Raw genomic sequence first — 57197 nt, 5'->3', positions numbered from 1 at the left:
GAGCCATTCGCCGGAGCGCACCTTCGGCAGCACGGCCTTGCGCAACTCCGCCGAGCCACCCAGTGCAATCGCTCCGGAGCCAAGCCCCTGCATGGCGAAAGCAAAATCGGCGAGGCCATCGGCATAGGCCAGCGACTCGCGCGACAGGCAGATCGAGCGGGAATCGATCGACGTCGCATCGCCATCGGGCGCCGCGACCGCGCAATCGAGCAACCCCGCCGCGCCCATCGCGCGCACAAGCTTGCGACAGGCACCATCCACATCATTGTGATCGATCTTGTCGAGGGCTCCCGACTGCACGAAGCGATCGAGCGCCTCGCCGATCGCAAGATGGCGGGGCTCGAAGAACGGCCAGTCCAGCCATTCGCGCCGGATCATCTTTACCACGGAGTTCATCCGATCCCTCCTTCGCTCACTGCGCGGCCACGGCAGCGGCACGCGCCAGATTGGCTTCGTATTGTCCCTTGGCGGACAGATACTGCTTCGGCCAGTTGACCGCTGTGATGCCGATGCGCGCGGCTTCGTGCAGCGTCCAGGCCGGGTCGGCGAGATGCGGCCGCGCAATCGCGCAGAGATCCGCGCGGCCAGCCGCGAGAATCGAGTTGGCGTGATCGGCCTCGGAGATCGCACCGACTGCTATCGTCTCGATGCCGACTTCGTTGCGGATCAGATCGGCGAATGGCGTCTGGAACAGGCGGCCGTAGATCGGCCGTTCCTCCTTCCAGACCTGTCCCGAGGAGCAATCGATCACGTCTGCTCCCGCCTCCTTGAACATCGCAGCGAAGATCGCGGCGTCGGCCGGCGTGTTGCCGCCTTCGGTCCAGTCATGGCAGGACAGCCGCACCGACATCGGCCGATCGGATGGCCACGCCGCGCGCATCGCCCTGAAGACCTCCAGCGGAAAGCGCGCACGATTTTCGTGGTTGCTGCCATATTCGTCAGTCCGCCGGTTGGTCAGCGGCGAGAGGAAGCTCGATAGCAAATAGCCATGGGCGCAATGAAGCTCGAGCCAATCGACACCGGCGTCGGCAGCACGGCGCGTTGCGGCGACGAAATCGTCGCGGACGCGGTCCATGTCGCTGCGGTTCATCTCCCGCGGCAACTGGCTGTGCGGCAGATAGGGCAGCGCGGAAGCCGAGATCAGCGGCCAATTGCCTGAAGCCAGCGGTTGGTCAATCCCCTCCCAGGCGAGCCGGGTCGATCCCTTCCGCCCGGCATGGCCGAGCTGGATGCCGACCTTGGCATGTCCGAGGCTATGGACCAGATCGACCAGCCGGCGCCATTGTGCCGCTTGCTCATCATTCCAGAGCCCGAGACAGCCCGGCGTAATCCTGGCATCCGGTGAGACGCAGGTCATCTCGGCAAAGATCAACGCGGCGCCGCCCATGGCGCGCGCTCCGAGGTGGGCGATGTGGAAGTCGTTGATCAGCCCGTCCTTCGCCGAATACATCGCCATCGGCGAGACCATGATGCGGTTCGCCAGCGTGAGGCCGCGCACGCGGTGCGGCGTCAGCATCGGCGGCGGTACCCGTTCGCCGTCCTCGACGGCGATGCCCGAGCGCGCGGCAAACCATCGCTCGAATCCTTCCAACCAGGCACGGTCGCGCAGGCGCAGGTTTTCATGGCTGATGCGCTGGGAACGCGTCAGCATCGAATAGAAGAATTGCGGCGGTTCGAGCGTATCAGCATAGCGCCGGCCGACCACCTCGAACCATTCCATCGCATTGCGCGCGGCGTTCTGGATGCGCGCCACGTCGACGCGGCGTACTTCCTCGTAGGCCTCCAGCACGGTCTGGATGCGGTCGCGCCCGTGACCATGGCGATCGAACTGGTTGGCGAGCTCGATGGCGTCGTCGAGCGCGAGCTTGGTGCCCGACCCGATGGCGAAATGCGCGGTGTGCGCGGCGTCCCCCATCAGCACGACATGGGAGCGGCCGTTGAACACGCTCCATTTGCCGCAGATCAGGCGGCTGAAATTGAGCCAAGCCGAGCCGCGCAGATGGCGGGCGTTGGTCAAGAGCTTCGCACCGTCGAGCGTCTCGGCGAAGATCTTCTCGCAGAAGTCGATCGACCCTTGCTGATCGAGCTCGCCCAGCCCGTGAGCATTGTAGGTCTCTTCCGTGGTCTCGACGATGAAGGTCGAGGTCTCCGCGTCGAACTTGTAAATGTGTGCCTGGAACCAGCCGTGCTCGGTCCTCTGGAAATCGAACGTGAAGGCGTCGAACGCCTTCTTGGTGCCGAGCCAGATGTAGCGGTTCGGCCGGATCACCATGTCCGGCTGGAACTGTTCGGCATAGCGGGCGCGAATCCTGGAATTCACACCGTCGGTGGCCACGATCAGGTCGGCGTCGGGGAATTCAAGATCGGACTCCACCTCACGCTCGAAGGCGAGCTCGACACCCAGAGCCTCGCAGCGCCTCTGGAGAATGTTGAGCAGATGCTTGCGACCAATGCCGATGAAGCCGTGGCCGGTCGTGCGCTGCCGCGTCCCCTTGAAGACCAGCTCGATGTCGTCCCAATGATTGAAGGCGTCCTCGATCTCGGCCGCGCTTTCGGGGTCGGCAAGACGCATCGCAGACATCATGACATCGGAGAATACCACCCCCCAGCCAAACGTATCGTAGGGCTTGTTGCGCTCGACGACCGTGACGACATGTTCCGGATGTCGACGCTTCATCAGGAGGCCCAGATAGAGGCCGGCCGGCCCGCCGCCGATACAGACTATGCGCATGATCCCTCGCTTTCGCGCGTTGCGCCGAGCTCTCACCCAATTATTTTAAGTATAAAATATTTCCTCGACGCGTGCCTTGTCAAGGCGGTTCTGCAAAGGCCCTGGAGGGCACGCCCCTCAGCGCAGCGCCGATCCTGAAATTTAGTGTAAATCGGATGCACGGCGGCGCCGATTCCGGATCCCTCGGACCCAGCCTTGAATTTACTTTTGGCACGAACTATCTTGCCAATGTCCACGAGAGCTGCGCCAGCTTTCGTAAGCCACGAAGCCCGGGAGATTCGATTGGCACTCGCGAAGGAGTCCACGCCTGTTTCGGCCAGGAATGAGACGGATCAGGAGGCCGAGTACAGGGCTCAAACACGCCTTTGGCTCCGACTGCTCGCCTGCACGTCCCTCATCGAAGGCGAGTTGCGGCGCCGGTTTCGCGAAGAGTTCGACTTCACGATGCCCCGATTCGACGTTCTCGCCCAGCTCGACCGCGAACCAAGCGGACTTGTGCTGGGAGAGCTGCCCAAGCGCCTGATGGTCTCGGCCGGAAACCTCACGCCGATCGTCGACCGCCTGGTCGCAGATGGATACATCACCCGCACGGCGTCGAACCTCGACCGGCGCGTGCAGATCGTCTGTATGACCGTCGAAGGCCGCAAGATCTTCAGGCGAATGGCCAAGAGCCACGGCGCATGGCTTGCCGAGCTGCTGGCGGATTTCCCGGCAGATCGGTTCGATGGATTGATCGGCGAGCTCGACGAACTCAAGGCCGCCGTCAGGGACGCCTTGCAAAAACCTTGAGCGAATACGACCTCAGCCTCGTATCTTCACTCCGGCCGCTTCGCGATCCCATGTATCCGTCGTGACGCCGGCATCGCGCAGCACGCCCTTCTTGATCTTGCCGTTCTCCGTCAGCGGCATCTGACTGAGGATTCGCACATAGCGCGGAATGGCGAAATAGGCGATCCGCCCTTCGCAATGCCTGACGACGTCGACGGGCTGTAGCAAGTGGCCCGGCTCCAGCAGAATTGCAGCGGCAACTTCGTCCTCACCCAACTCCGACGGCACCGGGTAGATCGCGCAGGCCGCGACGGCGGGGTGCGACTGGATCGCCTGCTCGACCTCCCACGAGGACACGTTCTCGCCACGCCTGCGGATGGAATCCTTCATGCGATCGATGAAGCGATAATGCCCGTCGGAATCGCGAACGACCCGATCGCCCGAGTGGAACCACAGATTTCGCCAAGCCTCCACGGTCTTCTCCGGCATGCCGAAATAGCCGGACGCGAACGCAAAGGGTTCTCTCGCGCGAAGCACGAGCTCGCCGGCCTCCCCATCAGGCAGCGCGGAATCATTCTCGTCGACGATCCGCGCCTCGATGCCATCGGCCAGGTACCCCATCGTCCCCGCCCGATCCGACGGAATCGTGCCGGCGAACACAAAATTCGTCTCGGTCGACCCGTAGCCGTCGACCAGCGGTACGCCGAAGCGCTCGCGGAACGGGCCGTGGATTTGCGGCGGCACGCCGCCGCCAAGCGCGACACGAAGGCGATGCATTGACTCGTCTGCGCTCTTCGGCTGCGCCAGCAGCATCGAGGCCATCGCACCGAGCAGATAGCCGACCGTCGCATTGTGCTGTCTCGCGGCAGCCCAAAAGCCGGAAGCAGAGAATTTCGACTCGAGCACGTACGTGCATCCGTTCAGCAGCGCCTGATAGAACGCATTCAGCGCGTTGGTGTGGAACAGCGGCAGCGTCGTGAACAGCACATCGCCCTCGCGGATTCCGAGCGCCCGCGCCGAATAGATGCCCCACCAGAACAGCTGCGCCTGCGGACAGCACACACCCTTCGCAGGCCCCGTGGTGCCCGACGTATAGAGGATCGCAACGGTGTCACCGGGACGCACGGCGCCCGCCGGGGCTGCGGCGCCAAGAGGCGGCAGCGAGACCGCGGAAATCCTGGCACCGACTGCGTCGGCGGCAGCTCCGATGATCCAGGTCCGGGGCGGCAGCTCGATATCCGCCTCGACACTCTCGACCGCGCTGGCGAACTGAGCCTCGACGACGAGAAGCGCGGGACGCGAGTTGCGAAAAATGTGGGACAGCTGGAAGCCGCGCAACGCGGTGTTGATCGGGACTGCAATCGCCCCCAGCCACGCACAGCCGAGATAGACCTGCAAGAACTCCGGACGGTTCGAGCACATCAGCGCGACCCGATCGCCCGGCTTGATCCCGGCATCGACCAGCGTTTGGGCCGACGCGGCCGCAATCGCCGCCGCCTGCGCAAAGCTCCAACGCGCCTCTCCGGCAACGAGCAGAAGGCGATCGCCGTAACGCTCACTTTGCCGCGTCAGCATCGTCGAGAGGACGCGCTCGGACGGCGGAAACGACGCCATCGCGCGCGACCAGGCCGGCGTCACGTCCTCACAGCCGACCACGTCGGTGATGCCCGCCAGCGCATCGTTCTCCATTGCGATCATGCTCGCAACTCAAGGCAACAGCTTGTACTTGCCGTCCTCGATCTGGATCATGATGCGCGAGCGATCGTCGACCCCATGCCGGTCCGCCGGCGTATAGGTGTAGATGCCCTGCGTCCCCACGACCTCCTTGGCGGTGAACAGCGCCTGGCGAATGGCGGTACGGAACTCAGGTGAGCCCGGCTTGGCACCGGTTGCCAGCGCACGCTTGGCGGCGTCGGCGAAGATCAGCCAGCCGTCGAACGAATAGGAGGAGAATGAATCCGTCGGCGCCTCGCCGTTGGCCTTTTCGAAGGCCGAGCGGAAATCCAGGGCGACCTTCTGGATCGGATTGCTGGCCGAAAGCTGCTCCGCCGCGGTCACAGGTCCCGTCGGGCAGATGATGCCGTTGGCAGCCTTGCCGGCCAGACGAAGGAAATCGGCGCTGATCAGCCCGTGATTGCCATAAAGCGGCCCCTTGTATCCACGCTCGGACAGAGCGATGACCGGCAGCGCGCCCGGCGTGCCGGTGCCGCCGAGCATGATGGCGTCGGGACGCGCGGCGAGCGCGCGCAGCACCTGAGCCGTCACCGAGGAGTCCGACCGGGCGTAGCGTTCGTTGGCGATGACCTTGATGCCGGCGGCCTTCGCACTCTGCTCGAGCGAATTGTACATGAGATCGCCGAACGCATCCGAGAAACCGATGAAGGCGACGGTCGTCAGGCCCTTCGCCTTCATGTGGTCGACGATTCCTTGCACCAGAAGCGGCGTGGGCTGCGGCGTCTGCACGACCCAGGGACCGCCGTCGCCTGACGGTACCGGTGCGATCGGCGACACCGCGATCATCGGAATCTTCATCTCGATGGCCGCGGTCGCCATCGCGAGCGTCTGGGGAGCGCCGGACGTGCCGATCAGGATATCGACCTTCTCTTGCTCAACCAGCTTGCGCGCATTGCGTGCCGACGCGGTCGGATCAGAGCCGTCGTCGAGCTGGATGAGCCGCAGCTTCTCGCCGCCGATTTCGCCGATATAGGCCTGACCTGCTGCGATCCCCTTGGCGTTGGGAATACCGATCGATGACACCGGCCCGCTGAGGCCGGTAACGAAACCGACGAGGATCTCGGCCTGCGCGAATTGCGGAACGGCAAGCAGCAATGCAGTGGAAGCCACCAGGCTCTTGATCAAGTTCATGACACCTGTCTTTCGGGAGAATTTCTTGTTCTGATTGGCGAGCGCCATGGACTCAGGTCGAGGACACCAGCGCGATGACTCGAAGCGGGCTGCCGGAGCCGTTCCGGATCTTCAGTGGCGAGGCCACGATGACGGCGCCGGTGGGGGGAAGCTGATCCAGGTTACACAGGCATTGCAGGCCGTAGCGGCCCGCGCCGTGCAGGAAGTGATGCGCCGGATAAGGCGGCTCGAAGTGTCCGGCCTGCCCCGCATCCGTGCCGATGGTTTCGGTGCCGAAACCGATGACACCGCGCTCCTCCACCAGCCACTTCATCACCGCCGGGTTCGGGCCCGGCGTATGCGCGCCGTCGTCCCTGAGATTGGAGTAGTCGCGCCAACCCTTCTTCGACCAGTCGGTCCTGAGCAGCACCCAATTCCGCTCGGGGATCCGGCCGTGCCTGGCTTCCCAGGCTTCGACAATCGGGACGGTCAGCAGGAAATCGGGATCCTGAGCCGCCTGCGCCGAGCAGTCGATGACGCAGGCCGGTGCGATCATGTCCTTGGCCGGCATCGTGTCGACGGCATTGTTCGGCAGGTTCTTGCCAGTGAACCAGTGAATCGGCGCGTCGAAATGCGTGCCGGTGTGTTCGCCGAACGTAACGTTGTTCCAGTACCAGGCCGGGCCGCGGCCATCGTATCGCGATATCTCCTGGATGCGGACAGGCGCGGCCTGACCGAACTCCGGCGGCAGGACGATGACCGGAAAGTCCGGGCTGAGCGTAAAGGTCAGATCGACGACGCGCACCGCGCCGGAAGAAACCGCACTCGCCAACTCCAAGAGATTATTGCTTTGCATGGTCACGTCCTCCAGCTCGGTTGAAATCCCGCTTCTTATCGATCGAGCTCGCGCTCGAGCGCTTTCGGATTGGCCGCGAGACGTTGCCGGATCTCCTCGGCGACATCTCCGACATACATCTCTTCGAGCCCGTTCTTGAGGCCCGACACGATTGCCTGCGCGATCGCGCGCGGTGCGACCTTCGGCGGCGGCACGGTCTGGAACCATTCGGTGTCGACGGGGCCGGTGAACAGGTTCATCACCCGGACGCCGCCGGGCCGCAGCTCCGCGCGCAAGCAATGCGACAGCGACAGGCACGCCGCTTGCGAGGCCGAGTAGGCGCCGAAGGCGGGCCAGTTCGCCAGTGCATAGACCGAGAGAATATTGACCCATGCCGCGCTGCTGTTGATACCGTCGGCACCGCGCATCCGCATGGCCGGGCCAAAGGCTTGAGCGAGATTGATGAAGCCGAGATAGGCCTGATCGATCTCGTCCCGTGCGATGCTCGTGCCCCTGCGGTCAAGCAGGCCGCCCGGCCGGACATATTCCGTCGTGTTGACGAGAATATCGACCTTGCCGCCGATGTCGGCCGCAAGATCGGTAGCCGATTTTTCGTCAGCAGCATCGAGAGTCACGATCTCGATCCCGTCTTGACCGCGCAGCCGCTCCTCGCCGGCGAACGGCCGCCATGGTTCGGCAATGCCGACGAACACCGTCTTGGCGCCCGCCGCCTTCAAAGCGGTGACGGCTTCCTGACCGATGACGCTGCGGCCATTGGTGACGAGCACGCGACGGAATTTCGGATCAGCCGTCATTTCCCGCCACTGCTTGTCGTCTGCCATGTTGGGAGTCTCCCCTTCGGGACGGGCAAAGGCCACCGCCTGGCCGCTCTTGTCGAGTTGCAGCGATATGCTGACGGCCGCGCCCTCTGCGCAGTCGGCATGAAGATGTGCGACGATCGTCGGACCGCAATCCATCTTGACGAGGCCGATCCGCCACGGCGCCCGTTCGCGGAAATAGACGTCGCTCGGCACCCGCGCCGTTGTCTCGGCAAGCAGTACACCTTGCCGCGGCGCATCGACGAAAGCGAGGCCGGCCGAAAGACAAGACGGGCAGGCTTCGCGCGCCGGATAAGCAAAGGTGCCGCAAGCCTCGCAGCGCTGCAGCATAAAGCGGCCTTCGGCGGCCGCGCGCGTGAACCCGTGTGACATCCTGCTGCGCGGTCGCGGTGGCGAGGCCGGTAGCCGCGTCCGCAGCAGCGGGTTCTTGCGCCGGGGCGGCTTGATCTGCTCTATCATCGCGACGGTCCAGCAAGGATCGCGGCACCCGAAGCGAGACCACGATCATAGTTGATCATGCCGAACCCCGAGGCCAGAGCGAGGCTCGCATTCCTGACCTGCGTGGGACCGGCACTGCCCAGAACCTGCCGCAACCCTTCAACGAGGCCGAGATAGGCGCCGGCGGCACCGGCCTGCCCGACCGAGAGCTGTCCGCCCGAGGTGTTGTGCGGGAAGTCGCCATCGATGGTGAGATCGTGTTGGCGCACGAACTCAGCGCCCTCGCCCTTCTTGCAGAATCCGAGATCCTCGAACTGCATCATCGTGATGACGGGATAGTCGTCATAGGTCTGCACGACATCGAGATCGTCAGGCTTGACGCCGGCCATCGCATAGAGCTCGTCGACATCCATCGCCCAGCCGCCGCGCACCTGCATCGGATCGTCGGCAAAGGCATTGTGCCGCTCGATCGTCGAAAGGAGTCGCGCGGCGGGCAGCTTCAGCGATGACGCCGTCTCATCGCGCATCACGAGGAAAGCTTCCGCGCCCGCACAGGGCATCACGCAATCAAACAGGTGGATCGGATCGGAAATCGGCCGGGCCGCCAGGTATTGCTCGAGCGTGAGCGGAGCCTTCATGAGCGCATGCGGGTTGCGCAGGGCATTGGCGCGCTGGGCGACAGCGATCTTGCCGACGTCCTCGCGCGCGACGCCGAACATTCGCATATAGTTGCGCGCAATCAGCGCAAAGCTGGCATTGGCGCCGCCCGCGCCGTAAGGATAGACGGCGTCCTGATTGAACCGCGAGAAATTCTCCAGCGTCACCCTGAACGAATCGACGTGATTGGTGTCGCCAGCTACGCACGCCACGATGTCGGCATCGCGCGCCTGAACCGCGCGCGCCGCCTTGCGCAGCGCCGCGATGGCGCTGGCGCCGCCGAGCGGGATCGTGTCCAACCACCGGACGCAGAGCCCGAAATGCTGCGTCAATCCGACGCCACTGTCCGTGCCCATGGTGAAACTGGAGACGCACAGGCCGTCGATGTCCGACGCCTTGATGCCGGCCTGCGCGACGAGCGCGCTCAGCGCCCGCCCGATCCACCACTGCGCGCTCTCGATGGAGTAGCGCACATAGGGAATCGTGACGGGAGCCGCGATCACGACGTCGTCGTATGGTGCGCGCAAGGTGTTGATCACCGACCGCCCTCGTTCATCCGCCTCAGACCACCGTCAGTTTCACGTCAATATTGCCGCGGGTTGCGTTCGAATAGGGGCAACGCTCATGCGCGCCGGCAACGACCTCCTGGGCCACAGCCTTCTCGACTCCGGGCAGGTCGACTTTCAGCTCGACAGCGAGCGCATATCCGACGGGCACCGGCCCCATCGCAACCTTCGCAGTCACGGACGGCTCGGCGGAGGGCACCACCTTCCGCGTGCGCGCGACGAGCTTGACCGCGCCGAGAAAGCAAGCGGCATAGCCGGCTGCAAAGAGCTGCTCGGGATTGGTGCCTTCGCCACCGGGGCCACCCATCGATTTCGGCAAGGACAGGGACACCGACAGCAGACCGTCAGCGCTGGCCGCCTTGCCATCCCGACCTCCGGTCGCCGTCACCTCGGTCTCGTACAGGATCTTCTCGGGGGTCATCATGATTTGGTCTCCAGGAACGGCATTTCGACGACTAGCGGCTGTTACGGGCAAGTAGTGCGCGGAAATCATCGCGGGCCTGGGCGCTGGCCCGCCCGAAGCTCGGCCCGCGGCTGGGCTCGGTGCCATTGAGCTTGCGGAGCTGCACCCACATCTCGGCACTCTTGAGCGCCACGGCCGCGCAATTGACCACCGGAGCGTGGCCGACCTTCAGGCCATGCTCCCGCCCGATCAAAAGGCCTGGCAACACGCCGGCCGGGATCACGACATCCGCGCCGCGTTCCACCAGCGGGAGCGCGCAGGCGACGAAGTCCTTGATCATGCGGGCTTGCGCGGCAGCGTTTCCGGCGAACGCATCGGCGAAATCATCCGGCCTGCAGCCTAGGCCAGTCACATGGACGACGCGATCGCCGAGGCCGTAACGCTCGGCCTGCTCATAGTGCAAGACCTCGAAGACGGGATCGAGCGTCACAAGACCTAGCCGCCGTCCGAGTTGAGAGGCCGCCAGCAACGTCGCCTCGCCGGTCCCGATCACGGGAATGTCGAGCGCCGAGCGCAGCTCGTAGAGTCCGGGATCCTGAAAATGTCCCATGACGAAGGCGTCGAACCCGCCCTCCTCCGCTGCGATGCCGTTGTCAATTGCCTGGACCGCACAGCGCAATTCCGCGAGCCGTCCGAACTCGCGGTCCGGCGGACTGAGGCCCTCGACGTGGACCGTCGTGCCTGGCGCAGCGATGTCGTTCAGGTATTCCGACAGCCGCGCCATGTAGGGCGCATTCACGGTCGCATCAACAAAGCTCTGCCAGAAGATGCGCATCGTCCTTCTCCTCAAGCGATGATCGGAGGATCGGTCGTCGGCTGCCGATGAATATATTTCAATCATAAACTAATTGACGCGTCAAATGCGCGCGGCGGCGACGGTGACCCGTGCCGTCGGGGCCAAGGCGAGCACGGCGTTTTCGACCAATCGAGGAGCGCAGAAGCGCCGCACACTGACGAAATTGTATGCAACAACATTTTTTTCTGACAGCCCCGTGACACGTGTTGACGGCGCCACCGAAGTTACTTTAGGCTTTAAGTAATTCCTCGCCGGTCAAGGACCGGTGGCCATGACAATGATGTTGCAGGGCACCGATTTTGAGAGACTCGATCGTGTGGACAGTCGCCGTGCTCGAACAGCCGGCCCTTAGCAGCAGCATCGCCGGCCGCGCATCGCGGCCGCACCGACGACCTTTCATCGCTCCGGAAAACGCCCGCTTGCATGTGCCGGTGGGCCTGTCGTTCGCGCGGCACGCAACATCATGGCTGCTGAGCACCGGGCGAGCACACTCTCTTCGGTCGCGCCCAATATTTGGCGTCGCAGCAATGTTTTCAATCGGTCGGTTCGTCGTTCGGGGACCCCGCGCGGCAGCATCGAAGCATTCCCATCCAGCATCAACGGAGGAGAACGCCTATGCGCAAGACTCTGAGCTTACTTGCACTTGCCGCCGGCATCGTCACAGCCCCCGCCGCGCGGGCCGATATCACCATCGGCTTCGTCACCTCGCTCAGCGGCAACGGCTCGTCGATCGGCATCCCCTACGGGCGCGGCATCAACGCGGCCTATGAATACAAGAAGACCGTCAACGGCGAGACCATCCGCCTGATCCAGCTCGACGACGGCTCCGACCCGTCGGCCGCGACCCGCAACGCGCGCAAGCTGGTGGAAGAAGAGAAGGTCGACCTCCTGATAGGCACCGCGACCGCGCCCTCGACCATCGCCATGGCGGCGGTGGCGAGCGAATTGAAAGTGCCGATGATCGCGGTCTCGCCGATCGGCAAACTGCCGGAAACGCCCGAGCAGTGGGTGGTGTCGGTGCCGCAGCCTGCATCCCTCCTCGTCAAGATCATCGCCGATCGCATGAAGCGCGACGGCATGAAGAACATCGGCTATATCGGCTTCTCTGACGCCTGGGGGGACCTCGTCTACAACGGCGCCAAGGCGGCGGAGGCCGCCGGCGATGTCAAGATCCAGACCAACGAGCGCTATGCGCGCACCGACACTTCGGTCACCGCGCAGATCCTCAAAGTGCTCGCGGCGCGGCCGGACGCCGTGCTGGACGGCGGCTCGGGGACGCAAGGCGCGCTGCCGCTCCTCAGCCTCGCGGAGCGCGGCTTCAAGGGAAACACCTACGGCACGGTGGCGCTCGTCAATCCGGACTTCGTGAACGTCGGCGGCAAGGCGGCCGAAGGCATCCAGGTCTCCGCCGGCCCGGTCATCGTGGCCGAGCAGCTGCCCGACGAACATTTCGCCAAGAAGATCGCGCTGGATTTCCGCAGCGTCTACCAGAAGGTCCATAACATCCCGACCACCGACGGCTTCTCGGCCTACTCCTTCGACGCCTGGCTGATCTTCGCCAACGCAGCGGAGCGCGCGCTCAAGACGGCGAAGCCCGGCACGGCGGAATTTCGCGCCGCCCTGCGGGACGCGATCCTCAGCACCAAGGAGCTGCCCGGCGTGCACGCCATCTACAACTTCAAGCCCGGCTCGGTGACCGGCGTCGATGAGCGCGCGCTGGTCGTGGTGCGCCTGACGGGCGGCGCCTGGAAATACGCGCCGTAGTCGGACAGGGCAGGCCACCAGAACAAGGGGACGGCGTTCTCAATGACGAGCGACATCGCAGCCATTCTTGCGATCGACGGGATCGCCACCGGCGCAGTCTACGCGCTGGTGGCGATCGGGACCGTCCTCATCTTCACGGTGACACGGGTCATCTTCATTCCCTTTGGCGACATCGCGGCCTTCACGGCGCTGACGCTGGCGGCGCTCGACGCGAAGCGCTTTCCGGGCACGGGTGCGCTGGTCGTCATCCTTGCGTGCCTCGCAACCCTGATCGAAATCGTCTCGCTGCTGCGCAATGGCGAGCGTCGGCTGCTTCCGCGCGCTCTCTTCTTCTATCTCGCATTGCCGCTGGCCGTGGTTGGCCTCGCCTGGCTGACCATGCGCGCCGATCCGCCGCTCGCCATCAGGCTCGTGCTGGCCTTGATGCTGATCACCCCCATCTCCCCGCTGCTGGACCGGATCGTCTTCCGTCCCATTGCGGACGGAACGGTGCTGCTGCTCCTGACCGTTTCCGTCGCCCTGCACTTCGCGCTGGTCGGCCTTGGGCTGCTCTTCTTCGGTCCCGAGGGTGTCAGGACCGAGCCGCTGACGTCATTGTCGACCGAACTTGCGGGCGTGCTGATCTCGGGCCAGACCATGCTGATCGTGATCGCAGCCCTCGTCTTCTCTGGCCTGCTCTATCTCTTCTTCGACTTCACGCTGGTCGGTAAATCGCTCCGCGCGACGGCCGTGAACCGGACCGGCTCCCGCCTGATGGGCATACGTCCCGCCCGCGCCGGCACCATCGCCTATCTCCTGGGCTCGCTGATGGCCGGCGTCTCCGGAATCCTGATCGCGCCCGTCAACACCATATTCTACGATTCCGGCTTCCTGCTCGGCCTCAAGGCCTTCGTCGGCGCCATCGTCGGCGGCATGACGAGCTATCCCGGCGCGGCCATCGGCGCCGTCGGCGTCGGTATTCTCGAAAGCTTCGCATCCTTCGAGAGCAGCGCGCTGAAGGATGTCATCGTGTTCTCGCTTCTGATCCCGATCCTGATCTGGCGATCCCTCGCCTCGCTGCATTCCGAGGAGGAGATCGAGGAATGACGCGCCTTCACGTTCAGCTCGCGGCGGTGGCGGCGGTAGCGTGCCTCGCGCTCGCGCCATTCGTCCTCAACCCCTTCAGCATCACGCTGATGAACTATATCGGCATCTATTCGCTGGTCGCGATCGGCCTTGCCCTGCTCACCGGCGTCGGCGGCATCGTGTCCTTCGGACAGGCCGCCTTCGTCGGCGTCGCGGCCTATGCCACGGCCTGGGTCTCTGCTCTGAATGGATATTCCCCGTGGCTCGGCCTCGTGTTCGGGGTGGCACTGACCTGCGGTGTCGCGACCATCCTTGGCGTCGTCACCTTGCGGCTCCAGGGCCATTTCCTGTCGCTCTCGACCGTCGCCTGGGGGCTCGCCATCGGCTTTCTGTTCGGCAATGTCGAGGGGCTCGGGCGCTTCAACGGCATCTCGTCGATCCCGCCGATCAGTATCGGATCGTTCGCGCTCGTCTCGAGCGCCCAGATCTACTTCCTGATCTGGGGCATCGTCGTCGTGGTGCTTTTCCTCGGATACAATCTCCTGGACTCCCGGGTCGGCCGTGCCATGCGCGCGCTGCGCGGCGGCAATATCCTGGTCGAAAGCCTCGGCATCAACGCCTTCCGGATCAAGCTCGTGACCTTCGTGATCGCGGCCTTCCTCGCCTCGCTCTCCGGCTGGCTCTACGCCCATATGAGCCGCTTCATCAGCCCGGGCCCGTTCGATGCCGGCATGGGCATCGAATATCTGATGATGTCGATGGTCGGCGGCGCCGGCAGCCTGCTCGGCGGCGTCGTGGGCGCCGCTATCGTCACCCTGCTCAAGAACAGCGTGCAGGACTATCTGCCGCTGATCGCCAAGGGCGCGTCCGGCCAGCTCGAGATCGTCGCCTTCTCCGCGCTGTTCATCCTGTTCCTGCAATGGGCGCGGCAGGGCATCGTGCCGTTCGTCGCGCGCTACTTGCCGAAGATCAAGCGCGAACGGCCGCCAGCCGCTCCGCCCCTGCCCCGCCGTCCCCAGCCGAAACCGGGCGAACTGCTTCTGAAGGTCGACGGCGCCGAACGGCGGTTCGGCGGTCTTGTCGCCGTCAACAATGTCAGCTTCGAAGTCCGCTCCGGCGAGATCCTCGCCGTCATCGGCCCGAACGGCGCCGGCAAGAGCACGATGTTCAACTGCCTGACGGGCGCGCTCAGGGTCAACAAGGGCGAGATCGTCTTTGCCGGACGCGCCATCACGCGCGATCCACAATCCCGCATCGCGAGGGGCGGAATCGCCAGGACCTTCCAGCATGTGAAGCTGCGGCCGCGCATGAGCCTGCTCGAGAACGTCATGCTCGGCACCTACGCGCGCACCAGCACGGGCCTGTTCGCCGGCGCCCTGCGCCTCAACCAGCGCGAGGAAGCCAGCACCCGGCACGAGGCCTTGAAGCAGCTCGAACGCGTCGGGCTCGGCGACAAGCCGTTCGAGCTCGCGGGCAATCTGCCGCTCGGCAACCAGCGCATCCTGGAGATCGCGCGCGCGCTCGCCGCAGACCCGGCGCTGCTGGTGCTGGACGAGCCGGCCGCTGGCCTGCGCCGCCAGGAGAAGCTCAGGCTTGCGGAGCTGCTCCGCTCGCTGCGGTCGGACCATCTGACCATCCTGATCGTCGAACATGACATGGAGTTCGTGATGTCGCTGGTCGACCGCATCGTCGTGCTCGACTTCGGCTCCAAGCTCTGCGAGGGCGCGCCCGCCGCGATCCGGAGCGACGAACGGGTTCAAGAGGCCTATCTCGGAGGCGTCGCGTGAGCGAGATGTTTTCCATGACGGATGTGACCGTCTGCTACGACAATGTCGAAGCGGTCCGCAACGTCTCGCTGTCGGTCGAGGAAGGCCAGATCGTCACCGTGATCGGCCCGAACGGCGCCGGCAAGACCACGCTGCTGATGGCCGCTATCGGGTTGCTCGCCTCCCGCGGCCGCCTCGTGTTTCAGGGCAACGACATCGGCAGGATGTCCGTCGAGGACCGCGTCGAGCGTCGGCTGTGCCTCGTGCCGGAGAAGCGCGAGCTGTTCTCCGACATGTCGGTCGCCGACAATCTCCTGCTCGGCTCCTACAGCCTGCGCGACCGCTCGGGCGTCCAGAAGACGCTGGACGAGGTCTATGATCGCTTTCCGCGCCTGAAGGAGCGGCAGCGCCAGGCCGCCGGCACCCTCTCCGGCGGCGAGCGCCAGATGCTGGCGCTCGGGCGCGCGCTGATGGCCAAGCCGAAGCTGCTCATGCTCGACGAGCCGAGCCTCGGCCTCGCACCGCTGATCGTGCGCGAGATCTTCCGCACCATCGCCTCGCTGCGCGATCTCGGCGTCTCGATCCTGCTGGTCGAGCAGAACGCCCGCGCCGCGCTGGAGACGGCCGACTACGGCTATGTGCTCGAGACCGGCGAGATCGTGCAGTCCGGCCCCGCCAAGGATCTCATCCACGATCCCCGGCTGATCACGGCCTATCTCGGCGGACACTAGCGCCGGCCTGGATCAGGCCCCGCTCGCTGAAAACACAAAACGTCGAAAACAACCCCATGCACAGTAGCCGCTGACAGCGTTTTCAATGACTTGCGGCGAGCCTTACGGATTTTACGAAAACAGGTTGTTCCGTCGGGCAAAACAGGGGCATAATGCCATCATCGCCGCTCCGGATGCCGACGGCTTCAACCGCCAACCTGGACTTCCGTTTTCATAAGGTACACTGCAAGACGCGCGACCGTCTGAATCCGTGCGACGCCAATTCTCCAACGCTCTCGCCAATCTAGCGCGTGGACTCGTAACGCGCGGTCAGCCATAGCCGTGGATTTCACTCGTCAAGCCACCGCGTGACCTTTCGATCGATTGGTCCCAGTTCCTAGTGACACAGCGCCATGCTGATGGACGCGGACAATCGAGGTGTCGATCTCTGGACAGCGGCATCATGGGCAGCAGCAAGTGCGTCTAGAGTGACTTACATCACCTTATTCAAGTAACCCCCTCCGATCGTGCGCCGCACGTCGCGCTGATTTTGAACTCCCCCGCTTTGCGTGGCCACCAACGGCTACTCTGAACTCGAACTCCATAGGGAGGAAACCATGATGACCAAGACGCTGTTCGTCGGACTTCTTACAGCCGGATTTCTCTCTGCATCCTTCGCAGTTGATGCAGAAGCAGAACCAACTCGTTCCCAGCAAGTGAAAAACGTGGGAAGTAGCCAGAGTGGTGCCCGGGCGGGCTCCATGGATAGCTGGCCGCAGACGATGGACGAACTGAACAACGCCTACAACTGTGGTCCGTATGCGGACAAAGAGTCGGCCAAGAAGTGCAAGAAATAAGCGTGTTTTTTGATCGCTCAAGTGCTGCTGAAGGGGTCAGCTACACGCTGGCCCTTTCTCTTCGGGCAATAACTCCGTGGCGGCCGCACGGCGCTACGCAAGGACCCGGCTTTCGATTTCGCCGCGCTCGATCGTCAGCGTCACGTCTGCGAAGGTCTCGAGCAGCTTCGGGTTCGACTCTGTGATCAGCAGGGTAATGTCCCGGTCCTGCGAACGAAGCCGACGCAGCGCCTCGGCGTACCTCTGCGCCAGCACAGGGGCGAGGCCCTGGAACGGCTCGTCCAGAATGACGAGGCGGGTGCCCAGCATCAGGGCGCGCCCGAGGGCGACCATCTTGCCTTGGCCGCCCGAGACGGAGCCCGCCGGGCGACCCGCCAGTTCCTCGAGCTCCGGCAGGACGGAGTAGGCTCGCTCCAGCCGCCGGCGCGCCTCTTCCGCGCTAAGTTTCGCGACGCGAGCGGGCAAAAGAATGTTTTCTTCCACCGTAAAGGCCGAGAAGAGACGACGGTCCTCGGGGGCGTAGCCGATGCCCAGGAAGGGCCGTCGGTGCGGAGGAACATGCCCCAGGTCCTGACCGCCCAGGCGCACGGTACCGCTCGCCTTCGTGAAGCCCATGATGGTCCGTACCGTCGTGGTTTTGCCGGCGCCGTTTCGCCCGATGAGCGCGGCGGTCGCGCCCGGCGGCAGCGAGAAACTGACGCTGCGCAGCACCGGCGCATCGGCGATCGCGACGTTGACGTTCTCGAAGTCCAGCATCGCCGTCATATGCCGATCACCTGTTCGCGGACCTTGGGATCGGCCAGAACCTCCGCGGGCGTGCCGACCTTTTGGATCTTCCCGACGTTCCACACCGCGACTCGGTGGGCATAGCGCTCCACCATGTCCATGTCGTGCTCGACGAAGACCGAGGTCACCTTCTCCTTGGCGAGCGCGGACGTCAGGATGTCCATGATCTCCAGCTTCTCTGCGGAGGCGACGCCCGAGGTGGGCTCGTCCATCAGCAGCAGTCTGGGCTTCAGCGCGAGCGCCAGAGCGATGTCGACCAGCTTGCGTTGTCCCTCGGGAAGCTCCCTCGCTTTGCGAGATGCGTACAGCTTGACGCCGACGAGATCCAGGAGGCGCTCCATTTCAGACAGCTCAGGCAGGGCGGAAAGAGCCCTAAAGCCGGAAGGGCTTCCCAGCCGCGAGGCCGCGGCGATCAGCATGTTCTCCATCACGGTCTGATCGAGAAAAAGCTGCGGTATCTGAAAGGCCCGCGCGATGCCGAGTTTGGTGATCGTGCGCGGGAGCTGCGCCGTGATTTCCTGGCCTAGAAAGGTGATGCTTCCGGCCTGCGGCCGCAGATAACCCGTCGAGATGTTGAGGAAGGTGGTCTTTCCGGCGCCGTTCGGTCCGATGATCGCGAGGTTCTCGCCTTGGAGCACGTCCAGATCGATACCGTCGGCGGCGACGACGCCACCGAACCGGATTTTGATGCCCTTCGCGGAAAGGAGGACGTTGGTCATCAATGTCCTCCCTGCTTCGCCTGGCCGTAGCGCTGCCTGAGACCTATCAGTCCGTTAGGCGCATAGAGAATGATGACGATCAAGACCACGCCGAGGATCAGTTGCCAGGTGTCGGCCAGGTGGGCCGCCGCATAGAAGCGCACGCACTCGAACATCGCCGCGCCGGCGAACGCTCCGAAGGCGTGGGCGCTGCCGCCGAGGATCGCGATAAAGACGAACTCGCCCGACTTCGTCCAGAACCCGAACTCGGGCGTGGCGATCTGCTGGATGATCGCCACCAGCGTGCCGCCGATGCCGCCGAGAAAAGCCGAGATCACGTAGCCTATCAGAAGCACGCGCCGTGCGGACGTCCCGAGGTACTCGAGCCGCGTCTCGTTCGATTTGATGGCACGCAGCATGTGTCCGAGCGGGCTATCGAGATAGCGTTGCACGCCGTAGAAGGCGACGACCGCGATCAAGAGGCTCACGTAAAGAATGACGTACTGGAAGGTTTCGGGCGTAAACGACAGCCCCAACAGGGCCGGACGAGGGACCCGGATGCCGTCGGCGCCGTTGGTGTAATGAAACATCTTCTCCAGCAGCGACCACAGCACCATCGAAAACGCCAGATTCAGCATTCCAAAAAAGATCTCCCGGTAGCGCACGACGAAGAGCCCGACGATGAGGCCGAAGACGGCGGAGGTTATGCCGCCCAGCGCGATGAAGAGCACGATGTCGCCGCCACCGACGTACTTGCCCCAGAACGCTGCGGTATATGCCCCGGTAGCGAAGAACATTGCATGTCCGAACGACACCTGTCCCGCCTGCAGCAGAAGAATGATACCGAGGACGACGATGCCCTTCGCGAGGATCAACGCGAACAGGGTTGCCCAGCTCGCTACAAAAAGGGGCGCGACGGCGCTGGCCAGAAAGAAGATGGTCGCGATCGTGGTGACCGGCTTAATGCGACCGCTCATCATATTTTCCTTACCTGCACGGCGCCGAACAGGCCGAACGGACGCACCAGAAGCACCAGCACCATCAGCAGATAGGGAACGAGAACTTCGAATTCCGGCTGGAGATAGATTACGAAGGCACGGGTCAGGCCGATCATCAGCGCGGTGAGCGCGGTGCCCTCGATCTGGCCGAGACCCGCGGTCGCAGCGACGGCAAAGGAAAGCACGATCATATCGGCGCCCATTCCAGGGACCAGCGAGGTGGTCGGCGAGGCCAGCGCTCCTCCCAACGCGGCCAGACTCGCGCCGATGACGAAGGTGACGAAATATACGCGTTTTGCGTCAATCCCGATGGCCGTCGAAGCTTCGCGATCCTCCGTGACCGCAAGGATCACCGCTCCCGACAGCGTCCTGCGCAGGAAGTAGCGGAGCCCGAACAGCGTCGCCAAGGCGACTCCGGGCAGCAGAATGACCTGGTACGACGTGTAGCTGACGCCGAACACGGCGATGTTGGGAAGTAGTCTCAGTGGCTCCGCGGCGAAGATGGGCTGCACGCCCCAGATCAGACGCTGCAGGTTGTCCATGATCATGAAGGCGGCGAAAGTGATCAGAAGCTGGAGGACGTCCTCCTGTCCGGAGAGCGGTCGCAGCAGAAACCGTTCGATGAAACCGCCGCACACGACGCCGATCACGATGGAAGCGGCCAGCAGCGCGGGATAGGTGAGCCAAGGCGAGATCGGCGCGATTGCAAGGCTGAACGTCGCAGCCAGGTAGGCGCCGAACGCGTACAGCGAACCGTGCGCGACGTTGACCACGCGCAACACGCCGAAAATCAGGCTGAGCCCGACCGAGACCAAAAACACCAGTGCGGCGTAGCTGATCCCATCGAGGATCGCCAAGATAGCGAGTGTCGAGTTCATGATGGCCTTCGGAAAAGGTCCGTCCTCCGGGACGAGGCACGGAGGACGGGGATCAAAAATCGAGCGTGCCGTTATTGAGCTTTGAAGATCGGCACGTCCATCTTGACGAAGTCCGGCTTGAGCGTCTTGAGCCACTCAACCGACCGTACGCCCGCCGGGTTGGTGATCATCTTCGGATCGAAGATCATCATGTTGTCGAGCAGCTTGAAGTCGTACCCCGGAACGGACTTGGTGACGCCGACCAGCTGAGCTTCGAGACCCTGGTTGTCCTCGGGCCGCAGCGTAATCGGACGGCCGAAGCCGGTGGCGAACTCGATGCCCGCCGTCGCGTCGACGACCTGTTCGCGCGTGGGCCAGTTGCCGCCGTTGGACTTGATCGCCTTGTCGTAGGCGGTCTGCAGGGCCTTGAACGCCTGCGCCATGTGATAGACCGGGTAGATCGGCCAGGCACCGGTCTTCGCCTTGAAGGCTTCATTGAACGCCTTGAAGGCCGCGTCGTTCTTCTTCTCGGGATGCAGGAACCAGTGGTCTCCGCGTGCGCCGACGATCAGTCCTTCAGGCAGGTCTTTGCCCAACCGCTGGATCGATGATTCGCCGATCCCGAGCACGAAGGTCGACTGCTGCAACAGGCCGCGCTGACCGGCCTGGCGGACCAGCGTGTCGAGATCTCCACCCCAGGACGTGGTCAGGACCACATCCGGCCGCAGCGCCAACAGACGGGAAACCTCAGTGGAATAGTCCGGTGCGCCGAACTTCGGGAAGAGTTCCGCGACGACTTGCACGTCCGGCTTCATCGCCTTGAGCGCGGTCGAAAAGATCTCCCAGCTCTCCCGACCCCATGCATAATCCTGATTGACCACCGCGATCGTCTTGAAGTCGGGTTTGGTCTTGAGCAGGTAAAGGAGCACGGCCAGCATTTCCGGCGTGCCGTTCGCCTGAGTCCGGAAATTGTAGCGGTACTTCTTGGTTTCGAGGATGGAGGCCGCACCGCAGTCCCACATGAAATTCATGACTTTGAGGTCTTCGGCGACCGGCACCAACTGGGTGCAGCTGCCCGACGAGATCGAAGCAAACGTGGCATCGACCTTTTCGTCCTGCACAACGCGTCGGTAGTTCGAGACGAGCGCTTCGCCTCCCGCGCCTTCGTCGATGAAGGAGAGCTTGACCGGCACGCCGCCGATGCCGCCCTTCTTGTTGAGGTCCTCCGCGATCATCTCCGCCGCGGCCTTCGCCGGCACACCGAAGACTGACGCAGGGCCCGACAGGAACGTCGTGATGCCGATTTTGAGCTCCGACGGCTTGTTCTGCGCAAGCGAGGGGCCCGTAAAGCTCGCAACTATAAGCCCGGCCGCAACCGCAGCCTTGAGAAACTGCATCGAAAGTCCTCCCTGTTTTATTGTTGCGCCCGGTTTCAGCCGCCGTGCGCTTCTTCTTGCAACAACGCTACTATAATTGTCGCGTGTTGCCAGCCCTCTTCTGCCATTCACGAGCCGACGAATTCAGTTCGACGCCGCCCCCCATTTTGTCGGAAGCGCATCGATCGAAACGGACAAGGCCCCCAAAATGGTCGATGCCTTTAATTCCATGATGCGATAAAAGCTCCGGCCAGAGCCCGCTGCGGGCCATTCGTGCCTGCCGTTGCTCTGCGACATAGGCGCTCCCGTTCCAGCAACAAACACCGAACGCGCTTTGCGCTTTTGGCCCGTTGCTGACTTCCCCTTTTGACCGCGCACGGTCGGCTTCCAAGGGCTGAGCGGAACGCTGCCGTGGAGCTGCCGAGGGCAGCCTTGACCCAAAACGGAAGTCGCCCCTCTTGGCCTATTCAACGGCATAAGGGTTGAGCTTCGGAAGGCCCTGCTTCCACTTCACCCATTCTTCGGCGTCACGGAGGGACACGAAGTCCGCAACAGGAATGTCCTCGCGATCGGGGCGACGCTCACTGATCCGCTAGCCGCCCTCGACCAGACGCTCGATGATAAAGCTCTCGACAGGCAGATCAAGGTTGGTCATTTCTAACTGTATCAATCTGTCGGCTCTAGCGGAAGCGTAGAGTGTTCATGAACGAAAATCTTGACATGGCCGAGCGGTGTGCTGAAATTTCCCAGACCACGAGCGACACGACACTTCGCTCGATATTTGGCAGGATGTCAGAACTGTATCGTCAGTTGCACGCGGAAGAGGAAAAACTTGCTGACTGGAAGAGCAAGCAAGACCCTTCGTCAACATTAGATTTCATTTTCAAGAAGCCGCGAGATTAAGATCACGGCAAGCCGCGAACCTTTGGATGATCGAACTCGACTGGAAGGATCAGAGGATGACGGCCTCGGACTTAATTTGCTCCTTTTGTGGAAAGGAGCCGAGAGAAGTTGTTTCCGTGGTCAACGCCGTATCCGTGAGCGTACAAGGTCAGCAGACCGCCGGTGCTATTTGCAATGAATGCGTTGAGCTTTGTGTACAGGTCATCGGTTTGCAAAAGCCGGAGTGGCTTGAGCGACATCGCCAGTTCGTCGCTACGCTAGGAAAGTGATAGGCGACTCACCTGTTGGCCCTTAGCGGGCTGCCGCAGCATGGGGCGCCACGGCAACTTTTGACCCGTTGCAGACATTCGGTGTCGCCGGTTACATCAGCTTCGTGTTTAGCGTGTGAGCGTCGCTATGAACCAAAAGGTCGCGGAAGGTACCTGGTATTACGACGGCAATGTTCGGCGGCGCATTGCCGTTTATAGAAAAGAAGCACGTCTCGCGTCGTCGAGATTTAAGCGCGACACTGACGAAGAGCCGTCGATAGATGAGACCCGACCGATACCGGAAACGAAGGACGGGTTCTTGTACTATTGTCTGCTCACTAACTCGGGGGAACACCTCTCCCTGGCTGAGGCTAAAGCCTGGGCGGACGCCCAGCCGTGGGGTCCCGTCAAATGGGAGTAACTGCAGTTTACCACGTCCGTTGTTGGCCCATCGCTTTCGTTAGGCGTAGCGAGGAGTTGTCCGGAAACGGGGGTAGACTGGAAGCGCCCGACCACTGGGCAAATCGGCGGCTTTTGACCCGAGGCAGACGTTAGCGGTCAGTCTTTCATGCCATCCACACCTGGATGATCTTTGTTAATTTCGTCGTGAAGCATGGTGTCCATCCGAGCGATGATATCGCCGACCGATCTCCTCAATTTCAGAAACTCATCTGCTGGAGAGGCTTCTTTGGCGAGCATGAGCGCCAGCGATAATTCCTCAATTGCCCGCTCTACGTGCTGTTTCAATTGTGCAGCCGATTTCGCGTCCATAGAACCATCTCGCAGGAAGGGGCCTGCCTTGCAAACGGCAGCATACCCGCTTTTAGACCAAAACTCCTTTCAAATCGCTGGAGCGCTACTCTTCCGTTAATGGCCCATCGCGACATACTGCGCCGCCGCACGAACTCGGTCGCTATAGGAGCAAAGCAGACATGGCTTTTGGCCGCATCACGCCGCCGGATTTTATCGGTACACCGCCTAGGGCCTCGCCCCCACCACTCTGGTCAGCATCGGAAAATGCCTGTTGCCGCCTGCGAATGGCGGGAATTTCGCGAAGTCGGCACGCATGTGCTTGATCACGTCGGAGCCGAGTGCGTGCGCGAGGGCTTGCGGGCTGTCGAACACCAGCTTGTTGCGCTGCATATGCTCGACGCGCTGCGACGGCAGCCGGTCGACCCAGTCGATGCGGGTGTAGATCTCGATCTGGCGGACGTTCGGGAAGGTCCGCATGATCGACGGGTGGTGCTCCAGATAATGCAGGTTCCAGGCGTTCATATCCTCGGCCGGGCCGGGATAGTGCACGAGGTAACTGCAGGGGGTCGTCGTTCCCGCCGGATGCTCTGCGACATCGACCGGAAACGGGCGCGTCAGCATCACCTGGTGTGTGATAGCGAGTCCGGTGAGGCCGGAGAGACCGGCCCCTGTTGCGAGGCCGGCAAGGACGCCGCCGCGGTCCATCGCCGCCTCGCAGGCGAACAGGTCGGGAAACCGGAGTTGCAGCGCAAAGGCGGGGCCGGCGCCGTCGGCCTTGTAGGGATGGTCGACCGACTGTTCGAGCGGCGTGAACAGCAGGGCCTCGGTCATGCCGGGGATCGATCCGACGAGCTCCGCCACAGTGGCAACCTCATCAGGACGAACTCGCCGTTCGCCTGTGGAATCGGAGAATGCCATGAACAGCGAGATCATGCGGGCATAGCCTCGGTCCCCTCGCCCGCGCTCACATGCGTTATCAGTGCGAAGCGAATGTCATCGGGCCATGGGATCGCATGGTGATCGATCAGCGAGGTCGCAGCAAGGATCTGCCGCGCGCGCCAGCGCGGGCCATTCGCGCCGGAGATGATATGCTCGAGATGGAGAGATGACCCACCGACCCTGATGATGCGCAGGTTGAACGTCAGGAGATCGCCGAACATCGAGGGCCGGGAAAAATCGCAATCAAGGTGTACCGTGGGCGTTCCGATCTTCCGGACCGCGATCAGCTCCGGCCATGGAAAACCGATTCCAGCCCAGAAATCTTCGACGACGCCGTTGAGAATGTGCAAATAGGACGGGAAGTACGCGATCCCCGAGGGATCGCAGTCTCCGAACCTGAGCACGCGATCGAACGAAAAATTCGTCATCAGATCGCAACAACGGGGTGGCGGATGACGCCGACGCCGTCGATGCCCGCCTCGACCACGTCACCCGGCCAAAGCCATTCCTGCGGGCTCATGCCGGCGCCGACGCCTTCAGGCGTACCGGTGGCGATGATGTCGCCCGGCTCGAGCGTCATGCCCGACGAAATGTCCGCTATCAGCACCGGAATGTCGAAGATCATGTATTTGGTGTTGGAGTCCTGCTTCATGACCCCGTTCTTGGTCAGCCACAGCCGCAGATCGTGTGGATCAGGAATCTCGTCCGCGGTCACGATGCACGGGCCGAAGGGCGCATAAGTGTCCATGCCCTTGGAGAAAATCCACTGTCCGGCGCGGCGATTGTCGCGCGCGGAAATGTCGATCATCACCGAATAGCCGAAGACGTGGTCCATCGCCTTGTCGGGCGCGATGCGCGTTGCGGTCTTGCCGATGATGACGGCGAGCTCGACCTCCCAGTCGAGCTGCTGCGTCATCTTCGCATTGTGCTGGATCGCCGCGCCCGGGCCGATCACGGAGGTCGGCGGCTTGGAGAAGACGACCGGCTGCTTCGGCAGGTCCCTGTCCGTATCCAGGCTCTTGGCGGATTCCGCCACATGCGCCCGATAGTTCAGCCCGATGCCGAATATGTTTTTCCGCGGCCGCGGGATCGGCGCCTGCAGCTTTACATCCTCGACCGCGACCGCCGAGCCGGCCGGGAAGCGGCCATGGGCGTCCGCCAGTGCACGCTTAAGCGCAGGCAGCAGGGTCACGCTGTTGTCGATGAACGACAGCATGTCACCCGGCCATGTCACGCCGCTGGACGCACCAAGGTGCTCGACATCGACGACCAGTCCATTGACGAGGGCTCCAAGACGGGCACCGCTGGAGCCCAAGGTGTAGGTGACGAGACGCATGAAGGCTTCTATCCGGCTGTTCTGGTTGAATTCTGCAAGGGCCTATCAGGCGGCAACCGACTGGTAACCGCCATTATCGCCATAGGCCTCTTCCCGATAGAGCCCGAGGCTTTCGATGACGGGCAGGTCGTTGAAGCAGAACAGGCAGGCATCCTCGCTCGCTGAGGCATTGCCGTGCTCGTGCCAGGCCCAGGACGGAACGCAGAAGATGTCGCGCTCTTCCCATTCGAGCCGCTTGCCGCCGATGATCGAATAGCCGCGTCCCTTGGCCACCTGGTAAATGAAGCTGCCGGTGTGCCGATGCGACTTGGTCTTCTCGCCGGGGCGCAGCAGCTGCATGCTCGCACCGATCGTCTGCATCACGTGCCCGCCGGTGACCGGGTTGACGTAGTTCATGAGGATGCCGTCATAGGGTGAGCCATCGGTCGCGGCCGCATATTTCTGCAAGGACTCGTAGGTCGGCTCCCACTCATATTTGAACATCGGCGAATAACCCTTCGACCAGCGCGAGTCCGCCGGCCGAAGACCGGGATTGCCCCAGGTCCGGGTCATGTCGTCCACGGGATAGCCGGACGGCTCCTGCTGGATGTTCGGATGCACGACGAAGAAATTGGCTTCCAGCGCGTTGACGAGCGGGATGTCCAAGCCATCTTGCCAGATGCAGACCGAGCCGTCGCCTTCGACACCATGCTCGTGCCAGGTGCCGTTCGGCGTCAGCACGAAATCCCGCGCGCCCAGCGTCATCTTGTGACCGTCGACGATGGTGTAGGCGCCCGCGCCCTCCATGATGAAGCGCAGCGCCGAGGCCGAGTGGGCATGGGCCGTGGCGACCTCGCCGGGATGCATCACCTGCAATCCGGAATAGAGCCAGCCGACCGCGGCCGACACGTCGCGCCGCCCGGGATTGTTGAGATAGATCACGCGCCGCCCGGCTTTCTCGGGCGAGACCAGCTCGACCGAGCGCAGCACGTGCTCGCGCAGATCCTTGTAGCGCCAGAGCACGGGAACCGAGGCCGATTGCGGCGCCCACGGCTCGATCTTGTTGGCGACGGTCCAGAGCGCTCCGGCTTCGTACCTTTCGAGATCCTTGTAATAGGCCTCGAGCTCGGGGGTGTCCTCGACATTGGCCCGGCCGATCACGTTCTCGCGCATCCTATCCTCCAAGTCCTGTCTTATGATCCCGCACCCTCAAGCGAACCGGCCCGTCATTCCGCTCGACCTGGAATCGACGAGAAGCCCGCCTGCTCTTGGCCGGCGACGGCTTCCGCCTCTGTCAGACCGAGCGGCGTCTGCGGACGACGGTTGACCCGCAGATCGAAAATGTCGAACCGGTTATAGTGCCCGACGATGTCGTGCATCTGCTTCGGCTGGATGCAGCGATCGAGGTCGATGTCGGCATAGACGATGCCTTCGTCGTCGATCAAGGGATCGCCGACCACGCGCCCGTCCGGACCGATGATACCGGAGAATGCGCTCGACTTCCGTTGCAGACGTGCGCGTGCGTCGGGAACGACGGTCTCCATCGCCGCGATGATCTCCTCCGACACGGTCGAGCAGGAGACGATCGTGAAGATCTTGCCTTCGAAGGAGTGGGCAATCGCGCGCAATTTGATCGCCTCCGCCATGTCATAGTCGGGGGGCGCGACCGGAAGCGAGATATAGCTGGCGACGTGCACGAGCTCGCCCTGCCCGAGCAGCGCAAAGCGCGCCAGCGTGTTGGTGTTCTCGCCGCAGGCCAGGCCTCCGAGACGCCCGATCTCGGTATCATAGACGCGCAGGCTCGACCCGTCACCGCCGGTCCAGGTCAGCTTCTCTGCCCAGGTCGGCACCAGCTTGCGATGCTTGCCGAGCAAGGCGCCGTCAGGACCGATGAAAACCAGCGTATTGTAGATCGCGCCGAGCGAGACCGGGCTGCGCTCGTTCACGCCGAGCACGACGTGGCATCCCGTATCGCGCGCGGCCTTGCAGACGATTTCGACCTCCGGCCCCGGCACCAGCACCGACGCCTTGGCGAGCTTCTCGAACCATGCACTGCCGGTGACGGGATCGGTGATCCAGTTCCAATAAGGATAGCCGGGAACGAACACTTCGGGGAACGCGACGAGCTTCGCCCCGTTGGCTGCGGCCTCACGGACCAGTGAAGCCGCCTTCTCCGCGGTCGCGCTTGCGTTGAGATAGACTGGTGAAGCCTGGACGGCGGCAGCTTTAAAGCGAGGCAGCTTCAGCATCGGCCCTACCCTGTCGCTGGCTCATGACCGCCTTGTCGGAGAGAGCATCCGCAAGCGTGATAGCATGGCGCGGCGTTGACTTACTTCACATGTAAACGTATGCTATCGCATATTTCTGGAGGGTGCAATGGCTGAACGGTCTTTTGCTCGCGAGGTCGAGGATCTCAGGCTCGGCGATGGCGACACGTTCCGCGGCGAAGGCATCCTCGCCATCACCAAGGCGCTGCTGCAATCGGGGGTCGCCTATGTCGGCGGCTATCAGGGCTCGCCGATCTCGCACCTGATGGACGTGCTGGCCGACGCCAAGGACGTGCTCGACGATCTCGGCGTCGTATTCCAGAGCTCGGCCAACGAAGCAGCCGCCGCGGCGATGCTGTCGGCATCGGTGATGTATCCCCTGCGCGGCGCGGTGGCGTGGAAGTCGACCGTCGGGACCAACGTCGCCTCCGACGCCCTTGCCAACCTCGCCTCGGGCGGTGTCACCGGCGGCACCATGGTCATTGTCGGCGAGGACTATGGCGAAGGCTCCTCCATCATGCAGGAGCGTACCCACGCCTTCGCGATGAAGTCGCAGATGTGGCTGCTCGATCCCCGCCCCGAGCATGAATGCATCGTCAATCTGATCGAGAAAGGCTTCGAGCTCTCCGAAGTCTCCAACACGCCGGTCATGCTGGAGGTGCGCGTGCGCGCCTGCCACATGCACGGCAGCTTCGCCTGCAAGGACAATGTCAGGCCGGCGCACACCATCAAGGACGCGCTCAACAATCCCAAGCGTGACGTCAACCGCATCGTGCTGCCGCCGGCGGCCTATGAGCACGAGCAGGAGAAGATCAAGACGCGGATGCCCGCGGCTGTCGGATTCATTCGGGACAACAAGCTGAATGAGTGGATGGGGCCGAAGCAGGGCAAGGTCGGCATCATCATGCAGGGCGGCATGTACAACAACGTCATCCGCGCGCTGCAATATCTCGGGCTGTCGGATGCCTATGGCAACACGCAGATCCCGCTCTACATCATGAACGTCACCTACCCCGTGATCGATACCGAGGTTGCGGAATTCTGCCTCGACAAGGACGCCGTGCTCATCGTCGAGGAAGGCCAGCCGGAATATCTGGAGCAGGCGATCAATACGGTCTTGCGCCGCAAGGACATCCAGGCGCGCGTCCACGGCAAGGACGTGCTGCCGATGGGCGGCGACTACACCGCGCAGGTGCTGCTCGGCGGCGTCAGGGAATTCCTGGAGAAGACCGAGCCGCGGCTGCTCGGCAACCGTCCGCCGGCGCCGGACGCAGCGCCCGTGCTCAATCACCCCGCGGTCGAGAAGCTCAAGCAGGTGGTGCCGGCGCGCCCGCCCGGGCTTTGCACCGGCTGCCCGGAACGGCCGATCTTCGCCGCCATGAAGCTGGTCGAGGAAGAGCTCGGCCAGCACCACGTCTCCGCGGACATCGGCTGCCATCTGTTCTCGATCCTGCCGCCGTTCAACATCGGCGCGACCACGATGGGCTTCGGCCTCGGCCCGGCCTCGACCTCGGCCTTCAACGTCAAGGCGGACAAGCGGTCGATCGCGGTGATGGGCGACGGCGGCTTCTGGCACAATGGACTGACCAGCGGCATTGGCAATGCCGTGTTCAACAAGCATGACGGCGTGTTCGTCATCGTCGACAATTACTACACTTCTGCCACGGGCGGTCAGGACATCCTGTCCTCGCGCGCGGTCAACAAGCGCCGCAAGACCAACAACTCGATCGTGCAGGCGGTGAAGGGCATCGGCGGCCAGTGGGTGCGCCAGCTCGACCGCACCTACGACGTCGGCAAGATGCGCGACACGCTGAAGGAAGCGCTGACAACGAAAGAGGAAGGCCCGAAGGTCATCGTCGCGTCCTCCGAATGCATGCTGAACAAGCAGCGGCGCGTGAAGCCGCAGATCAACAAGGCCATCAAGGACGGGACGCGCATTGTCAAGGAGCGCTTTGGCGTCGACGAAGACGTCTGCACCGGCGACCATGCCTGCATCCGCCTCTCCGGCTGCCCGTCACTGTCGGTGAAGCAGCTCGACGACCCCTTGCGCGACGATCCGGTCGCGGCGATCGACAATTCCTGCGTCGGCTGCGGCAATTGCGGCGAGGTCTCCGAGGCCGCCGTGCTCTGCCCTTCGTTCTATCGGGCCGACGTCATCCACAATCCGACTCGCTGGGACATGTTCAAATCCAGGGTCGCGATGAGCGTGATCGGCTGGCTGCAGCGTCGGCGCGACCGCCGTCGGCCGGCGCTCGAGGCACTGGCATGAGGGACGAGACGGTCCGGCTGGCCCTCCCCGCCGCAGGCGAAGCGACGGAGCGGCCGATCTCGATCGCGATTGTCGCGATGGGCGGCCAGGGCGGCGGCGTCCTGACCGACTGGATCGTTCAGCTCGCCGAGAACCATGGCTGGGTCGCGCAGTCCACCTCCGTGCCCGGCGTCGCCCAGCGCACCGGCGCCACCATCTACTATATCGAGGCGATGCCGCCGCTCGACGGCCGCAAGCCGATCCTGTCGCTGATGCCCACCCCCGGCGACGTCGACGTGGTGATGGCGGCCGAATTCATGGAAGCCGGTCGATCGATCCTGCGCGGCCTCGTGACGCCGGATCGCACCACGTTGATCGCGTCCAACCACCGGTCGTTTGCGATCGGCGAGAAGATCGCGCCGGGCAACGGCATCGCCGACGGCGGCGCCGTGACCGGAGCCATCGGAATTGCGGCGAAGACCGAGATCATCTTCGATCTGAACGCGCTGGCGATCGCGCATGGCAGCGTCATCTCGGCCGCGATGTTCGGCGCGCTCGCAGGCGCAGGCGTGCTGCCATTCAGCCGCGACAGCTATCTCGACGTCATCCGCAGCGGCGGCAAAGGCGCGAAGGCCAGCGTCGAAACTTTCGAGGCCGCCTTCGAGCGGGTCAAGACCGGCCCGACCGAAGTTGCGGCCCCCGCGCCAACCAAACCGGCCGACGATACCCCCTCTTCCGCGGCGCCCGATCCGCAGCTCGGCGAGCTCGTCGCAAGATTGAATGGGGAGCTGCCCCAGCCTGCACTCGGCATGGCTCGTGCAGGCTTGCGGAAGGTCGTCGACTTCCAGGACATCGCCTATGGCGGCGAATATCTCGACATCCTCAAGAGGTTGCACGCAGCCGACCGAAACGCCGGCGGTGACGCACATGCCTATGCCTTCACGGAAGCCGCGGCAAAGTACCTCGCCAACGCGATGACCTATGACGACGTCATCCGCGTCGCCGACCTCAAGACGCGCGCCGGCCGCCGCGCGCGCATCGAGAGCGAGCTCGAGATGTCGGACGGACAGGTGCTCCAGACCACCGAGTTCATGCATCCCCGCATGGAGGAAGTGATGGGCATGCTGCCGGCAGGCTTCGGCCGCTGGCTCGGCGCGCGTCCGCGCCTGCTCGGCTGGCTCGATCGCCGCGTCAACCGGGGACGCCGGGTGCGAACCTACTCGCTGCCCTGGTTCATGGCCCTCTATGTCGTCGGCGGGATGCGCGGCCTGCGCCGCCGCTCGCTGCGTCACGCCATCGAGACGGCGCACCGGGATTCATGGCTCAAGGCCGCGACCGAGGCGGTCGGCACCAATTACCAGCTCGGCATCGAGATCCTGCAATGCCGACGCCTCGTCAAAGGCTATTCAGACACCCACAGCCGGGGGCTGTCGAAATTCGACAGGACGCTCGCGGCGATCAAGCTGGTGGAGCGCCGCGAGGATGCCGCCGACTGGGCGCGCCGCCTGCGCGAGGCCGCGCTGAAGGACAGCGCCGGAACGGCGCTCGACGGCGTGATCCAGACCATAAAGACTTTCGCATGATTCCACGGGCGCCGGACGCAGGATTGAATTGCCGTTCGCCCCTCAGGAGGTCAGGATCGGACGGCTTGACTACGATTCTCAGGTTGTTAATCGGAGCGAACGACCCGCGGTAATTCCCTTCACTCGACGAGACATTCTGTACTCGATGGTCATGCGATGCCGGCAGCACTCAAGGAGAACATTGTTCCCGTCCCTGGGCAGATCGAAACCCGGCTCTGGCTCCAATTGCTGTCGCTGCATGGTGAGCTGTTCGCCTCGCTCAATTCGATGCTGAGTTCGGAGTTCGGCCTGTCGCTGGCAAAATTCGACGTGCTGGCCCAGCTCGATCGTTACCAGGAGGGCCTCGCGCTCGGGCAATTGTCGCAAAATCTGAAGGTGACCGGCGGCAATGTCTCGGGGCTGGTACAACGTCTTCTCGCCGACGACCTCATCAGCAGGGAGATGTCGAGCGAGGACCGGCGGTCCTTCATCGTGCGCCTGACGCCGAAAGGCGAAGCGCTGTTCCGGCAGGCGGCCGAAATCCACAAGAAGCATCTCGCCAGACGGCTCGAGAACGTCCCGGCCCGGGAGCTGGACACCGCGCTGTCCGTGCTGAAATCGCTTTCCTCGAAACTTCATACCGAGAGCAAGAAGCAAAGTCGCAAGAGATAATGGCCAGAGAATCCAAGAGCAGATGGAAGTCGGGTCCGCCGAGGACGAGGGACCAGCTGCAAACCTATATTCCGTATCTGTTCAACCGGCTCGCCAATCGCTGGAACCTGGATCAGAACCGCGATTTGAGCGAGCACGGCATCAACAATGTCGTGTTCCGGACGCTGTCGGTGCTGTTCATCTACAAGACCCTCACCGTCAACGAGGTCGCCGTTCTCGCGGTGACCGAGCAGTCGACGGCGAGCCGCATGGTCGACTCCATGGTGTCGTCGGGCCTCGTCAAGCGCGAGATCGCCGAGGAGGACCAGCGTCGCCGCGTCGTCGCCCTGACGCCGGAGGGCGAAGCGCTGCTGCGCAAGATCTGGCCGATCATGGCGAACAATTACGACAGGCTGGTCGCGGGCATCGAGCCCGACGACATCGAGGTCTGCGCGCGCGTGCTGGCCAAGATGGTCGAGAATATCCGCCAGAACCAGATCTAGAACGCGCGCGTCAAGGCCCGAGGCCGACGAGGCTGGTACCGCCGCAGACATAGAGCACCTGGCCGGTGACGAAATCGGAGTGCTCGTCGAGGAAGAACGAGATTGCGTGCGCGACGTCCTCGCGCGAGCCGAGCCGCCCGACCGGAACGTTGCGCGCCATCCGCTCCTGCTGCTCGGAGCCGTTCGGGATGATGCCCCAGAAATTATCGGTCAGGATCGGTCCCGGCGCGACGACATTCACGGTGATGCCGCTCGCGGCAAGCTCCAGCGCCCAGGTCCTTGCCATGCCGTGCACGCCGGCCTTGGTGGCCGAATAGGCCGAGCGCGTCACTGCCCCCATCGCGGCGCGCGAAGAGACGAACACGATGCGCCCGAAGCGGCGCTCACGCATCCCTTCCAGCGCCGCCTGGGTCAGGAGCATCGGCGCGCCCAGATGCAACTGCGCCAGCATCAATATGTCTTCCGGCCTGGCGTCGGGCAGCAGGTTCGGCAGGATGATTCCGGCATTGTGGACCAGGCTGTCGACGGCGTGATCCCGGCAGATCTCCTGTGCGATCGCACGCGTCTGTTCGATATTGGTGAGGTCGGCGCGATAGGCCGCGAGCAGATCATGTGTCCAGCCGGGCTGCTCGAGCCCGACCGAGACCACGCGCTGCCCGCGCGCGACGAGCTTCTTCGCCAGGGCCTCGCCGATCCCCGAATTGCCGCCGGTGATGAGGGTGGTGCGGATCTCGCTCATGATCAGACCTTCTTTGATCAGACCCTTCTTTGATCAGACTTGCCGCTTCTTGAGGTCGCGCAGGTCGAAGAACGCGCCCTCGCCCATCAGCTTCCCGACGAAATCCTTCAACCCGCCGCGCTGGATCTTCTCGGTCGCGGTCAGCGGCAGGCTGTCGGCGAAGCAGATCCAGCCCGGCGCCTTGTAATAGGCCATCTGCTCGAGGCTCCAGCGCACGATCTCTTCGGCGAGCGCGCGGTCCGCGCCGGCCTTCTCAGTGATGATGACCGCCGCAACCTCGTCGCCGCGCACCTGGTCCGGCGTCGCCGCAACCGCGGCTTGCCGGATCGCGGGATGGCGGTTGAGAACGGATTCGACCTCGACCGCGGCGATGTTCTCGCCGGAGCGACGGATCACGTTCTTCTTGCGATCGACGAAGTGCAGGTCGCCGTCCGCATCACGCGACACGATATCGCCGGTGTGCAGCCAGCCGCCGGCCCACGCCTCGGTGGTGGCAGCCGCGTTCTTGAGATATTCGCGGAAGAAACCGTAGCGCGGATCGGCGCCGGCGCGCCGCACCAGCAGCTCGCCGGGCACATCCACCGGCGCATCATTGCCGCCGTCATCGACGATCCGAACCTCGATCTCGGGGGCCGGGCGGCCAAAACAGCTGGTGCCGACCTTGCGCGGCTCGACATTGGCGGCGATGACGCCGCCGCTGCCGGTCTCGGTCATCGCCCAGGCCTCCAGCAGCGGAAAGCCGAAGCGCTGCTCGAACGTGGCATGCAGCAGCTTGTCGACGCCGGCGCCGAAGCCGAAGCGCACGCTGTGCGCGCGGTCCAGCTCCGACGGCGGCGCGCTCATCAGCATCGAGGGCATCACGCCGAGATAATGCAGGCAGGTGGCACGGCTGTCGCGCACCGAGGCCCACCAGCTGCGCGGGTGGAAGCGATCGAGCATGGTCAGGCAGCCGCCGACCGACAGCATCGCCATCAGAGACACCGCCATCGCGTTCATGTGGAACAGCGGCAGCGGCGTGATCATACGCTCGCCGTCTGGCTTGAGGTCGATCAGCCCGCCGACGTCGCGATACCAGTTTCCGCAATGCAGGAAATAGGTGTTGGTGAGCACGCAGCCCTTGGGCTGGCCCGTCGTCCCCGACGTATAGAGCAGCGCGCATTCGCTTCCCTCGCTTGCCGCGGTCAAGGGCCGCGCACCGCCGAAGGGCGCGGGAACGTCGTCCTGATCGTCCACGACAGGGATCGGCCGGCCGGCCTGATGCGCGGCCAGCGCCACCTCCTCGCGCCGCTCGGCGAGGACGAACGCAGCATTCATCTCGGAATGCGAGATGATGTATTCGAGCTCGCTGAGACGGAGGTCCGGATTGATCGGCACCACGGAGACGCCGAGCGCATTGAGCGCGAACCACAGCTCGATGAAGACAGGCCTGTTCTGGAGCAGCAGCCCGACCCGGTGGCCTTCGCCGTAGCCGCGGCTCGCAAGCGCCGCGCGACGGCGCTCGACCCGGTCGAGCATCGCGCGGTAGGAAATCTCGCCCGTCGCAATGCCGTAGATGCCTGCGGTCTCCGGCAGCACGTTCAGGAAACCCGCCTCGCCGCGGCGGAGCGCGGTCTCTTGAAAACGGGCATGGACAGTGGTCGCAGCGGTCAAGGCAGTCTCACATGAAAAGCTGGATGTTGCCGAACGGCGCATCGAAATTGACGAGATCGACGCGCTTGAGCTTGATCTTCAGGGCATCACCGACCTGCACGAGCTCGTGCGAGGCCCATCCCGAATAGCGCTCCAGCATATCGCCGCGCGTCTCGGTGTAGATGTAGGAGGTCCGTACCTTGAACATTCCGGCAGCAGGATCGCACGCGACGATCCGCGGTGCCTGGAGCAGATGATGGCAACGGCTCTTCGGCTTCTGGCTGAAGGTGCGCTCGCCGGAGAGCCGCTCGACCCGCACCTTCAGCAGCAGCAGATCCTCGTACATCAGTGACGGCTGCAGCACCGGATCCTGCTGCTGCCATTCCAGCGGCATCCAGTAACGCCCTTCGGGGTGAAACAGATCGAGCCAGGCCTGCCACTCCATCGTGTCGAGCAGCTCCGCCTCGCGATAGATGAAGTCCGTGATGGTCTTCTCGTCGATCATTCCGCAGCCTCGATGCGCTTGTCCATGTCCATGGTGATGAATGCCGCCCAGGCGTGAAACTGGTTGCGCATCTGCCGCTCGGACGTGCCGTTGATCACCGCCGTGACGTCCTGCTCTTCATGGCCGTCGTAGAGCCGCCGCAGATTGACCCATTGATTGCCGTTGGACTTCAGTCCTTCCTGCGCCCGCTCATACATTTCGAGGTCGTCGTGGCCGACAATCGAGGTCGGCGCGTTGATGAAGCGGTTGTACATCAATGCGCGCTCGTAAAGCTTGTCGGGGGCGCCGACCAGGCGATAGACCCAGCTCTCGACCAGCGTCTTGTCGACCGCGATCGGGATGAAATTGCGCAGGATCTGGACAGCGCCTTTCACCATGATGTTCGGGAAGTAGACGGTGTTGTGCCTGACTTCGCCAAGGATCTCATGCGCGCGCTGCTCGCCATAGGCTGCGACCATCTGGTCCAGATAGCCCGGGATATCAGAGTAGTTCGAATGGATGGAGTTGGCGACGCCGGTGTGGCCGTGGCCGTTCGGCCAGATCCGGATGCCGCTCTGCTCGTAGAACTCGTACGGGCTCATGAAGGGACCGTAGAGCTGTACCGCCATCGGTGTTTCCGTGGAATCGCCCTGCTCGCGCTTCCAGACCTTGACCGCGGTGCCGGCCGAGCTCTCATGCGCCACCATCGGATGGCAGGTGTCGGTCTGGTTCTCGACCAGCATCTTCCAATTGCACGTGTGCATGTAGCGGATCGGCGTCGCCTGGACTGCGAGCTTGCCCTCCGGCGAGCGGTCGACCATGTTGTCGATGGTCGAAAGACTTTCGCCGAAATAATCCTCGAAGGAGACGCCTGAAACGCTCAGGCGAGCGAAGATGAAATCGCGGTAGATGACGACGTTCCTGACCTTCGACAACCCCTCATTCGCCTGGGTGTCGCCGAAGCCGGTGCCCTCGTAGCCCTTCTTCAGTGGGATCGCGAGCAGCGAACCGTCAGTCTTGAAAGACCATGCGTGATAGGGGCAGCGGAAGAACTTTCCGGTGTTGCCGCAGGGTTCGGACGCGATCTTCACGCCTTTGTGCGGGCAGCGATTGTAGAACACATGGATGGAGCCGTCGGTATGACGGCTGGCCATGACCGGCTGCCGGCCGATATTGGCGGTGATGAAATCGCCGGGTTTTGCAAGTTGACTGGCATGGCCGACATAGACCCAGCTGTTGGGAAACAGATGCTCCATCTCGAGATCGAAGATCTCGGGGTCGACATAGACGTCGCGATGCACCTCGGCCTCGCGCACCAGCGCCGCAATCGCGTGGGCATTCCCGCCGTATCTTTTCATGGCGTCCCTCGTCTCCCCTAGAGATCCAGCACCAGTCGTTCCGACTTCGCGCGTGACACGCAGATCTGCATGACCTTGTTGGACGCCCTCTCCTCGTCGCTGAGGATGACGTCGCGATGATCGGGGACTCCCGCGATCACGCCGCACTGGCAAATGCCGCAATCGCCGCGCCGACAGTCGTAGAGCACGTCGAAACGGGCCGCCTCCAGCGCCTCGATGATGGTCTGCCCCGCAGCAACGCCGACGACCTGCCCGGTCGACTTGATCTCGACCTCGAACGGCCGGTCAGGCGATGACGGCTGCTCGGACTTGAAGAGCTCGTAATGAACGCGATCGGCTGACACCCCGGCGGCGGCCGCAGCGGCCTTCACCGCCTCGATCATGCCCGAAGGGCCACAGACATAGACGTGGGCGTTTGCTGCGGCATCGCCGAGCGCCGCGGCAATGTCGAGGCGGGATTCATCGCTGTCGTAGTGGACGGACAGCCCTCCGGCGCAGATCTCCTGCAATTGCGGCAGGAACGCCAGCAATCCTTGCGTGCGCCCGGCATAGTGCAGGCGATATGAGCTTCCCCGCGCCGCCAGTTCCGCCGCCATCGACAGAACGGGCGTGATGCCGATGCCGCCGGCGAACAGCAGCGCCGGCGCTGCTCCCTCGTGCAGTCGGAAATTGTTGACCGGCGCGCTCGCCTTCACGACGTCGCCGACCTTGAGCGCGTGCATGAACTGCGAGCCGCCGCTCGAAGCGTCCTCGCGCAGGACACCAAGCGCCAGCGCATCTTCAGGAAGTCCCGGCAACGCCATCAGCGAGTACGGCCGGTCTCCGCCATTCGGGAGCGCGACGCGGAGATGCGCACCTGCCTGCCATTGCGGCACGACACCGTCCTCCACACCAAACACAAGGCTCCGTATGAACGGCGTCTCCGCGACATACGACCTGACCTTGAGCTTGAGCGGATGCACGTCCATTCAGGCATCTCACGGATTATATGAATTTGCATATTTTTAGACATGTAATAATTCGCTGTCAATCGTCAGCGTGGGGGGTAGGTCTGGATGTGCAATCAATGGATTGCCAGCTGGCTTCTCGGGCGATCGCCCGCTGGCAACGTCAGTGGCCAGCCTGGGGGCTCGCTACCGGTCTTTGCCGCCGGTCGCCAGGCCCGGCGCATCATGCGCTCCCCTGCGCTCGGCATCGAGCAAGGATACCAAGGGCGAAAGCCGGCGATAGGGCGATCCGGCGATACTTCGAGACACGTGCCCATCTCGGCACGCGCTCAGGAAGGCGGCAGGCGGCGTACCGGACGCGGCGAATGCAAGCTGGCCGACCTCATTCCAGAAATCAGAGCTTACAACCTGACAGCGCCGCTCGTCCCCACGTGAGGGCACGTCGCCATCAAGCGGCAGCCGCCTGGTACAGGCACTCGCGAAGCCAGGCGTGGCCTTTGTCCTCCTGATTGCGCGGATGCCACAGCGCGACGATGCGAGCGGGCGGCAGATCGAGCGGCGGGGGCGTGAGATCGAGCTCGTGGGCGAAGCGGATCAGGAAGCGCCGCGGAAGAGTGCAGATGCAGTCACTGTGCGCAAGGATGACCGGCGCCAGCGCATAGGTCTGGATCGAGACGGCAACGCGCCGGGAGCGGCCGAGCGCGGCAAGCGCGTCGTCGACGAGGCCCGAGAAGCCGCCACCATCGGCGGAGATCAGCAGATGGTCGAGCGCGCAAAAGCTGTCGAGATCGAGCGGACCGATGCCGCGGGGATGACCCTTGCGCTGCGCGGACAGGAAGCTGTCTTCGAACAGCGGCCGCTGCATCAGTTCGCCATGTGCGCGGTCGGCTCCCGTCACCAGGATGTCGATCTCTCCCCTTTCGAGCTGATCCACGACATCGCGCGCGGGGTGAATAAGGGCGAGCCGCGCCCGCTCGGCCATCGCGGTCAAGCGCGCGACCAGGCCGGGCGCCAGCGTCACGGCCGGATTCTCGTGGATGGCAACGACGAAGGTACGCTGGCTCTTGGCGGGGTCGAACTCAGCCGGCCCCTCCACCATGCGACGAAGCTTGCCGAGCACGTCCGCAAGCGCCGTCTGCAACTCCACCGCCCGCGTCGTCGGCACGACGCCGCGCCCGCTCGCGGCGGGTACGAACAGCGGATCGGCAAAGATCTGCCGCAGCCGGTTCAGCCGCGCCGAGAGCGCAGGCTGCCCGATATTGAGCCGGGAGGCCGCGCGCGTCACGTTCCGCTCGCGCAGGAGAGCCTCCAGAGCCAGCAACAGACCGAGGTCGATCTCGGCGAGATCGTTATCATCGGCCGGCCGACCCCGGCCGTGTTCCGCATCCTGCATCGGTGGCACCTCCGTCTGGGGCATGTCGCGACCGCGACGAGCCGCGATACGAGGGTTAGGGCCAAAACGCCGGCGTGAAAAGCTGGGCCAGCATCCTTTCCGATATCGACAATGTCGATGGGACCTATTGAGCCCGCGACTCTCCCCAAGGCCTGGCGCGCTTCGTACCTCATTGTCACCGCGGCCCGGGCAACCAGCCCTACGCCGCGGTCCAGTGGAGGACATCTTGATGATTCACGCGGCCAAGACCTATCAAGTCGGCGAAGCATCCGTCACGCGGATCGACGAGTTGCGGCTTGCCGCATTCAAGTTCGACGCGCTCTATCCGGGAGGCGAGCCAGAGGCGCTGGAGCGCAATCGCGACGAGTTGGAAGCGGGCTCGTTCGATGCTGCGACCGGCACCTTCATCCAGAGCATTCACAGCTGGCTGGTCAGGACACCGCACCACACGATCCTGATCGACACGGCCACCGGCAACGACAAGAACCGGCCGGAGATTCCGCCGCTTCACCGGCTCAACGAACCGTTCCTGGCGCGGCTGGCCGCAGCGGGCGTCACGCCGGAGCAGGTCGACTACGTGCTGCTCACCCACGTGCATGCCGATCACGTCGGCTGGAACACCCGTCTCGTCGACGGACGCTGGGTCCCGACCTTCCCGAATGCGACCTACGTCTTCTCCGCGATCGAGCAGGCCTATGGCGAGAGCCTCGCGACGGGCACAGAGCCGACCGGAACGGCCCGCCCTGCCCCGTCCCTCGGCCCCGCGCTGCGCAAGCCGGCCGACCATGTCTATGACGACAGCGTCCGGCCGGTGATCGAGGCCGGACTTGCCAGACTCATCGCAGTGGACGGGAGCGAGGCCATCGAGGGCATCTCGTTCGTCCCGACGCCCGGCCACAGCGTCGATCACGCCTCCATCCGCCTCGTCTCGCGTGGAGAGGAGGCGCTGTTCGCCGGAGACGTGATGCACCACCCGCTCCAGGTCTATGAGCCTTCACTCAATTCCTGCTTCTGCGAATTCCCGGAAGCCGCGTTGCGCTCGCGCGCCTTCGTGCTGGAGGACGCCGCCGAGCGGGGCTCAACCATCTTCACCACCCATTTCGCACAGTCATCGGTCGGCCGCGTCAGCCGCACCGGAGGACGCTTCACCTGGCAATTCGTCTGAACGGAGAACGATCATGAATCAGCACGCCAGCGCGCGCGTCGACAGGCCCAAGATCGTAGTCGAGGATCTCATGATCCCGAGCGACACGGCCGGAATTTCGCTTCACCTGCGCAACAAGCGCCCCGCGGCGCTCGAGACCTTCTCCGCCGAGCGAACCATCCTGATGATGCACGGCGCGACCTATTCATCGGGAAGCCTTTTCGATACGCCGCTCGGTGGCCTCTCGTTCATGGATCATCTCGCCGGCCATGGCTACGACGTCTTCGCTCTCGACGTGCGCGGCTATGGCCAATCGACCCGCCCGCCCGAGATGGACGCGCCGCCGGAGCAGTCCGCACCGCTCGTGCGCACCGAAGCCGGCGTGCGTGACCTCGCCAGCGCCGTCGCGCACATCCTGAAGCAGCGCAGGATCGCGCGCCTCAATCTGGTTGCCATGTCCTGGGGCGGCTCGGTGGCCGGCGCTTACACTGCAGGCAACAACGACAAGGTCGTCAAGCTCGCGCTGGTCGCGCCGCTTTGGGTGCTGCAGGGCCCAGCTCCGATCGATGCTGGCGGGCGCCTCGGCGGCTATCGCAACGTTCCGGTGCTGGACTTCAGGGAGCGCTGGCTTTCGGCTGCGCCGGAAGCGGCACGATCGAGCTTGATCCCGGCGGGCGGCTTCGAGCGCTGGGCCAATATCTCGCTCGCCACCGACCCGCTAGGCAGCGCGCAAGCGCCTGCCATCATGCGTGCAGTCAACGGCCCGATCCTGGACATCCGCGAATACTGGGCCGCGGGCAAGAGGCTCTATGACGCCGCCGACATTCGCGTGCCCGTGCTCCTGGTCCACGCGGAATGGGACCAGGACGTTCCTATCGACTCGGCGCAGAACTTCTTCCTTTCGTTGAAGCATGCGCCATACCGGCGATGGGTCGAGATTGGCGAAGGCACGCACATGGTTCTGCTGGAGAAAAACCGTCTGCAGGCGTTCGATGCGATCAACCAGTTTCTCGGCGAAGATTACAGCTAGCGCGGCGTCCTGCTGCACCGCGAAAATCACTCGCGCCGCAACATTCAAAAATGAGACTGCCAGTCAAGCCGAACGAGGCCGCGATGGGTGCAGCGCATCCGACTTCGGTTAGCTTTCCTCCAAAGCCGCGGGCTTCGAGAGCCACTGGCACCATACGGTTCGTCGCGGCAACAAGCGATGACACAGGGAGGAGCACATGTCGAAATGCAGCATCGGACTGCTCGCGTTGAGCAGCCTGTTTCTTTCGGGCGCGGCGATCGCCCAGGAAAAGATCAAGGTGGGCGTGACCGCAACGCTCGAGGGCACCTACACGGTGCTCGGCGAGGACGGCATGCGCGGCCACCAGACCGCGCTTAACGTGCTCGGCAAGAAGGTCGGCGACAAGGAACTCGAATTCATCGTCGCTTCGACCGATGCAACGCCGGACTCCGCCGTGCGCGCCGTGCGCAAGCTGATCGAGCAGGACAAGGTGCAGATCCTGCTGTCGCCGCTCTCCGGCGACGAAGGCATCGCGGTCAAGAATTTTGCCAAGAGCCATCCCGGGCTGACGTTCATCAATGCCGCATCCGGTGCGCAGGAAACGACCTATGTCGACCCGGCACCGAACTTCTTCCGCTACAACATGGACGGCGCGCAGTGGCAGATCGGCCTCGGCAAATACGCCTATGAAGAGAAGAAGTATCGCAAGATCGCGACCGTCGGCGAGGACTATTCCTTCATCTATACCCAGGTGTTCGGGCTGGTGCTCGAGTTCTGCGGCATGGGCGGACAGGTCACCAACCGGCAATGGGTGCCGCTGGGAACGAAGGACTTCGCCTCCGTCATCGCTGCCCTGCCCGACGACGTCGATGCCATCTATCTCGGGCTTGGCGGCGCCGACGCCGTCAACTTCCTCAACCAGTATCAGCAGGCCGGCGGGAAGGCGCATCTGATGGGCGGTTCCATCATGATCGACCAGACCATCCTGTCGTCGAAGGGCAACGCCAAGAACGCGCTGATCGGAACCATCGCGGCGAGCGGACAGGCCGACACCTGGGAGGATCCGGGCTGGCAGAAATTCGTGAAGGCCTATCAAGACGCCTTCCCGCCCAACAAGCGCTTCCCGAGCCCGTCGCTGCTCGCCACCAACTACTATAATTCAACCATGGCGCTGATCCTCGCACTGCGTCAGGTCAACGGCGATCTCTCCAACAACCAGGCCAAGTACAAGGAAGCACTGGCGAAGATCGAGCTCGACGCACCGAACGGCAAGATCAAGCTCGACTCCAACCGCCAGGCGATCGGCACCAACTTCGTCACCGAAGTCGTCGACGACGGCAAGGGCGCGCTGTTCAGCAAGGTCGTGAAGGTGATCCCGAACGTGAACCAGACGCTCGGCTACGACCCGGCCGTGTTCTCCAAGATCGGGCTGCCGAGCCGCACCGTGCCGGAATGTAAGAAGTACTGACGCATCACGTCAGGCAGACGCAACCGGGGAGCGACTCGCTGACGCGGTCGCTCTCCGCTCTTGCAATCTCGGCGGTGTTGTTGAAGGCTGGCCGAAAAGACAAGAACATTCGGGAGGGGAAGGCATGAGCCGTGCGCTCGCCGTCTTCCATGGCCGCTTCGGCCGGGCGACGGTTTATCAGTTGAACCGGCCTTTCAATATCCACGCCCATCGCGAAGGTCATCTGATCTTCCATGTCGGCGGCATGTCGGCATGCATCGATGTCTCCGAAGGGCATTACGATCTCACCGAGACGTCGGTCGTCGCCGTCAATCCCTGGGAACCGCACAACTTCCTGCCGACCGATCTTGACGGCGGCGCCATCTTCTTCGTGCTCTACGTCAACGCCGAATGGTTCGCGCCGGATGCCTCCGGCTCCGACCGGTTGCGCTTCGGCCGCACCCAGTTCAAGCGCACGCCAGCACTCGACAAGCACATCAGGCGGACCGCCGCGCTCGTGTGCGGCGCACCATCGCTCTCCAGTCTCGATTCCGAGCTGAGGCGGCTGATCGACATTTGCTACGATGAAAGCTGGCAGCAGGCCGAGATCGCGCGAGATCCGCGCGCAGTCGGTGCCGTCACCGACTTTCGCGTGCGCAAGTGCATCAAGATGATGTCGGAGAGCCCCGGCGCTGAAATCGAACTCGACACCATCGCGCGCGAATCCGGCCTGTCGCGACCGCATTTCTACCGGCTGTTCCGCGTGCAGACCGGCGTCACGCCGAACCTCTATCTCAACACGCTGATCATGGAACAGGCGCTCGAAGCGCTGGTGGCGAGCGAGACGCCGATCGCCGACATCGGCTTCGATCTCGGCTTTTCCTCGCAGAGCGGTTTCACGCGCTTCTTCGCCGCCAATGTCGGGATGGCCCCGACCGATTATCGTCGCGCCGCCAAGGTTTTGCGCGCCTGAGCGCAGACCACGAAAAGATACTCACGATCAAATGTCGTCCTCCCCGTCTGGCTAGGATGTCGGCAACGCGATCCCGAAAGAGAGGATCGTGAGTGACGGGAGGACGTTCGTCCATGGCAGGGCCAGCAGCCGGCAACGGCTTGCATGCCCCCTCGCCCCACTCGCGGGGAGAGGGTCGGGGTCGGGGAGAGTCTCCGCAAGCGCGGTGGCGGTTTGACTCGCGGAGAGCCCCCTCACCCGGCGCTGCGCGCCGACCCCTCCCCGCGAGCGGGGCGAGGTAAGCCATGAGCCGCTTCGTCGAACGCCATCCGGCCTGGGCGCTGATTACGATCATCGCGATTGCGGTCGCGCTCTGGCTGGTCTTCGCGGTCTGGCCGCCCGGGCTGGAAGAGGCGATCGGCCGCAAGCGCGTCTTTCTCAACGCGGTCTTCAATGGCATCACGCTCGGGGGCCTCTACTTCCTGGTCGCCAGCGGCTTCACGCTGATCTTCGGCCTGATGCGCAACGTCAACCTGGCGCACGGCTCGCTCTATCTATTCGGCGGCTATATCGGCTACGCCATCAGCACATCGTCCGGTTCGTGGATCCTCGGCTTCATCATCGCCTTCATCCTGACCGCTGCCGTCGGCGTGCTGCTGCAGGTGATCGTGTTCCGCCGGATGGAGGGTCAGGATCTCAGGCAAACCATGGTGACGATCGGATTGTCGATCGTGTTTGCCGATCTGATGTTGTGGGCCTGCGGCGGCGACTTCTACCAGATCCAGACCCCGAACTGGCTGATCGGTCCGATCGAGCTGCCGCTGATCACTGCGATCAAGTCCTCGGGCGAGCCGGTCTATCTCAGATATCCCATGGTGCGGCTCGTGATCTTCATCGCGTCCGTGATCATCGGTGTGGCGATGTGGCTTGCGCTCAACCGCACCCGGATCGGCATGATCATCCGTGCCGGCGTCGACGATCGCGATATTCTCGCCGCGACCGGCGTGCGCATCCAGCTCGTCTTCGTCGGCGTGTTCGCCTTCGGTGCTGGGCTTGCGGGCATCGCCGGCGTCGTCGGCGGCACCTTCCAGTCATTGTCGCCCGGCGAAGACATCCGTTTCCTGCTGGCGTCCCTCGTCGTCGTGATCGTCGGCGGCATGGGCTCGATCCCGGGCGCCGCGCTCGGCGCGGTGATCATCGGCCTCGCCGAGCAGCTCGGTTCGGTCTACATCCCGACCTATGCCATCGTCGTGACCTTCCTGATCATGGTGCTGGTGCTGGCGATCCGGCCGCAAGGCCTGTTGGCGAGGCGCTGAGATGTCGCTCGCCCACGATGCCCGCCTCGCCGTAGGCCGCGCCACCGAGGCGCAGCGCGCGGCCCGGACCTGGCCGGAGATCAACAACCCCGCCGCCTGGGCCGTCGCGGCCATCCTCGTAATCATGCCGCTGATCGCGAGCAGCTTTTTTCTGATCGAGATCTTCGCGACCACGCTGATCCTCGGCACCATGGCGCTGAGCCTGATGTTTCTTGCCGGCTATGGCGGCATGGTCAGCCTGATGCAGCTCACCATTGCAGGTTTTTCGGCCTACATGGTCGCCGTGTTCGGCGTCAGCGGCAACGCCAATATCAGCCTGGGCTGGCCGTGGTGGCTCGCAGTGCCGATGGCGCTGGCGCTGGCGACCGCGTTCGGCACGCTCGGCGGCGCGCTCGCGGTGCGTACCGAAGGCATCTACACCATCATGATCACGCTCGCCATTGGGGCTGCCTTCTACTATTTCACCAATCAGAACTGGGCGATCTTCAACGGCCATACCGGCATCAACAACGTGGCCACGCCGCGCTTCTGGGGCGTGAACTGGCGCGCCGACATTCCCTTCTACTACATCGTGCTCGCCGTCGCCGCGTTCTGCTATTTCGCGGTCCAGTATGTCGCGCGAGCGCCCTTCGGACTCGCCCTTCAGGGCGTACGCGACAATCCGCGGCGCATGGCGGCGCTCGGCTTCAACGTCAACGCGCACCGGATCGCGGCCTATGCCTTCGCATCCTTCATTGCGGCGCTGGCCGGCGTGCTCCAGGTCTGGAACTACCGCCAGATCTCACCGGGCTCGGTCAGCGTCGGGGCCTGCATCGACGTGTTGATCATCGCCGTCGTCGGCGGTATTACGCGCCCGATCGGGCCGTTCATCGGCGCGCTGACATTCGTGCTGCTGCGGACCTTCGCGCTCGACTTCCTGGTCCGGCTAGGACTCGACGGCAACCGCTTCCGCCTGCTGATCGGGCTCGGCTTCCTCGCCATCGTGTTCTGGTCCTCGGACGGCGTCATCGGCCTGTGGCAGCGCTGGCGTCAGCATCAACGGCGCGAGGTGAGCCGCTCCGGTAGAGGGCGCGGTCATGGATAGCGTCGCCCAGCGCCTCTCCGCCGTCGGTGCCGGCGCTGCGCTGGAGCTGCGCGGCGTGACGCGGCTGTTCGGCGCGCTCGCCGCGCTGACCGACGTCACCATCACGGTGCGACCGGGCGAGCGGCGCGCCGTGCTCGGCTCGAACGGTGCCGGCAAGACCACGCTGTTCAACTGCATCACAGGCGATTTCCCGCCCTCCTCCGGCACCATCCGCTTCTTCGGCGAGGACGTCACGCATTTCCCGCCCTATGAGCGCATCCGTCGCGGGCTGCGCCGCACCTACCAGATTTCGGCGCTGTTCCCCGGCCTTACCGTGCAGGACAACGTCTATCTCGCCTGCCGCGGCGTCTCGCGCGGACGTTTCTCGTTCCTGCGTCCGGGGCAGAACGACGCACTGATGCATGCCGCGGACAATCTCGTGCAGGCCGTGCATCTATCCGCCGTGAAGGACCAGCGCGTGGCCGAGCTCGCCCACGGCCAGCAGCGCCAGCTCGAGATCGCGCTGGCGCTCGCAGGCGCACCGCGCTTCGTGCTGTTCGACGAGCCGGCCGCGGGCCTGTCGCCGACGGAGCGGGCCGAGCTGATCGAGATCCTGACCTCTCTGCCCGCCCATATCGGCTACATCATCATCGAGCACGACATGGACGTCGCGCTCCGCGTCGTCGAGAGCGTCACGATGATGCACAACGGGCGCGTCTTCAAGGAGGGCCTGCCGGAAGAGATCCAGTCCGACCCTGAGGTGCAGGAGCTTTATCTGGGAGGCGGCCATGAATGAGGCCCGCCGCAGCAATCCCGCGCTCGAGGTTCGCGGCCTCGACGTCTATTACGGCCACTCGCACGCCCTGCAAGGCGTCGATCTCACGCTGGATAGCGGCGTGTTCTCCGTCGTCGGCCGCAACGGCATGGGCAAGACCACGCTGTGCAAGGCGATCATGGGGCTGGTCGGCGTGAGTGGCGGCTCGATCCGCGTCCGCGGCGAGGATGTCACGCGGCGGCCGCCGGCCCAGATCGCCCGGCTCGGCGTCGGCTATGTGCCGCAGGGCCGCCGCCTGTGGCGCTCGCTCAGCGTCGACGAGCATCTGCAGCTCGCCGGCGGCCTGCGTTCGGGCGCATGGACCGTCGAGCGCATCTACGACACATTCCCGCGCCTCGCCGAGCGCAAAGGCCACGGCGGCGGCCAGCTCTCCGGCGGCGAGCAGCAGATGCTGGCGATCTCGCGCGCGCTGCTCACCAACCCGCACTTGCTCATCATGGACGAGCCGACCGAAGGCCTCGCGCCCGTCATCGTCGCGCAGGTCGAGGAGATGCTGCTGCAGCTGGGCGAAGACGGTGACATGTCCGTGCTCGTGATCGAGCAGAACATCGGCGTCGCCACCGCGATCTCGCGCAACGTCGCGATCATGGTCAACGGCCGCATCAACCGCATCATCGACTCCGCGCGCCTTGCCGCAGACCGCGAGCTGCAGCAGCGCCTGCTCGGCGTCGGGCTTCATGCGGAGCTCGAGACGGATATCGACGTCGCCGCTTCCGGCGCCGAAACGACACCGACACCGGCGCCACGGCGGGACGGGCCGGTGCGCATCTACATCTCCAACCCGACGCTGCCGACGCGATGGTCGCAACCGGTGCCGATCGCGCGCATCGAGGCCGCGGCGCGGACGCTCTCGACGCAAGTCGCGCGCGTCGACGAGACGGCGCGGCGCAAGCGCGAGCCGGCGGCGGCGCAGGCCTCGGGCCCGCCGGTGGTGCTGGTCGTCGGCACGCTCGACACCAAGGGCCAGGAGCTGCGCTACATCCGCGACATCATCGCCGAAAGCGGCCTGCGGACGCGGCTGGTCGACGTCTCGACCAGCGGCAAGCATTCATCCTGCGACGTCTCCGCGCAGGAGATCGCCCTGAACCACGGTCGCGGCGGCTCCGCCGTGTTCGGCACCGACCGTGGTGCCGCCGTGACAGCAATGGCGGACGCGTTTGCCAACTGGTTGCGGCGTCAGGGCAATGTCGCCGGCGTGATCTCCGCCGGCGGGTCCGGCGCGGCCTCGCTGGTCGCCCCAGGCATGCGCGGCCTGCCGGTCGGTGTGCCCAAGCTGATCATCTCCTCCGTCGCCTCAGGCGATGTCGGGCCCTATGTCGGCCCGGCGGATATCACGATGATGTACTCGGTCACCGACGTACAGGGGCTGAACTCGATCTCGCGCGCGGTGCTCGCCAATGGGGCCAATGCGCTCGCCGGCATGGTCAAGGCGCGGCTCGACACGCGTGCCGCCACGGCGCGCGAGGCCAGCGGGCTGCCCGCAATTGGCATCACCATGTTCGGCGTCACCACGCCGGCCGTGCAGAAGATCGCCGCCGACCTGCGCGGCGATTTCGAATGCCTGGTCTTCCATGCCACTGGCGTCGGCGGACGCTCGATGGAGAAGCTCGTGGAGTCCGGCCAGCTCGCCGGCGTGATCGACCTCACCACGACTGAGGTCTGCGACCTCCTGATGGGCGGCGTGTTTCCCGCGACCGAGGACCGCTTTGGCGCGGTCATCCGCAGCCGCCTGCCCTATGTCGGCTCGCTCGGCGCACTCGACATGGTCAATTTCGGCGCGCCCGACACCGTTCCCGAGCGCTATCGCGGCCGCAAATTCCACGTCCACAATCCGCAGGTGACGCTGATGCGGACGACCGTGGAAGAGAACGAGCGCATGGGCCGCTGGATCGGCGAGCGGCTGAACCAGATGGATGGCCCGGTGCGTTTCTTCCTGCCCGAGGGCGGCGTCTCCGCCCTCGACGCACGAGGCCAGCCGTTCTGGGATCCGGATGCCGACGCCGCGCTGTTCCGCACGCTGGAGCGGACCGTGCGGCAGACCGGCAACCGCCAGCTCATTCGCATCCCTAAGAACATCAACGATCCCGATTTCGCCGCCGCCATCGTCGGTGCGTTCCGAACCCTGTTCGGGCGCACCGGGGTGCGGCGGAGAGTAGCGAGGTGACCGATGGCCAGGTTTGAACGCGCGGCGCTGCTGAAGAGGTTCCGCGACATGGCAAGGCGCGGCGAGCCGATCGTCGGCGGCGGGGCCGGCACCGGGCTCTCAGCCAAATGCGAGGAAGCCGGCGGCGTCGACCTCATCGTCATCTATAATTCCGGCCGCTACCGCATGGCCGGGCGTGGCTCGCTCGCGGGCCTGATGGCCTATGGCGATGCCAACGCCATCGTGCTGGAAATGGCGAGCGAAGTGCTCCCCGTGGTCGACCAGACCCCGGTGCTGGCGGGCGTCAACGGCACCGATCCCTTCCGCGACATGGACGTCTTTCTCGACCAGCTGAAGGCACTCGGGTTTGCCGGCGTCCAGAACTTTCCGACCGTCGGCCTGATCGACGGCACCTTCCGCGCCAATCTCGAAGAGACCGGTATGTCCTATGCGCTCGAGATCGACATGATCGCCAGGGCGCACGACAAGGACATGCTGACCACGCCCTACGTGTTCAGCGAGAAGGAAGCCGCAGCGATGGCGATCGCCGGCGCCGATATCATCGTCTGCCACATGGGTCTGACCACCGGCGGCACGATCGGTGCGCAGACCGCCTTGAGGCTCAACGACTGCCCGGCGCGGATCGACACCTGGGCCAATGCCGCGCTCAGCGTCAATCCGGACATCCTGGTATTGGCGCATGGCGGCCCGATCGCCGATCCGGCCGACGCCGATTTCATCATGAAGAACACCCGTCATTGCCACGGCTTCTACGGCGCGTCCTCGATGGAGCGGCTGCCGGTGGAGCGGGCGCTGACGGAACAGGTGCGGCAATTCAAGGCGATCGGCGCGCGATAACGTCTGATTGGTTCGAGGGAGGAAAAGATGTCAGGGATGTTGGTCGGTGAATTGATCCTCTGGCTGATCGTCGCGATCATCGTGATCGTGGTTGGCGTCTATATCGTGAACTGGCTCTACCACCGCTCCTCCAAGGAGACATCGTTCGTCCGCACCGGCTTCCTTGGCGAACGCGTGGTGATCAATGGCGGCGCCTTCGTGCTGCCGTTCATCCACGACTACACGCCCGTCAATATGAACGTGCTGCCGATGGGCATCGTACGGTCGAAGCAGGATGCCGTGATCACGCGCGACCGCATGCGCGTCGACATCGAGGCCGACTTCTACGTCCGCGTGCAGCCGACCCGCGAGGCCGTCTCGATCGCCGCGGCGACGCTCGGCCGCCGCACCCTGGAACCGGGGCAGCTCCATGCGCTGCTGGCCGGCAAGTTCATCTCGGCGATCCGCTCGGTCGCCTCCGAGATGACCATGGAGGAAATGCACGAACGTCGCGGCGACTACGTCGCGCGGGTCAAGACCGAAGCGGCGGAAGCTCTCGCCCAGAACGGCCTCGAGCTGGAATCGGTCGCGATCACCGATCTCGACCAGACCGACCTCGAGTTCTTCAACCCGTCGAACCGGTTCGACGCCGAAGGCCTGACCCGGTTGATGGAGGACATCGAGGCTAGGCGGAAGCTGCGCAACGACATCGAGCAGGATTCGATGATCAAGATCCGCTCCCGCAACCTGGAAGCCGAGCGGCAGGCGCTCGAGATCGAGCGCGAGAGCGAGACCGCACGCCTGGAGCAGGAACGCGACATCGAGATGCGCCGCGCGCTTCAGCGCACCGAAGTCGCCCGCGAGCGGGCCCTGCGCGAGACCGAGGCCGAACAGGCGCAGATTTCCGCCCGCGAGGCCATCGAGCGCGCCCGCATCGCCAATGAGCAGGCGATCGCCGAAGCCCGCATCGCCTCGGAGCGCGAGACCCGCCAGAAGGAGATCGAGCGGACCCGCACGATCGAGGAAAAGGAGCTGCTGGCGCGCGAGGAGATCGAGAAGACAAGGATCGCCAACCAGCGCTCGATTGACACCACCCGCATCGCCTCCGAACGCGAAGTGCGCCAGCGCGAGATCGAGCGGATGCGTACGGTCGAGGAAGCCGAGATCGCCGCGCGCGAGGCGATCGAAAAGGCCCGCATCCAGCAGGACCGCGTCGTCACCGACGCCCGCATCGCCAACGAGGAGGAGACGCGCCGCCGCGAGATCGAGCGGACGCGCGCGGTCGACGAGGCCGAGATTGCAGCACGCGAGGCCACCGAAAAGGCCCGCATCGCCCAGACGTTGATCGTCAATGTCGAGCGCATCTCCTCCGACGAGCGTACCCGCGCGCTGGAGATCCAGCAGGTGCGAACCATCCAGGAGGCCGAGATCGAGGCCCAGCGCGCGGTGGAAGCCGCCCGCATCGCCCGCGAGCGGACGCTCGCCGCCGAGCGCATCGCCGCCGAGCAGAACACGCGGCAGCTGGAGATCGAGCGCAACCAGGCGCTCGACGTCGCCGGCATCGCCGCACGCGAGACCACGGAAGCTTCGCGCATCGCGCAGGAGGAGCGCGTGCGCTCGCTGGAAATCGCCCGCAACCGCGCTGTCGAGGAAGCCGATATCGCCTCGCGCGAGGCGATCGAGGCAGCCCGCATCGCCCAGGAAAAGACGGTCGCGGCCGAGCGCATCCAGGCCGAACGGGAAACGCGCGCGCTGGAGATCGAACGGACCGGGATCCTGGATGCCGCCGAGCTGAAGCGGCGCGACGCCATCGAGCGGCAGCGCATCACGGTCGATCTGGCACTCGAGGCCGAGCGCATCAATGCCTCCAAGAAGCGCGAGGTGCTGAACATCGAGCAGAAGAAGGCGATCGAGATCGCGGACGAGGACCGCGTCATCGCGCTGTCCACCAAGAAGTCCGAGCGGATCGACGCCGACCGCCAGGTCCGGCAGGCCGAGATCGTCGCGCGCAAGGAAGTCGAGACCACCGACGTCTCGCGCGAGCAGGCCCTGGAGGCGGCGCGCATCGAGCGGCGCCGCGCCATCGAGCAGCTCGAGGTCGCCCGCGTGCAATCGCTCCAGGAGGCCGAAATCGCCGCGCGCGAGGAGGTCGAGCGAGCCCGCATCGCCTCCGACCGCGGCCTCGACGAGGCTCGCATCGGCCGCGAGCGCGAGCTGCGCAAGCTCGAGGTCAATCGTGAGAAGGAGGTCGAGACCGTCCTGATGGAGAAGGCGATCGCGATCCACACCAAATCCCTGGAAGAGTCCGCAGCCAAGGCCTCTGCCGAGGAAGCCCGGATGCGCGCGACGGAAGCCACCGAGCGCGTCGTCACCGCGCGAGAGAGCGAGATCGCCAAGCGTCGCAAGACGGTCGAAATCCTGCTGGCCGAGAAGCAGGCGGAGGAGACCCGCATCGCGGCCGAAGCCGAGCGTGTGCGCGCCGCCGTCGAAGCCGAAGCGCAGCGCATGCTCAACGAAGCCGAGAACGTACTGACAGACCAGGCGCGCTACTCGCTGTTCCGCAGAAAGCTGCTCGACCGCATCGAAGGCATCGTGCGCGAGAGCGTCAAGCCGATGGAGAAGATCGAGGGCATCCGCATCCTCCAGGTCGACGGCCTCAACGGCAACGGCCATGGGAACGGCAATGGCGGTCGCAGCGCCACCGACGAGGTGATCGACTCGGCGCTGCGCTACCGCGTCCAGGCGCCGCTGATCGATTCCATCCTGTCGGATATCGGCGTCGAAGGCGGCAGTCTCGCCAAGATGCCGGGGCTGATCCGTGAAGCCCGCGACATGCAGGGCATCAAGGAGGCCGCGCGCAAGGGTAGCGGCGGAGGTGGTGGCGGTGGTGGTGACAAGCCGGCGGCTTCCTCGCCTGCGACCGAGGGCGGCGAGCCGCCGGCCGAGCGCGGCCCGCGGAAGAAGAGCTGAGGTCTCAAGCGATGGCCCGCGTCTACGTCTCCACCGTCGTCAACGCCCGCAACGACCGCGTCTGGGCGCGGGTGCGCGATTTCAACGGTCTGCCGAACTGGCATCCGGCCATCGCCGAAAGCCGGATCGAGGGCGGCGAGCCCTCCGACAAGATCGGCTGTGTCAGGGATTTCCGCCTGCGCAACGGCGACCGCATCCGCGAGAAGCTGCTCGGCCTCTCCGACTTCGACATGTTTTGCACCTACTCCATCCTGGAATCGCCGATGGGCGTCGAGAACTACGTCGCCACCCTGCGCCTGACGCCCGTCACCGACGGCGACCAGACGTTCATGGAATGGACGGCGGAATTCGACTGCGCGCCGGAGCGTGAAACCGAGCTCGTCAACAACATCGGCGGCGGCGTATTCCAGGGCGGCTTCGACGCCCTCAAGCGCGTGTTCGGAGGCTAGCCGTGCCGCATATCGTCAAGAGCACGATCCTGAACGCATCGACCGACGCGGTGTGGGACGTGCTGCGCGATTTCAACGGGCACGACCGCTGGCACCCGGCGGTCGCGACCTCCTCCATCGAACGCGCGCAGTCCGCCGACAAGATCGGCTGCGTCAGGCGGTTCAAGCTCAAGGACGGCTCGGAGCTACGCGAACAATTGCTGGCGCTGTCCGATCTCGAACAGACCTTCAGCTATTGCCTGCTCGATACGCCGGTCCCGATGTTCAACTACGTCGCCCATGTTCGCTTGCTGCCGGTGACCGACGGCGACCGCACCTTCTGGCACTGGGAATCGCGCTTCACGACCAAGCCGGAGGACAAGGACCGCATCACCCACATGGTCGCCGAAGACATCTATCAGGCCGGATTTGAAGCGATCCGCCGCCATCTGAAGGAGGCCGCCTAAGCCATGGCCGTGACGGTAAAGACTTTTGCGAATGCGAGCGAGGCGGCTGGCGCGCTGTCGTCGGACCGGAGCGCGCGCTATCTCGGCGGCGGCACGCTGGTGATGCGGGCGCTGAACGAAGGCGACGTCTCGATCTCGACGATCGTCCGGGCGCGGGACCAGGCGCTGACCCGGATCGACGCCTCAAGTCCACGCATCACGCTGGGCGCCGGCGTCACCTTCGCGCGCGTGCTCGCCGAGCGCGACCTCGCCTTCCTGCATGCCCCCGCCCGCTCGATCGGCGGTCCTGCCGTGCGCAACATGGGCACGGTCGGCGGCAATCTGTTCGCGCCGAACCCTTACGGCGATTTCACCGTGGCACTGCTGGCGCTCGACGCCACTATTGCGGTTCAGGGCGGCTTCGGCTCGCGCGATATTCCGATCGAGGAGTTTCTGCAGGGGCGCGAGCGCCAGGCCGGGACTTTGGTGCTGTCGGTGTCCTGCACGCGGCCGGCAAGCAGCGAGGCGTTCCGATATCGCAAGATCGCCCGCATCAAGCCGAAGGGCGGCTCGGTGATCACGCTTGCCGCGCATCTGCCGGTCAGCGGCGGACGGATCGCGGGTGCGCGGATTGCGCTGGGCTCGATGGCGCCGACCCAGATCCGCGCTCGCGCCGTCGAGCGCGCGCTGGAGGGCCGCTCGCTGGATGCGGCGACCATCGCAGCTGCGGCCTCTGCCGCCACAGAAGGAACATCGCCCTCAGACAACGCGCTCGGCAGTGCCTGGTATCGCCGCGAGATCGTCGGTGTGCATTTGCGGCGCCTGCTGTCGGGACAGGAATAGCTCGCCATGACAAAAATCCCCCTGCAGTTTCGCCACAACGGCCGCGACGTCGCGATCTTCGTCGACGGCGGCACCAACCTGCTCGTCGCGCTGCGCGAGCTGATCGGCGACATGACGCCGAAATTCGGCTGCGGCCAGGGTGGCTGCGGCACCTGCAGCGTGCTGATAGACGGCGAGCTTCACCTCTCCTGCCTGACGCTCGCCGAGACCGTCGCGGGCCGTTCGGTCGAGACACTCGACGGCATGAAGCAAGGCCCGAACCTGCATCCGCTGCAGCGCGCCTTTGCCGACAACTTTGCTGCCCAATGCGGCTATTGCACGCCGGGCATGCTGATGGCCGCAAAGGCGCTGCTCGACCGCAATCCCGCCCCGAGCCGGGCCGACGTCATCGAGGCGATCTCCGGCAACATCTGCCGCTGCACCGGCTACGAGCCGATCATCAATGCCATCCTCGCCGCCGCGGGCGGCCGGGCCAGCGCCTGAGGTCAGACCATGCTGGAACTGCGCAAGGACATCTTCGCCGACGAGCGCGACGATAATTTGAAGGAGATCGGCAAGGGCACGCAGCGGCAGGACATGCTCGGCCACATCACCGGCACGTCCAGCTATTTCAACGACCACCAGCTGCAGGGCATGCTGCACCTGAAGGTCGTGCGTTCGACCCAGGCCCATGCAAGGCTGCGCCGCATCGATACCACCGAGGCCGAGCGCTCGGCCGGCGTGCGCCGGATCATCCGCGGCGCGGACGTCCCACGCAACTTGAACACGCTGCTCAGCCTGATCAACTTCGGCAAGGACGACGAGCCATCGCTGGCCGTCGACAAGGTTCGCTACAAGGGCGAGCCGATCATCGCCATCGTCGCCGACAGCGAGCGCGAGGCGTTCGAGGCGATCGCGAAGGTCAGGATCGACTACGAACCGCTGCCGACCGTGTTCGACGTCGAGGACGCGCTGAAACCGGGCGCGCCCGTCGTCAACGAGACCTATCCGAAGAACGCCTTCATCTATCACGACGTCTATGATCACCAGCGCTTGCGCTTTGGCGATGCCGATGCCGCGCTCGCGACCGCCGACCACGTGCTCGAACAGCGCTATCAGATGTCGCCGATCGAGCACGCGCCGACCGAGACCAACGGCGCCATCGCCGCACCCGACACCAACGGCCGCTACGTCGTCTACACTTCGACGCAGGCGCTGTTCTTCTCGGTCGACACCTGCGCCAAGATCCTAGACGTGCCCTCCAACACCTTCCACTTCATCGGCGGCACCGTCGGCGGCGGCTTTGGCGGCAAGGTCGACACCTTGACCGAACCGCTCGCGATCCTCGGCGCCATGTTGACGGGGCGCCCCGTCCGCTACGTGTTTGGCCGCGAGGAGGAGATGCAATACGGCCCGCCGCGCGGCGCCGAGCGCATCTACATCAAGGACGGCGTGATGCGCGACGGCCGCATCGTCGCGCGCAAGATCCGCGCCTATTTCGACAGCGGCGCCTATACGCGGCTGTCGAGCTATGCCGCCGTGAAATGCGCCGCGCACCTGCCGGGCCCCTACACCATCCCGAACGTCTATGGCGACGTCTATTGCGTCTTCACGAACCGCACGCCGGCGACCGCCATGCGCGGCTTCGGCGTCACTGCGATGGACTTCGCCATCGAATGCCAGATGGACAAGCTCGCAAACCTCGTCGGCATGGACCCCATGGAGTTCCGGATCCTGAACGCCTATCGCGACGGCGACATGAAGGCGCACCGGCGCGAGGCCAAGAACACCGCGCTGATCGAGTGCGTCCAGATTGCCGCCGAGAAGGCCAAATGGCCGATCCGCGACGAGTTTAAGCGCGCCTCCTCGCGCAAGGACGGCGGCGGCAGCCGCGCCGTGATCCCGCCAACACCGACGGATTCGCGCAGCCGGCCCGCTGCGCCGGCGCAGCAGCGCACGACCTACGACCGCGCGCCGATGACTGCGACGCGAGAGCCGCCGCGCGAGCCCCCGCCGCCGGCGCCGCCGCCTC

At 64.4% G+C, this 57197-nt stretch carries 53 protein-coding genes and 1 pseudogene (1 of these 54 running past the window's edge); 27 read left to right on the top strand and 27 right to left on the bottom strand.

Features of this window, described 5'->3' with window-relative positions; all coding sequences use genetic code 11:
- A protein-coding gene (locus I6F33_RS04975; protein WP_225141372.1) for an acyl-CoA dehydrogenase family protein crosses the window boundary here: on the bottom strand, positions 1–396 show its 5' portion. The gene continues 783 nt to the left of window position 1, outside the view; the window shows 396 of its 1179 coding nt (coding positions 1–396); it begins with the start codon at positions 394–396; its stop codon lies beyond the left edge, outside the window.
- A gap of 16 nt (positions 397–412) precedes the next feature.
- The gene (locus I6F33_RS04970; protein ID WP_225141370.1) at positions 413–2731 is read right to left on the bottom strand and encodes a bifunctional salicylyl-CoA 5-hydroxylase/oxidoreductase; all 2319 of its coding nucleotides are present in this window, start codon (positions 2729–2731) and stop codon (positions 413–415) included.
- Positions 2732–3013: 282 nt separating this feature from the next.
- On the opposite strand from I6F33_RS04970, the gene I6F33_RS04965 reads away from it, so the two are divergent.
- Positions 3014–3520, top strand: a complete 507-nt coding sequence (locus I6F33_RS04965) for a MarR family winged helix-turn-helix transcriptional regulator (RefSeq protein WP_128262334.1) — start codon at positions 3014–3016, stop codon at positions 3518–3520.
- Between the two features lie 12 nt (positions 3521–3532).
- On the opposite strand, the gene I6F33_RS04960 is transcribed toward I6F33_RS04965, so the two are convergent.
- From I6F33_RS04960 to I6F33_RS04930, 7 genes are read right to left on the bottom strand one after another with little or no spacing between them, the layout of a single operon-like run.
- Entirely contained in the window at positions 3533–5197 is a 1665-nt protein-coding gene (locus I6F33_RS04960) for an ATP-dependent acyl-CoA ligase (protein ID WP_225141368.1), read from the bottom strand.
- Positions 5198–5206: 9 nt separating this feature from the next.
- Positions 5207–6364, bottom strand: coding sequence for an ABC transporter substrate-binding protein (locus tag I6F33_RS04955; RefSeq protein ID WP_225141366.1), 1158 nt, complete (start codon positions 6362–6364; stop codon positions 5207–5209).
- 52 nt (positions 6365–6416) lie between these two features.
- Complete coding sequence (locus tag I6F33_RS04950; RefSeq protein ID WP_225141364.1) at positions 6417–7199, bottom strand: cyclase family protein; 783 nt, start codon at positions 7197–7199, stop codon at positions 6417–6419.
- Positions 7200–7234: 35 nt separating this feature from the next.
- Complete coding sequence (locus I6F33_RS04945) at positions 7235–8476, bottom strand: SDR family NAD(P)-dependent oxidoreductase (RefSeq protein ID WP_225141362.1); 1242 nt, start codon at positions 8474–8476, stop codon at positions 7235–7237.
- A complete protein-coding gene (locus I6F33_RS04940; protein ID WP_225141351.1) occupies positions 8473–9651 on the bottom strand; it encodes a thiolase family protein in 1179 nt (392 codons plus the stop codon). Before I6F33_RS04940 ends, I6F33_RS04945 begins: the two co-directional genes overlap by 4 nt.
- Positions 9652–9673: 22 nt before the next feature.
- Positions 9674–10102, bottom strand: a complete 429-nt coding sequence (locus tag I6F33_RS04935) for an organic hydroperoxide resistance protein (RefSeq protein ID WP_346657200.1) — start codon at positions 10100–10102, stop codon at positions 9674–9676.
- A gap of 31 nt (positions 10103–10133) precedes the next feature.
- Positions 10134–10916, bottom strand: coding sequence for an aspartate/glutamate racemase family protein (locus I6F33_RS04930; protein ID WP_225141349.1), 783 nt, complete (start codon positions 10914–10916; stop codon positions 10134–10136).
- Positions 10917–11552: 636 nt separating this feature from the next.
- Between I6F33_RS04930 and I6F33_RS04925 the strand changes: the two genes are divergently transcribed.
- From I6F33_RS04925 to I6F33_RS04910, 4 genes are read left to right on the top strand one after another with little or no spacing between them, the layout of a single operon-like run.
- On the top strand, positions 11553–12701 hold the full coding sequence (locus I6F33_RS04925) for an ABC transporter substrate-binding protein (RefSeq protein WP_036023841.1): 1149 nt from the start codon (positions 11553–11555) through the stop codon (positions 12699–12701).
- Between the two features lie 42 nt (positions 12702–12743).
- The gene (locus I6F33_RS04920) at positions 12744–13787 is read left to right on the top strand and encodes a branched-chain amino acid ABC transporter permease (protein ID WP_057029860.1); all 1044 of its coding nucleotides are present in this window, start codon (positions 12744–12746) and stop codon (positions 13785–13787) included.
- Entirely contained in the window at positions 13784–15553 is a 1770-nt protein-coding gene (locus tag I6F33_RS04915) for an ATP-binding cassette domain-containing protein (protein ID WP_225141347.1), read from the top strand. The genes I6F33_RS04920 and I6F33_RS04915 overlap by 4 nt, the downstream gene beginning before the upstream one ends.
- A complete protein-coding gene (locus I6F33_RS04910; RefSeq protein WP_109144179.1) occupies positions 15550–16263 on the top strand; it encodes an ABC transporter ATP-binding protein in 714 nt (237 codons plus the stop codon). Before I6F33_RS04915 ends, I6F33_RS04910 begins: the two co-directional genes overlap by 4 nt.
- 321 nt (positions 16264–16584) lie before the next feature.
- Here the strand turns inward: I6F33_RS04910 and I6F33_RS04905 are convergent.
- Positions 16585–16723, bottom strand: a pseudogene (locus I6F33_RS04905) (IS5/IS1182 family transposase); the annotation flags it as partial.
- Positions 16724–16859: 136 nt separating this feature from the next.
- Here I6F33_RS04905 and I6F33_RS04900 point away from each other — a divergent pair.
- A complete protein-coding gene (locus I6F33_RS04900) occupies positions 16860–17099 on the top strand; it encodes a hypothetical protein (RefSeq protein ID WP_225125909.1) in 240 nt (79 codons plus the stop codon).
- A gap of 93 nt (positions 17100–17192) precedes the next feature.
- Here I6F33_RS04900 and I6F33_RS04895 read toward each other — a convergent pair whose 3' ends face one another.
- The 5 genes from I6F33_RS04895 to I6F33_RS04875 all read right to left on the bottom strand — a co-directional run bounded on the left by I6F33_RS04895 (position 17193) and on the right by I6F33_RS04875 (position 21835).
- The gene (locus I6F33_RS04895) at positions 17193–17864 is read right to left on the bottom strand and encodes an ABC transporter ATP-binding protein (RefSeq protein ID WP_225125910.1); all 672 of its coding nucleotides are present in this window, start codon (positions 17862–17864) and stop codon (positions 17193–17195) included.
- Positions 17861–18604, bottom strand: coding sequence for an ABC transporter ATP-binding protein (locus tag I6F33_RS04890; RefSeq protein ID WP_036013413.1), 744 nt, complete (start codon positions 18602–18604; stop codon positions 17861–17863). The genes I6F33_RS04895 and I6F33_RS04890 overlap by 4 nt, the downstream gene beginning before the upstream one ends.
- Positions 18604–19560, bottom strand: a complete 957-nt coding sequence (locus I6F33_RS04885; protein WP_225125911.1) for a branched-chain amino acid ABC transporter permease — start codon at positions 19558–19560, stop codon at positions 18604–18606. The genes I6F33_RS04890 and I6F33_RS04885 overlap by 1 nt, the downstream gene beginning before the upstream one ends.
- Positions 19560–20459, bottom strand: a complete 900-nt coding sequence (locus tag I6F33_RS04880; RefSeq protein ID WP_036013410.1) for a branched-chain amino acid ABC transporter permease — start codon at positions 20457–20459, stop codon at positions 19560–19562. Before I6F33_RS04880 ends, I6F33_RS04885 begins: the two co-directional genes overlap by 1 nt.
- A gap of 71 nt (positions 20460–20530) precedes the next feature.
- Positions 20531–21835: an ABC transporter substrate-binding protein gene (locus I6F33_RS04875; protein WP_225112760.1), complete on the bottom strand. Its 1305-nt coding sequence runs from the start codon at positions 21833–21835 to the stop codon at positions 20531–20533.
- Positions 21836–22516: 681 nt separating this feature from the next.
- Here I6F33_RS04875 and I6F33_RS04870 point away from each other — a divergent pair.
- Both I6F33_RS04870 and I6F33_RS04865 read left to right on the top strand, forming a co-directional pair.
- The gene (locus tag I6F33_RS04870) at positions 22517–22717 is read left to right on the top strand and encodes a hypothetical protein (protein WP_036013408.1); all 201 of its coding nucleotides are present in this window, start codon (positions 22517–22519) and stop codon (positions 22715–22717) included.
- 26 nt (positions 22718–22743) lie between these two features.
- Positions 22744–22986, top strand: a complete 243-nt coding sequence (locus I6F33_RS04865; protein ID WP_036013407.1) for a ClpX C4-type zinc finger protein — start codon at positions 22744–22746, stop codon at positions 22984–22986.
- A gap of 537 nt (positions 22987–23523) precedes the next feature.
- On the opposite strand, the gene I6F33_RS04860 is transcribed toward I6F33_RS04865, so the two are convergent.
- The 6 genes from I6F33_RS04860 to I6F33_RS04835 form a co-directional block, all read right to left on the bottom strand.
- A complete protein-coding gene (locus I6F33_RS04860) occupies positions 23524–23736 on the bottom strand; it encodes a hypothetical protein (protein WP_225125912.1) in 213 nt (70 codons plus the stop codon).
- A 207-nt stretch (positions 23737–23943) separates the two neighbouring features.
- Positions 23944–24651: a hypothetical protein gene (locus I6F33_RS04855; protein WP_225125913.1), complete on the bottom strand. Its 708-nt coding sequence runs from the start codon at positions 24649–24651 to the stop codon at positions 23944–23946.
- A complete protein-coding gene (locus I6F33_RS04850; RefSeq protein WP_225125914.1) occupies positions 24648–25085 on the bottom strand; it encodes a thioesterase family protein in 438 nt (145 codons plus the stop codon). The genes I6F33_RS04855 and I6F33_RS04850 overlap by 4 nt, the downstream gene beginning before the upstream one ends.
- Complete coding sequence (locus tag I6F33_RS04845) at positions 25085–25993, bottom strand: fumarylacetoacetate hydrolase family protein (RefSeq protein WP_225141345.1); 909 nt, start codon at positions 25991–25993, stop codon at positions 25085–25087. Before I6F33_RS04845 ends, I6F33_RS04850 begins: the two co-directional genes overlap by 1 nt.
- A gap of 45 nt (positions 25994–26038) precedes the next feature.
- Positions 26039–27145 carry a cupin domain-containing protein gene (locus I6F33_RS04840; RefSeq protein WP_225141343.1) on the bottom strand — a complete coding sequence of 369 codons (1107 nt, stop codon included), beginning with the start codon at positions 27143–27145 and terminating at the stop codon, positions 26039–26041.
- A 53-nt stretch (positions 27146–27198) separates the two neighbouring features.
- Positions 27199–28221: a carbon-nitrogen hydrolase family protein gene (locus tag I6F33_RS04835; RefSeq protein ID WP_225125917.1), complete on the bottom strand. Its 1023-nt coding sequence runs from the start codon at positions 28219–28221 to the stop codon at positions 27199–27201.
- A gap of 127 nt (positions 28222–28348) precedes the next feature.
- Between I6F33_RS04835 and I6F33_RS04830 the strand changes: the two genes are divergently transcribed.
- From I6F33_RS04830 to I6F33_RS04815, 4 genes are all read left to right on the top strand, one after another.
- Positions 28349–30508, top strand: a complete 2160-nt coding sequence (locus I6F33_RS04830; protein ID WP_225125919.1) for an indolepyruvate ferredoxin oxidoreductase subunit alpha — start codon at positions 28349–28351, stop codon at positions 30506–30508.
- Positions 30505–32070 (top strand): indolepyruvate oxidoreductase subunit beta family protein, encoded by a 1566-nt coding sequence (locus I6F33_RS04825; protein WP_225141341.1) that lies wholly within the window; start codon positions 30505–30507, stop codon positions 32068–32070. The genes I6F33_RS04830 and I6F33_RS04825 overlap by 4 nt, the downstream gene beginning before the upstream one ends.
- A gap of 156 nt (positions 32071–32226) precedes the next feature.
- Entirely contained in the window at positions 32227–32721 is a 495-nt protein-coding gene (locus I6F33_RS04820; RefSeq protein ID WP_225137884.1) for a MarR family winged helix-turn-helix transcriptional regulator, read from the top strand.
- On the top strand, positions 32721–33203 hold the full coding sequence (locus I6F33_RS04815) for a MarR family winged helix-turn-helix transcriptional regulator (protein ID WP_225141339.1): 483 nt from the start codon (positions 32721–32723) through the stop codon (positions 33201–33203). The genes I6F33_RS04820 and I6F33_RS04815 overlap by 1 nt, the downstream gene beginning before the upstream one ends.
- A 10-nt stretch (positions 33204–33213) precedes the next feature.
- Here the strand turns inward: I6F33_RS04815 and I6F33_RS04810 are convergent, their stop codons facing one another.
- The 6 genes from I6F33_RS04810 to I6F33_RS04785 all read right to left on the bottom strand — a co-directional run bounded on the left by I6F33_RS04810 (position 33214) and on the right by I6F33_RS04785 (position 39753).
- Positions 33214–33942, bottom strand: a complete 729-nt coding sequence (locus I6F33_RS04810) for an SDR family NAD(P)-dependent oxidoreductase (protein ID WP_225141338.1) — start codon at positions 33940–33942, stop codon at positions 33214–33216.
- 33 nt (positions 33943–33975) lie between these two features.
- The gene (locus I6F33_RS04805) at positions 33976–35592 is read right to left on the bottom strand and encodes an ATP-dependent acyl-CoA ligase (protein ID WP_225141336.1); all 1617 of its coding nucleotides are present in this window, start codon (positions 35590–35592) and stop codon (positions 33976–33978) included.
- 7 nt (positions 35593–35599) lie between these two features.
- A complete protein-coding gene (locus I6F33_RS04800; protein ID WP_225141334.1) occupies positions 35600–36076 on the bottom strand; it encodes an aromatic-ring-hydroxylating dioxygenase subunit beta in 477 nt (158 codons plus the stop codon).
- Positions 36073–37413 (bottom strand): Rieske 2Fe-2S domain-containing protein, encoded by a 1341-nt coding sequence (locus I6F33_RS04795; protein WP_225141332.1) that lies wholly within the window; start codon positions 37411–37413, stop codon positions 36073–36075. The genes I6F33_RS04800 and I6F33_RS04795 overlap by 4 nt, the downstream gene beginning before the upstream one ends.
- Positions 37414–37430: 17 nt before the next feature.
- Positions 37431–38381: a PDR/VanB family oxidoreductase gene (locus I6F33_RS04790; RefSeq protein ID WP_225141330.1), complete on the bottom strand. Its 951-nt coding sequence runs from the start codon at positions 38379–38381 to the stop codon at positions 37431–37433.
- A 427-nt stretch (positions 38382–38808) separates the two neighbouring features.
- Positions 38809–39753, bottom strand: a complete 945-nt coding sequence (locus tag I6F33_RS04785; RefSeq protein WP_109145846.1) for a LysR family transcriptional regulator — start codon at positions 39751–39753, stop codon at positions 38809–38811.
- A 229-nt stretch (positions 39754–39982) separates the two neighbouring features.
- On the opposite strand from I6F33_RS04785, the gene I6F33_RS04780 reads away from it, so the two are divergent.
- The 15 genes from I6F33_RS04780 to I6F33_RS04710 form a co-directional block, all read left to right on the top strand.
- Positions 39983–40918, top strand: coding sequence for an MBL fold metallo-hydrolase (locus tag I6F33_RS04780; protein WP_225142017.1), 936 nt, complete (start codon positions 39983–39985; stop codon positions 40916–40918).
- 13 nt (positions 40919–40931) lie between these two features.
- On the top strand, positions 40932–41927 hold the full coding sequence (locus I6F33_RS04775; RefSeq protein ID WP_225141328.1) for an alpha/beta hydrolase: 996 nt from the start codon (positions 40932–40934) through the stop codon (positions 41925–41927).
- Between the two features lie 196 nt (positions 41928–42123).
- Positions 42124–43374 carry an ABC transporter substrate-binding protein gene (locus tag I6F33_RS04770; RefSeq protein ID WP_036013367.1) on the top strand — a complete coding sequence of 417 codons (1251 nt, stop codon included), beginning with the start codon at positions 42124–42126 and terminating at the stop codon, positions 43372–43374.
- Between the two features lie 124 nt (positions 43375–43498).
- Positions 43499–44326, top strand: a complete 828-nt coding sequence (locus tag I6F33_RS04765) for an AraC family transcriptional regulator (RefSeq protein WP_225141326.1) — start codon at positions 43499–43501, stop codon at positions 44324–44326.
- Between the two features lie 284 nt (positions 44327–44610).
- The gene (locus tag I6F33_RS04760; protein ID WP_036023789.1) at positions 44611–45621 is read left to right on the top strand and encodes a branched-chain amino acid ABC transporter permease; all 1011 of its coding nucleotides are present in this window, start codon (positions 44611–44613) and stop codon (positions 45619–45621) included.
- 1 nt (position 45622) lies between these two features.
- Positions 45623–46705 carry a branched-chain amino acid ABC transporter permease gene (locus tag I6F33_RS04755; protein WP_225141324.1) on the top strand — a complete coding sequence of 361 codons (1083 nt, stop codon included), beginning with the start codon at positions 45623–45625 and terminating at the stop codon, positions 46703–46705.
- Positions 46698–47480, top strand: coding sequence for an ABC transporter ATP-binding protein (locus tag I6F33_RS04750; protein ID WP_036023786.1), 783 nt, complete (start codon positions 46698–46700; stop codon positions 47478–47480). Before I6F33_RS04755 ends, I6F33_RS04750 begins: the two co-directional genes overlap by 8 nt.
- A complete protein-coding gene (locus I6F33_RS04745) occupies positions 47473–49683 on the top strand; it encodes an ABC transporter permease (RefSeq protein WP_036023785.1) in 2211 nt (736 codons plus the stop codon). The genes I6F33_RS04750 and I6F33_RS04745 overlap by 8 nt, the downstream gene beginning before the upstream one ends.
- Before the next feature lie 3 nt (positions 49684–49686).
- A complete protein-coding gene (locus I6F33_RS04740; protein ID WP_074448191.1) occupies positions 49687–50520 on the top strand; it encodes a phosphoenolpyruvate hydrolase family protein in 834 nt (277 codons plus the stop codon).
- A gap of 27 nt (positions 50521–50547) precedes the next feature.
- Positions 50548–53469, top strand: coding sequence for a flotillin family protein (locus tag I6F33_RS04735; protein WP_036023780.1), 2922 nt, complete (start codon positions 50548–50550; stop codon positions 53467–53469).
- A gap of 11 nt (positions 53470–53480) precedes the next feature.
- Complete coding sequence (locus tag I6F33_RS04730) at positions 53481–53918, top strand: SRPBCC family protein (RefSeq protein WP_036023778.1); 438 nt, start codon at positions 53481–53483, stop codon at positions 53916–53918.
- Between the two features lie 2 nt (positions 53919–53920).
- A complete protein-coding gene (locus I6F33_RS04725; RefSeq protein WP_074448192.1) occupies positions 53921–54364 on the top strand; it encodes an SRPBCC family protein in 444 nt (147 codons plus the stop codon).
- Between the two features lie 3 nt (positions 54365–54367).
- Positions 54368–55186 (top strand): xanthine dehydrogenase family protein subunit M, encoded by an 819-nt coding sequence (locus I6F33_RS04720; protein ID WP_036023774.1) that lies wholly within the window; start codon positions 54368–54370, stop codon positions 55184–55186.
- 6 nt (positions 55187–55192) lie between these two features.
- Positions 55193–55669 (top strand): (2Fe-2S)-binding protein, encoded by a 477-nt coding sequence (locus I6F33_RS04715; protein ID WP_036023772.1) that lies wholly within the window; start codon positions 55193–55195, stop codon positions 55667–55669.
- A gap of 9 nt (positions 55670–55678) precedes the next feature.
- Positions 55679–57197: xanthine dehydrogenase family protein molybdopterin-binding subunit (locus tag I6F33_RS04710; RefSeq protein WP_225141322.1), on the top strand; the 1519-nt coding region annotated here is incomplete at its 3' end.

This window comes from Bradyrhizobium sp. BRP20, assembly GCF_020194215.1.
GTDB classification, from domain to species: Bacteria; Pseudomonadota; Alphaproteobacteria; order Rhizobiales; family Xanthobacteraceae; genus Bradyrhizobium; species Bradyrhizobium yuanmingense.
The sequence above is the reverse complement of the archived record's forward strand: the minus strand, read 5'-3'. Positions and strand labels throughout refer to the sequence as shown.

Bases quoted from the DNA above. Each gene is read 5' to 3' on its own strand.
- I6F33_RS04780 (WP_225142017.1), top strand. From the start codon at position 39,983: ATGATTCACGCGGCCAAGACCTATCAAGTCGGCGAAGCATCCGTCACG.
- I6F33_RS04970 (WP_225141370.1), bottom strand. From the start codon at position 2,731: ATGCGCATAGTCTGTATCGGCGGCGGGCCGGCCGGCCTCTATCTGGGC.
- I6F33_RS04820 (WP_225137884.1), top strand. From the start codon at position 32,227: ATGCCGGCAGCACTCAAGGAGAACATTGTTCCCGTCCCTGGGCAGATC.
- I6F33_RS04890 (WP_036013413.1), bottom strand. From the start codon at position 18,604: ATGACCAACGTCCTCCTTTCCGCGAAGGGCATCAAAATCCGGTTCGGT.
- I6F33_RS04760 (WP_036023789.1), top strand. From the start codon at position 44,611: ATGAGCCGCTTCGTCGAACGCCATCCGGCCTGGGCGCTGATTACGATC.
- I6F33_RS04745 (WP_036023785.1), top strand. From the start codon at position 47,473: ATGAATGAGGCCCGCCGCAGCAATCCCGCGCTCGAGGTTCGCGGCCTC.
- I6F33_RS04855 (WP_225125913.1), bottom strand. From the start codon at position 24,651: ATGATCTCGCTGTTCATGGCATTCTCCGATTCCACAGGCGAACGGCGA.
- I6F33_RS04775 (WP_225141328.1), top strand. From the start codon at position 40,932: ATGAATCAGCACGCCAGCGCGCGCGTCGACAGGCCCAAGATCGTAGTC.
- I6F33_RS04750 (WP_036023786.1), top strand. From the start codon at position 46,698: ATGGATAGCGTCGCCCAGCGCCTCTCCGCCGTCGGTGCCGGCGCTGCG.
- I6F33_RS04850 (WP_225125914.1), bottom strand. From the start codon at position 25,085: ATGACGAATTTTTCGTTCGATCGCGTGCTCAGGTTCGGAGACTGCGAT.
- I6F33_RS04895 (WP_225125910.1), bottom strand. From the start codon at position 17,864: ATGACGGCGATGCTGGACTTCGAGAACGTCAACGTCGCGATCGCCGAT.
- I6F33_RS04950 (WP_225141364.1), bottom strand. From the start codon at position 7,199: ATGCAAAGCAATAATCTCTTGGAGTTGGCGAGTGCGGTTTCTTCCGGC.
- I6F33_RS04875 (WP_225112760.1), bottom strand. From the start codon at position 21,835: ATGCAGTTTCTCAAGGCTGCGGTTGCGGCCGGGCTTATAGTTGCGAGC.
- I6F33_RS04930 (WP_225141349.1), bottom strand. From the start codon at position 10,916: ATGCGCATCTTCTGGCAGAGCTTTGTTGATGCGACCGTGAATGCGCCC.
- I6F33_RS04870 (WP_036013408.1), top strand. From the start codon at position 22,517: ATGAACGAAAATCTTGACATGGCCGAGCGGTGTGCTGAAATTTCCCAG.
- I6F33_RS04925 (WP_036023841.1), top strand. From the start codon at position 11,553: ATGCGCAAGACTCTGAGCTTACTTGCACTTGCCGCCGGCATCGTCACA.
- I6F33_RS04795 (WP_225141332.1), bottom strand. From the start codon at position 37,413: ATGAAAAGATACGGCGGGAATGCCCACGCGATTGCGGCGCTGGTGCGC.
- I6F33_RS04735 (WP_036023780.1), top strand. From the start codon at position 50,548: ATGTCAGGGATGTTGGTCGGTGAATTGATCCTCTGGCTGATCGTCGCG.
- I6F33_RS04840 (WP_225141343.1), bottom strand. From the start codon at position 27,145: ATGCGCGAGAACGTGATCGGCCGGGCCAATGTCGAGGACACCCCCGAG.
- I6F33_RS04815 (WP_225141339.1), top strand. From the start codon at position 32,721: ATGGCCAGAGAATCCAAGAGCAGATGGAAGTCGGGTCCGCCGAGGACG.
- I6F33_RS04730 (WP_036023778.1), top strand. From the start codon at position 53,481: ATGGCCCGCGTCTACGTCTCCACCGTCGTCAACGCCCGCAACGACCGC.
- I6F33_RS04810 (WP_225141338.1), bottom strand. From the start codon at position 33,942: ATGAGCGAGATCCGCACCACCCTCATCACCGGCGGCAATTCGGGGATC.
- I6F33_RS04945 (WP_225141362.1), bottom strand. From the start codon at position 8,476: ATGATAGAGCAGATCAAGCCGCCCCGGCGCAAGAACCCGCTGCTGCGG.
- I6F33_RS04765 (WP_225141326.1), top strand. From the start codon at position 43,499: ATGAGCCGTGCGCTCGCCGTCTTCCATGGCCGCTTCGGCCGGGCGACG.
- I6F33_RS04770 (WP_036013367.1), top strand. From the start codon at position 42,124: ATGTCGAAATGCAGCATCGGACTGCTCGCGTTGAGCAGCCTGTTTCTT.
- I6F33_RS04845 (WP_225141345.1), bottom strand. From the start codon at position 25,993: ATGCGTCTCGTCACCTACACCTTGGGCTCCAGCGGTGCCCGTCTTGGA.
- I6F33_RS04740 (WP_074448191.1), top strand. From the start codon at position 49,687: ATGGCCAGGTTTGAACGCGCGGCGCTGCTGAAGAGGTTCCGCGACATG.
- I6F33_RS04800 (WP_225141334.1), bottom strand. From the start codon at position 36,076: ATGATCGACGAGAAGACCATCACGGACTTCATCTATCGCGAGGCGGAG.
- I6F33_RS04955 (WP_225141366.1), bottom strand. From the start codon at position 6,364: ATGAACTTGATCAAGAGCCTGGTGGCTTCCACTGCATTGCTGCTTGCC.
- I6F33_RS04825 (WP_225141341.1), top strand. From the start codon at position 30,505: ATGAGGGACGAGACGGTCCGGCTGGCCCTCCCCGCCGCAGGCGAAGCG.
- I6F33_RS04960 (WP_225141368.1), bottom strand. From the start codon at position 5,197: ATGATCGCAATGGAGAACGATGCGCTGGCGGGCATCACCGACGTGGTC.
- I6F33_RS04880 (WP_036013410.1), bottom strand. From the start codon at position 20,459: ATGAACTCGACACTCGCTATCTTGGCGATCCTCGATGGGATCAGCTAC.
- I6F33_RS04860 (WP_225125912.1), bottom strand. From the start codon at position 23,736: ATGGACGCGAAATCGGCTGCACAATTGAAACAGCACGTAGAGCGGGCA.
- I6F33_RS04830 (WP_225125919.1), top strand. From the start codon at position 28,349: ATGGCTGAACGGTCTTTTGCTCGCGAGGTCGAGGATCTCAGGCTCGGC.
- I6F33_RS04935 (WP_346657200.1), bottom strand. From the start codon at position 10,102: ATGATGACCCCCGAGAAGATCCTGTACGAGACCGAGGTGACGGCGACC.
- I6F33_RS04920 (WP_057029860.1), top strand. From the start codon at position 12,744: ATGACGAGCGACATCGCAGCCATTCTTGCGATCGACGGGATCGCCACC.
- I6F33_RS04915 (WP_225141347.1), top strand. From the start codon at position 13,784: ATGACGCGCCTTCACGTTCAGCTCGCGGCGGTGGCGGCGGTAGCGTGC.
- I6F33_RS04715 (WP_036023772.1), top strand. From the start codon at position 55,193: ATGACAAAAATCCCCCTGCAGTTTCGCCACAACGGCCGCGACGTCGCG.
- I6F33_RS04790 (WP_225141330.1), bottom strand. From the start codon at position 38,381: ATGGACGTGCATCCGCTCAAGCTCAAGGTCAGGTCGTATGTCGCGGAG.
- I6F33_RS04835 (WP_225125917.1), bottom strand. From the start codon at position 28,221: ATGCTGAAGCTGCCTCGCTTTAAAGCTGCCGCCGTCCAGGCTTCACCA.
- I6F33_RS04785 (WP_109145846.1), bottom strand. From the start codon at position 39,753: ATGCAGGATGCGGAACACGGCCGGGGTCGGCCGGCCGATGATAACGAT.
- I6F33_RS04865 (WP_036013407.1), top strand. From the start codon at position 22,744: ATGATCGAACTCGACTGGAAGGATCAGAGGATGACGGCCTCGGACTTA.
- I6F33_RS04885 (WP_225125911.1), bottom strand. From the start codon at position 19,560: ATGAGCGGTCGCATTAAGCCGGTCACCACGATCGCGACCATCTTCTTT.
- I6F33_RS04900 (WP_225125909.1), top strand. From the start codon at position 16,860: ATGATGACCAAGACGCTGTTCGTCGGACTTCTTACAGCCGGATTTCTC.
- I6F33_RS04720 (WP_036023774.1), top strand. From the start codon at position 54,368: ATGGCCGTGACGGTAAAGACTTTTGCGAATGCGAGCGAGGCGGCTGGC.
- I6F33_RS04755 (WP_225141324.1), top strand. From the start codon at position 45,623: ATGTCGCTCGCCCACGATGCCCGCCTCGCCGTAGGCCGCGCCACCGAG.